At 68.5% G+C, this 57,671-nt stretch carries 46 protein-coding genes and 1 tRNA gene (2 of these 47 cut by a window edge); 6 read left to right on the plus strand and 41 right to left on the minus strand.

Annotated elements, in window-relative coordinates:
• The 3 genes in view from MX659_RS07060 to MX659_RS07070 are tightly spaced (at most 20 nt apart) and all read right to left on the minus strand, a layout consistent with a single transcriptional unit that may run on beyond the window.
• On the minus strand, positions 1–1,339 hold the 5' portion of the coding sequence (locus tag MX659_RS07060) for a sugar transferase (RefSeq protein ID WP_267192769.1). The gene continues 23 nt to the left of window position 1, outside the view; the window shows 1,339 of its 1,362 coding nt (coding positions 1–1,339); it begins with the start codon at positions 1,337–1,339; its stop codon lies beyond the left edge, outside the window.
• Entirely contained in the window at positions 1,339–2,457 is a 1,119-nt protein-coding gene (locus tag MX659_RS07065) for a glycosyltransferase (RefSeq protein ID WP_267192770.1), read from the minus strand. The genes MX659_RS07060 and MX659_RS07065 overlap by 1 nt, the downstream gene beginning before the upstream one ends.
• A gap of 20 nt (positions 2,458–2,477) precedes the next feature.
• Positions 2,478–3,878 carry a phosphohexomutase domain-containing protein gene (locus tag MX659_RS07070; RefSeq protein ID WP_267192771.1) on the minus strand — a complete coding sequence of 467 codons (1,401 nt, stop codon included), beginning with the start codon at positions 3,876–3,878 and terminating at the stop codon, positions 2,478–2,480.
• Positions 3,879–3,992: 114 nt separating this feature from the next.
• On the opposite strand from MX659_RS07070, the gene MX659_RS07075 reads away from it, so the two are divergent.
• Positions 3,993–5,450: a mannose-1-phosphate guanylyltransferase/mannose-6-phosphate isomerase gene (locus MX659_RS07075; protein ID WP_267192772.1), complete on the plus strand. Its 1,458-nt coding sequence runs from the start codon at positions 3,993–3,995 to the stop codon at positions 5,448–5,450.
• Here the strand turns inward: MX659_RS07075 and MX659_RS07080 are convergent.
• From MX659_RS07080 to MX659_RS07120, 9 genes are read right to left on the minus strand one after another with little or no spacing between them, the layout of a single operon-like run.
• The gene (locus MX659_RS07080) at positions 5,447–6,565 is read right to left on the minus strand and encodes a glycosyltransferase family 4 protein (RefSeq protein WP_267192773.1); all 1,119 of its coding nucleotides are present in this window, start codon (positions 6,563–6,565) and stop codon (positions 5,447–5,449) included. The two genes, MX659_RS07075 and MX659_RS07080, sit on opposite strands and share 4 nt — an antisense overlap.
• A complete protein-coding gene (locus tag MX659_RS07085) occupies positions 6,562–7,695 on the minus strand; it encodes a glycosyltransferase family 4 protein (protein ID WP_267192774.1) in 1,134 nt (377 codons plus the stop codon). The genes MX659_RS07080 and MX659_RS07085 overlap by 4 nt, the downstream gene beginning before the upstream one ends.
• A 22-nt stretch (positions 7,696–7,717) precedes the next feature.
• Positions 7,718–8,872: a glycosyltransferase gene (locus MX659_RS07090; protein WP_267192775.1), complete on the minus strand. Its 1,155-nt coding sequence runs from the start codon at positions 8,870–8,872 to the stop codon at positions 7,718–7,720.
• Entirely contained in the window at positions 8,869–10,842 is a 1,974-nt protein-coding gene (locus MX659_RS07095) for an alginate lyase family protein (protein WP_267192776.1), read from the minus strand. Before MX659_RS07095 ends, MX659_RS07090 begins: the two co-directional genes overlap by 4 nt.
• Complete coding sequence (locus tag MX659_RS07100; protein ID WP_267192777.1) at positions 10,835–12,433, minus strand: glycosyltransferase; 1,599 nt, start codon at positions 12,431–12,433, stop codon at positions 10,835–10,837. The genes MX659_RS07095 and MX659_RS07100 overlap by 8 nt, the downstream gene beginning before the upstream one ends.
• A gap of 11 nt (positions 12,434–12,444) precedes the next feature.
• Positions 12,445–13,734 carry an oligosaccharide flippase family protein gene (locus MX659_RS07105; protein WP_267192778.1) on the minus strand — a complete coding sequence of 430 codons (1,290 nt, stop codon included), beginning with the start codon at positions 13,732–13,734 and terminating at the stop codon, positions 12,445–12,447.
• A 10-nt stretch (positions 13,735–13,744) separates the two neighbouring features.
• Entirely contained in the window at positions 13,745–15,655 is a 1,911-nt protein-coding gene (gene asnB, locus MX659_RS07110) for an asparagine synthase (glutamine-hydrolyzing) (protein WP_267192779.1), read from the minus strand.
• On the minus strand, positions 15,655–17,808 hold the full coding sequence (locus MX659_RS07115; RefSeq protein WP_267192780.1) for a bi-domain-containing oxidoreductase: 2,154 nt from the start codon (positions 17,806–17,808) through the stop codon (positions 15,655–15,657). The genes asnB and MX659_RS07115 overlap by 1 nt, the downstream gene beginning before the upstream one ends.
• Complete coding sequence (locus tag MX659_RS07120) at positions 17,805–18,416, minus strand: winged helix-turn-helix transcriptional regulator (protein ID WP_267192781.1); 612 nt, start codon at positions 18,414–18,416, stop codon at positions 17,805–17,807. Before MX659_RS07120 ends, MX659_RS07115 begins: the two co-directional genes overlap by 4 nt.
• A 122-nt stretch (positions 18,417–18,538) precedes the next feature.
• Between MX659_RS07120 and MX659_RS07125 the strand changes: the two genes are divergently transcribed.
• Positions 18,539–19,282: a class I SAM-dependent DNA methyltransferase gene (locus MX659_RS07125; protein WP_267192782.1), complete on the plus strand. Its 744-nt coding sequence runs from the start codon at positions 18,539–18,541 to the stop codon at positions 19,280–19,282.
• Complete coding sequence (locus MX659_RS07130) at positions 19,279–20,457, plus strand: hypothetical protein (RefSeq protein ID WP_267192783.1); 1,179 nt, start codon at positions 19,279–19,281, stop codon at positions 20,455–20,457. Before MX659_RS07125 ends, MX659_RS07130 begins: the two co-directional genes overlap by 4 nt.
• On the opposite strand, the gene MX659_RS07135 is transcribed toward MX659_RS07130, so the two are convergent.
• Complete coding sequence (locus tag MX659_RS07135; RefSeq protein WP_267192784.1) at positions 20,405–20,818, minus strand: GtrA family protein; 414 nt, start codon at positions 20,816–20,818, stop codon at positions 20,405–20,407. The two genes, MX659_RS07130 and MX659_RS07135, sit on opposite strands and share 53 nt — an antisense overlap.
• 84 nt (positions 20,819–20,902) lie before the next feature.
• On the opposite strand from MX659_RS07135, the gene MX659_RS07140 reads away from it, so the two are divergent.
• Positions 20,903–21,859, plus strand: coding sequence for a glycosyltransferase family 2 protein (locus tag MX659_RS07140; protein ID WP_267192785.1), 957 nt, complete (start codon positions 20,903–20,905; stop codon positions 21,857–21,859).
• A 6-nt stretch (positions 21,860–21,865) separates the two neighbouring features.
• Here MX659_RS07140 and galU read toward each other — a convergent pair whose 3' ends face one another.
• The 18 genes from galU to MX659_RS07230 form a co-directional block, all read right to left on the minus strand.
• On the minus strand, positions 21,866–22,738 hold the full coding sequence (galU, locus tag MX659_RS07145; RefSeq protein ID WP_267192786.1) for a UTP--glucose-1-phosphate uridylyltransferase GalU: 873 nt from the start codon (positions 22,736–22,738) through the stop codon (positions 21,866–21,868).
• Positions 22,739–23,023: 285 nt separating this feature from the next.
• The gene (hemL, locus tag MX659_RS07150) at positions 23,024–24,310 is read right to left on the minus strand and encodes a glutamate-1-semialdehyde 2,1-aminomutase (protein ID WP_267192787.1); all 1,287 of its coding nucleotides are present in this window, start codon (positions 24,308–24,310) and stop codon (positions 23,024–23,026) included.
• A gap of 2 nt (positions 24,311–24,312) precedes the next feature.
• Positions 24,313–25,824: a radical SAM/SPASM domain-containing protein gene (locus MX659_RS07155; protein WP_267192788.1), complete on the minus strand. Its 1,512-nt coding sequence runs from the start codon at positions 25,822–25,824 to the stop codon at positions 24,313–24,315.
• A gap of 20 nt (positions 25,825–25,844) precedes the next feature.
• Positions 25,845–26,828, minus strand: a complete 984-nt coding sequence (hemB, locus tag MX659_RS07160) for a porphobilinogen synthase (RefSeq protein ID WP_267192789.1) — start codon at positions 26,826–26,828, stop codon at positions 25,845–25,847.
• Positions 26,829–26,864: 36 nt separating this feature from the next.
• Positions 26,865–27,083, minus strand: coding sequence for a hypothetical protein (locus tag MX659_RS07165; protein WP_267192790.1), 219 nt, complete (start codon positions 27,081–27,083; stop codon positions 26,865–26,867).
• An 83-nt stretch (positions 27,084–27,166) separates the two neighbouring features.
• Positions 27,167–27,242: transfer RNA gene (locus MX659_RS07170), tRNA-Ala, on the minus strand.
• A 59-nt stretch (positions 27,243–27,301) separates the two neighbouring features.
• Complete coding sequence (locus tag MX659_RS07175; protein ID WP_267192791.1) at positions 27,302–28,114, minus strand: uroporphyrinogen-III synthase; 813 nt, start codon at positions 28,112–28,114, stop codon at positions 27,302–27,304.
• Positions 28,115–28,117: 3 nt separating this feature from the next.
• Positions 28,118–29,077: a hydroxymethylbilane synthase gene (hemC, locus tag MX659_RS07180; RefSeq protein ID WP_267192792.1), complete on the minus strand. Its 960-nt coding sequence runs from the start codon at positions 29,075–29,077 to the stop codon at positions 28,118–28,120.
• Positions 29,067–30,440: a glutamyl-tRNA reductase gene (gene hemA, locus MX659_RS07185; protein ID WP_267192793.1), complete on the minus strand. Its 1,374-nt coding sequence runs from the start codon at positions 30,438–30,440 to the stop codon at positions 29,067–29,069. The genes hemC and hemA overlap by 11 nt, the downstream gene beginning before the upstream one ends.
• Before the next feature lie 356 nt (positions 30,441–30,796).
• Complete coding sequence (locus MX659_RS07190; RefSeq protein WP_267192794.1) at positions 30,797–31,630, minus strand: SDR family oxidoreductase; 834 nt, start codon at positions 31,628–31,630, stop codon at positions 30,797–30,799.
• Position 31,631: 1 nt separating this feature from the next.
• A complete protein-coding gene (locus MX659_RS07195; protein WP_267192795.1) occupies positions 31,632–32,459 on the minus strand; it encodes a cytochrome C assembly family protein in 828 nt (275 codons plus the stop codon).
• Between the two features lie 9 nt (positions 32,460–32,468).
• Complete coding sequence (locus tag MX659_RS07200; RefSeq protein WP_267192796.1) at positions 32,469–32,645, minus strand: hypothetical protein; 177 nt, start codon at positions 32,643–32,645, stop codon at positions 32,469–32,471.
• A gap of 4 nt (positions 32,646–32,649) precedes the next feature.
• Positions 32,650–33,333, minus strand: a complete 684-nt coding sequence (gene ccsA, locus MX659_RS07205; protein ID WP_267192797.1) for a cytochrome c biogenesis protein — start codon at positions 33,331–33,333, stop codon at positions 32,650–32,652.
• Between the two features lie 19 nt (positions 33,334–33,352).
• Positions 33,353–34,057 (minus strand): heme exporter protein CcmB, encoded by a 705-nt coding sequence (locus tag MX659_RS07210; RefSeq protein ID WP_267192798.1) that lies wholly within the window; start codon positions 34,055–34,057, stop codon positions 33,353–33,355.
• Positions 34,057–34,785: an ABC transporter ATP-binding protein gene (locus MX659_RS07215; protein WP_267192799.1), complete on the minus strand. Its 729-nt coding sequence runs from the start codon at positions 34,783–34,785 to the stop codon at positions 34,057–34,059. Before MX659_RS07215 ends, MX659_RS07210 begins: the two co-directional genes overlap by 1 nt.
• A gap of 7 nt (positions 34,786–34,792) precedes the next feature.
• Positions 34,793–36,844 carry a heme lyase CcmF/NrfE family subunit gene (locus MX659_RS07220; protein ID WP_267192800.1) on the minus strand — a complete coding sequence of 684 codons (2,052 nt, stop codon included), beginning with the start codon at positions 36,842–36,844 and terminating at the stop codon, positions 34,793–34,795.
• A 51-nt stretch (positions 36,845–36,895) separates the two neighbouring features.
• Complete coding sequence (locus MX659_RS07225; protein ID WP_267192801.1) at positions 36,896–37,567, minus strand: cytochrome c maturation protein CcmE domain-containing protein; 672 nt, start codon at positions 37,565–37,567, stop codon at positions 36,896–36,898.
• Between the two features lie 181 nt (positions 37,568–37,748).
• The gene (locus tag MX659_RS07230) at positions 37,749–38,513 is read right to left on the minus strand and encodes a type III pantothenate kinase (RefSeq protein WP_267192802.1); all 765 of its coding nucleotides are present in this window, start codon (positions 38,511–38,513) and stop codon (positions 37,749–37,751) included.
• Between the two features lie 169 nt (positions 38,514–38,682).
• On the opposite strand from MX659_RS07230, the gene MX659_RS07235 reads away from it, so the two are divergent.
• Both MX659_RS07235 and MX659_RS07240 read left to right on the plus strand, forming a co-directional pair.
• Positions 38,683–39,384, plus strand: coding sequence for a response regulator transcription factor (locus MX659_RS07235; RefSeq protein WP_267192803.1), 702 nt, complete (start codon positions 38,683–38,685; stop codon positions 39,382–39,384).
• A 6-nt stretch (positions 39,385–39,390) separates the two neighbouring features.
• The gene (locus MX659_RS07240) at positions 39,391–40,842 is read left to right on the plus strand and encodes a sensor histidine kinase (protein WP_267192804.1); all 1,452 of its coding nucleotides are present in this window, start codon (positions 39,391–39,393) and stop codon (positions 40,840–40,842) included.
• Here MX659_RS07240 and MX659_RS07245 read toward each other — a convergent pair.
• The 10 genes from MX659_RS07245 to MX659_RS07290 form a co-directional block, all read right to left on the minus strand.
• A complete protein-coding gene (locus MX659_RS07245) occupies positions 40,839–43,487 on the minus strand; it encodes an ATP-binding protein (RefSeq protein ID WP_267192805.1) in 2,649 nt (882 codons plus the stop codon). The two genes, MX659_RS07240 and MX659_RS07245, sit on opposite strands and share 4 nt — an antisense overlap.
• On the minus strand, positions 43,484–44,746 hold the full coding sequence (locus tag MX659_RS07250; protein WP_267192806.1) for a metallophosphoesterase family protein: 1,263 nt from the start codon (positions 44,744–44,746) through the stop codon (positions 43,484–43,486). The genes MX659_RS07245 and MX659_RS07250 overlap by 4 nt, the downstream gene beginning before the upstream one ends.
• A gap of 69 nt (positions 44,747–44,815) precedes the next feature.
• Positions 44,816–45,355: a biotin transporter BioY gene (locus MX659_RS07255; RefSeq protein WP_267192807.1), complete on the minus strand. Its 540-nt coding sequence runs from the start codon at positions 45,353–45,355 to the stop codon at positions 44,816–44,818.
• A 91-nt stretch (positions 45,356–45,446) separates the two neighbouring features.
• Positions 45,447–48,380 carry a cytochrome c3 family protein gene (locus tag MX659_RS07260; RefSeq protein WP_267192808.1) on the minus strand — a complete coding sequence of 978 codons (2,934 nt, stop codon included), beginning with the start codon at positions 48,378–48,380 and terminating at the stop codon, positions 45,447–45,449.
• A 117-nt stretch (positions 48,381–48,497) separates the two neighbouring features.
• Entirely contained in the window at positions 48,498–52,169 is a 3,672-nt protein-coding gene (locus MX659_RS07265) for a cell wall-binding repeat-containing protein (RefSeq protein WP_267192809.1), read from the minus strand.
• 70 nt (positions 52,170–52,239) lie between these two features.
• Positions 52,240–53,541, minus strand: a complete 1,302-nt coding sequence (locus tag MX659_RS07270) for an NHL repeat-containing protein (RefSeq protein ID WP_267192810.1) — start codon at positions 53,539–53,541, stop codon at positions 52,240–52,242.
• A 1-nt stretch (position 53,542) separates the two neighbouring features.
• Positions 53,543–54,385: a hypothetical protein gene (locus MX659_RS07275; RefSeq protein ID WP_267192811.1), complete on the minus strand. Its 843-nt coding sequence runs from the start codon at positions 54,383–54,385 to the stop codon at positions 53,543–53,545.
• Positions 54,382–55,839, minus strand: a complete 1,458-nt coding sequence (locus MX659_RS07280; RefSeq protein ID WP_267192812.1) for a hypothetical protein — start codon at positions 55,837–55,839, stop codon at positions 54,382–54,384. Before MX659_RS07280 ends, MX659_RS07275 begins: the two co-directional genes overlap by 4 nt.
• Positions 55,824–56,993, minus strand: coding sequence for a hypothetical protein (locus MX659_RS07285; protein ID WP_267192813.1), 1,170 nt, complete (start codon positions 56,991–56,993; stop codon positions 55,824–55,826). The genes MX659_RS07280 and MX659_RS07285 overlap by 16 nt, the downstream gene beginning before the upstream one ends.
• Positions 56,990–57,671, minus strand: partial view of a 4Fe-4S dicluster domain-containing protein gene (locus MX659_RS07290; protein ID WP_267192814.1) — the 3' portion only. 173 nt of this gene lie beyond the right edge of the window; the window shows 682 of its 855 coding nt (coding positions 174–855); its start codon lies off the right edge, out of view — the gene reads right to left on this strand; it ends in the stop codon at positions 56,990–56,992. Before MX659_RS07290 ends, MX659_RS07285 begins: the two co-directional genes overlap by 4 nt.

Genomic DNA, 57,671 nt, shown 5'->3' on the forward strand with positions numbered 1-57,671 from the left:
GCACGACCCGGAGCGTCTCGACGAGGATCTGCAGATCCATGAGCAGGCTTTGATGATACATGTAGATGAGGTCGAACTTCAGCTTCCGTTCAGCAGTCGTCGCATAGCTGCCGCTCACCTGCGCAAGCCCCGTCACGCCAGGCTTCACCCGGAAACGCTCGCGATAGCCGGGTATCTCCTTGAGATGCTGCTCGACGAAGAACGGCCGCTCCGGCCTGGGACCGATGAAGCTCATGTCGCCTCTGAGGATGTTGACGAGCTGCGGGAGCTCGTCGATCCGGTACCGGCGCAAGAAGCGGCCGAACGGCGTGATGCGCGGGTCGTCGTCTTCTGCGAGCACCGGGCCGGTCTGCCGCTCGGCGTCGCGGACCATCGTCCGGAACTTCACGATGCGGAAGGTGCGCAGATCCTTCCCGACGCGCTCTTGGGTGTAGAAGACCGGGCGCCCCATCGTGAGCAGGACGCCGAGCGCCGCGAACGCGAGCACGGGCGAGAGCAGCACGAGCAGCGCGAGCGCTCCGATCAGGTCGATCGCGCGCTTCGCCGCCTCGAACCATCCCGGAACGGGGCGGCCGGTGAGCTGCATGAGGGGGATGTCGCTCACCGCGCTGTCGACCGTGCCGATGAAGATCTCGTACAGATCGGGGATCACCTCGACCCGGACGTCCACCTCATCGGAAAGCGCCAACTGCTCGATGAGCTCGCGCACCGCAGGCGGGGAGGAGACGATGATGCGGTCGGCTTCGAGCTCGTGCGCCAGCCGCGCGGCGTCGCCGACCGTGCCGACCACCGGGAAGCCGGCGACCTTGGCCGGGCCGTCGGGCGTCCGGGCGAGCAGGCCGAGCACGCGCGGTCCCCAGCCCGCACGCCGCTCGAGTTCGCGCGCGAGCTCGACGGCGGCGTCGTCGGTGCCGAGGATGAGGATGCGGCTCACGGGCCAGCGGACCGGCGTGAAGCGCAGCGCCGCCAGCCGCCACGTCACGAGCACGACGAACTGCAGCACAGGCGCGATGAGGATGACGAGGCGGTTGAAGGAGAAGAACCGCGGCCCCAAGAAGAACGCCGTCGCGGCCGTCAGCAGGATGCCGAGGACCGTGGCGCGCGCGACGGCGCTGACGACCGCCCAGGTGCTTTCGGTGCGCTCGGGCTCATACAGCCCGTACACGTACCCGGCAAGCAGGTAGAACGCGGTGATCAGCGGCCACAGCGCCACGTACGGCGTGTAGTTGAAGGCGGGCGGCTGGCCGCCGTAGCGCAGGAAGAACGCGGCAACGAAGCACGCGTTCACGACCAGCGCGTCCAGAAGGACAGACAGCGCGACGAAGGCCTTTCTCGACATCACACCGCCTCCGAGACTTCGTGGTAGACCGCGAGCGTGCGCTCCACCATCATCTCGCGCGTGAACTCTGCGCGCACGCGCTCTTGCGCCTGGACGCCGAGGCGCGCACGGAGCCCGTCGTCTGCGACGAGCGTGCGCAGCGCCTCGGCGAGCGCATCTGCGTCGCCTGGCGGGACCACGAGCCCGCTCACGCCGTGCTCGTTCACGAACGGCACGCCTGTCGGCAGCGCGGTCGACACGACCGGTGTGCCGGCCGCCATCGCTTCGAGCTGCACGAGCCCGAACGCCTCAGAGCGCGCGACGCTCGGAAGGCAGAACACGTCCGCGGCCAGGTACTGCGCAACGAGCTCCTTGCGCGGAAGCGGCGGGAGGATCGTCAGGCGCGGCCCGACGCCGGTCGCGCTCGCGAGCGACCGCACCTTCGCCTCGAGAGGGCCTGAGCCGACGATCACCAGGTCTGCATCCACGCGCGCCATGGCGCGCACGAGCACGTCGACGCCCTTGTAGTAGATGAGGCGGCCGACGAACAGCACGACCGGCCGTTCGTGCCGCGCGCGGATCGCCTCGGCTTCGGACTGAAGCGACGGGTCGGCGAACTCGCCGGGGTCGATGCCGAACGGAACCACCCGGCACTTCTCCGCGACCGGCGACAGGAACGCGCTGTGCTCGACCATCTGGGGGCTCGACACGATGATGCGCCCCACGCGCGCGAGCACGCGACGCAGGAACGGCGCGTAGCCTGCGAGCAGCACGCGCTGCCTCACGATGTCGCTGTGGTAGGTGAGCACGGACGGCAGCGCAGGCGCCGCCCGCAGCCACTCCAGCTCGCCCCAGGGGTACGGCGAGTGCAGGTGCAGCAGGTCCGCGCGGCGCTCCTCCTCGCGAAGCGCACGCGCTAACCCGAACGCCACCGGAGCGGACGAGACGTTGAACGCGCGCCCGAGGCGCACCACCTCCACCCCGCCATGCGTCTCGGTCACCGTGTCGGGGGCCTCGTTCGCGACAATCGCGCGCACCGCGTGACCGCGCTCGACGAGCGCTTCTGCCAGGTCGCGCACGTGGTGCTCGATGCCTCCGAGGTGCGGCGGGTAGTGCTTGTTCAGCATCGTGATGCGCATCGGCGGGCCGCGCGTCTCCTTCAGTCGTCTTCGCCGAGCACGAGGCGCTCGCCCGCTGCGAGAAGCTCGTCCACCGCGCCGGCGTTCGGCGCCTCTGCGTAGATGCGCACGAGCGGCTCGGTGCCCGAGGTGCGGAGCAGAAGCCATGCGTCGTCCGGGAGCAGGAACTTCACGCCGTCATCGCGCACGACGGCCTTCACGGGCAGCCCCGCGATGGCGTGCGGCGCAAGCGACGGCATGCGCGCGACGAACGCGTCTTTCACCTCCTGCGCAAGCGCCAGGTCGCGCCTGAGGTACTCCATCGGACCGGTGACGGCGAGCAGGTCTTCGACGAGCTCGCCCAGACCCATGCGCCGCTGCCCCATCATCTCAGCGAGCAGGAGCGCCATGAGCAGCCCGTCACGCTCGCGCACGTGCTCGGGGATGCCGATGCCGCCGCTCTCCTCGCCGCCGATCAGCACGCCTCCTGCCACCATCTGCTCGTAGATCCACTTGAAGCCGACGGGGGTCGTGGCGACCTCCAGGCCGAGGTGCTGCGCGATCCGGTCGACGAGCACGGAGGTCGAGAGCGTCTTGACGACGCGGCCGCGCATGCCGCGGCCCTCGACGAGGTGCCGCGTGACGAGCGCGAGGATGCGGTGCGGGTTGACGAACGCGCCCGTACGGTCGCAGGCGCCGATGCGGTCGGCGTCGCCGTCGGTGGCGAAGCCCGCGTCGAACCCGCCGTCGGCCACCGCCCGGCGCATCGCGTCGACGTGCGGCGGGATGGGCTCGGGATGCAGGCCGCCGAAACCGGGGTTGCGCTCGCCGTGGATCTCCGTCACCTCGACGCCGAGCGCCGTAAGCGTCTCGGCAAGATAGCCCTGGCCCGCGCCGTACAACGGGTCGACCACGACGCGGAGCCCTGCCGCACGGACCGCTTCCCCGTCGACGAACGAGCGCAGCGCCTCCAGGTACGGTCCGACGAGATCGACCGTCTCGAAGGCGCCACGCGCATCGGGTGCCTCATCACGGAGCGCCGCCTCGACCCGGTCGGTGAATGACACGGGGCTCGCGCCGCCGTCTTCCATGCGCAGTTTGAAGCCGAGGTACTTCGCGGGGTTGTGGCTCGCGGTCAGCATGACGCCGCCCGCAGCGTCCGAGTGGGCGACCGACCAGCACAGCGCTGGCGTCGGCAGCGGACGGTCGGAGACGCGGACCTTCAGGCCGTGGGCCGCGAGCACCTCCGCGGCGGCCTGCGCGAACGCCCCGGCCTCGAACCGCGTGTCGTAGCCGACGATGATCACGCCCCCGGGGCGGTCTTCGGCGAACACGCGACCTGCCGCGTCGGCGACGCGGCGCAGGTTCTCGTACGTGAAGCCGTCAGCGATGACGGCCCGCCACCCGTCCGTCCCGAATCTGATGTCGCGCGCAGAGGGCATGACGACCTCCTCGAAGACTCGCTGGGCAACCACCGGTCCGCGCCTATTGTGCCGCATCCGGGCATCGAGCGATACCGCGAGCGCACGTCGGCGGCGACCGCTATACTTGGCCGCATGCTGACTGAAGACCGCATCCCTCACCTGCACGCTGTCGTCCTCGCGGGCGGCAGCGGCACGCGCTTCTGGCCGCTCTCGCGCGAGCTCGCTCCCAAGCAGTTCGTGTCGATCTTCGGCGGCGTGTCGCTCATCACCCGTGCAGTGGCGCGCATCGCGCCTGTCGTCGACGCGGGCGGCGTGCACGTGCTCACCAACGAGCGGCTGCTCGACGAGCTCCGCAACCACCTCTCGGCGCAACAGGCGCTCGAGGGCGTCGCGATCGACTACCTGGCGGAGCCCGTGCCGCGCAACACCGCGCCGGCGATCGCGCTCGCGGCGGCGTACCTGTCGCGGCTCGACCCCGACGCGGTGATGGTCGTGCTCCCCTCCGACCACCTGCTCGAGGACGGCGAGGTGTGGCACCGCGTGCTTCGCGTGGCCGCCCAGGTCGCCGAAGACGGACGGCTCGTCACCATCGGGCTTGAGCCTGACCGCCCGGAGACCGGCTACGGCTACATCCGCCTCGGCGCACCGCTTCCCGGTCGCGCGGAGGGCGACGTGGCGGCACACGAGGTGGCGGCGTTCGTCGAGAAGCCGGACCGCGCGACGGCCGAGCGCTACCTCGCCGACGGCGGCTACCTGTGGAACTCCGGCATGCTCGTTGCGCGCGCAGACGCGGTGTTGCGCGAGCTGGAGGCGGTCGGGGCCGGACACATCGCGAAGACCGCCCGTACGCTCGCGGCCCGCCCGCCGGCTGAGTGGGTCTCGCACGAGGCGCGCGCCCTCTTCGAGCAGCTGGAGGCAGAGCCGTTCGACACCGCGGTCCTGGAGAAGTCGAGCGCCGTGGCCGTCGTCCCTGCACGGCTCGCGTGGTCCGACGTCGGGTCGCTCGTCGCGCTCAGCATGGTCGCGCCGCCCGATGAGCGCGGCAACGTGCTCGTCGGCAACGTCGTGGACGTCGGCTCCGAGGGGCTCATCGCGTACTCTGCGGACCGCTTGGTCGCGACGCTCGGGCTGAAAGACCTCCTCGTCGTCGACACCGCAGACGCGACGCTCGTCGCGCCGAAGGACCGTGCGCAAGACGTGCGCCTCGTGGTGGACGCGCTTAAAGCGCGCGGCGCCAAAGAGGTCGTCGAGCCGCGCTCGTCGCTCCGCCCGTGGGGGTCCTGGACGCTGCTCGTGAAAGGCGCGGGCTTCCAGGTGAAGACGATCGAGGTGCTCCCCCACCGCCGGCTCTCGCTGCAGAGCCACGCGCACCGGAGCGAGCACTGGGTGGTCGTCGCAGGCGAGGCGCTCGTGGAGCGTGACGGCGAGACCGTCTCGCTTCGCCCCGGCGAAAGCGCGTTCATCCCCGTCGGCATGCGGCACCGGCTCACGAACGCCGGGGACGCGCCGCTCAAGATCGTGGAGATCGCCGTCGGCGACTACCTCGGCGAGGACGACATCGTCCGCTACGAGGACGACTGGGCGCGCTAGGCCCGGCCGGCCGCCAGCCGGCGGTACAGCGCAAGGTGCCGCTCCACCGAGTCCGCCGCCTGGAAGCGGTCGATCGCCGCGAGCCGCCCGCGCTCGCCTGCCGCTGACGCGAACGCCGGGTCGGCAAGCAGCCGCAGCACCGCGTCGGCGAGCGCGTCGGTGTCGCGCGTCGGGACGACCAGCGCCTCGACGCCGTCATCGAGCAGGCCGGCGACGCCCGGAACCGCCGTCACGACCGTCGGGCGGCCGAGTGCGAGCGCTTCGAGCAGCGGCGTCGGCACCCCCGGCTCCGCGAGCGGGAACACGCACACGTCCAGCCGCGCGAGCACGGCAGGAACGCTCGGTACGGGCGCCACGAGGTCGATCCTGCCGTCGCGCACGGCCGCGTGCAAGGTATGGCGTGCCAGCCCTTCCCCTGCGACCACCACGCATGCGCCCGGGTGCTGCGCCTTGATGCGCGGCGCGATCGCTGCCAACGCCATGAGGCCGCGGCTGCGCGAGAGCGCACCCGCGTACCCCACGAGCGGACAGCCGTCGGGGAGCTCCACGTCGACGTCGGCCTCTTCGAGCACACGCGCGATGCGGACGCTCGGCGGATCCAGCACCACGCGATCGCGCGGAACGCCTGCGGCGACCGCCCGCTCCGCCATCTCAGGCGCGTCCACCACGAACGCATCCAGACGCGGCAGCGTGTCGCGGTCAAGCCGCTGGCGGATCCAGGTGTCGAACACGCCCGTCCCGCGCGGCGGCCACGACGAGCAGGTTGCTGACGACACGATCGCCACCGGCAGGTCGGACGCCGCCCACCGCGTGACGACGTCGGCCTCGTAGCCGGTGGTGTGCACGATCGCCGGGCGGTAGCGCAGCAGGTACTTCCGCAGGCGAGAGCGCGTGCGGACGAGGTTGAAGCGGTCGAGCCGGTACGGCGCGACAGTGACGCCCCGGGCCCGCGCTTCGCCTTCGACCGGCGCCCGAAGCGCGCACACCAGGTGCACGTGCGCGCCGTGCGCGAGAAGCGTCTCCATCACGCGCAGCCAGCGCCGCTCGATCCGGCCGAGGGTGCGACCGGCGTGCGAGGTCACGAACACGAGCGTGATGCCGGAAAGAGAGGTCATGGCGCTTCTCCTGAGAGGAGCGACCTGTACAGCTCGCTGTACCTGTCCACCAAGCGATCCACCGCGAACTGCTGCGCGAACGGCGGTCCTGCCTGCGCCAGTCGAGCTGCGAGCATGCGATCATCCAACACGCGCTCAACGGCATCTGCGAGCGCATCGGCGTCCTCCGGAGACACAAGCACGCCTGCGCCGCTCTCTCGGATCAGGTCTCTGAGACCGCCGACCTCGGTCGCGACGACCGGTGTCCCTACGGCCATCGCCTCGAGCGCCACCAGCGAAAAGGCTTCCGAGCGCGACGGTATCACGAGCACGTCCAGGGCACGCACGAACGCTGGGGGATTCGCAACCGTCTGCAGCGCAACCGCTCGACCGGCGCAGGTGTCTCGAAGCCGCCGGGACACCTCGCCTCCCATCGTGCCTGACCCCGCCATCGCGAATCGCAGATCAGCCCGTCGCCGCGCAAGTCGCTCGCACGCGGCGACGAACAGGTCCGGGCCCTTCACCCGCTCCAGCCGCCCGAGGAACCCCACGAGCGGTCCCTCGCCACCAGGCAGGCCATCGACCGACTCCGTGGAACGGGATACGACGTCGTCGATGTCGATGGCGTTGTGGATGACGCGCACGCCCGAAGCCGGCACCAGCCGCGCTTGCTCAAGCGCTCTGGCGACGGCACCCGAGACAGCGACGAGAGCATCCACCCGTCCGAGCGTGGCGCGGTCGACGAAACGGCGCGCTGCGAGCTCCACGCGCGACCCGGACTCGTGCAACGAAGCGTCCGGCATCACGTGGACCGTGTTGACCACGACCGGCGCTGCCGCGCGCTTCGCACGCCGAGCGACGATGTTCGTCAAGAAACCGGTACCGTGCACCACCTGGCATCCGGTGCGCGCGAGGACCCCCCTGATCGCGCGATGGCCCACCACGAGGTCTCGCGCCGCGAATGCGCGCTCGTGCACGGCAGCGCCGGCGGCGCGTGCCTCGTCGGCGAGCAGCGACGGCGGGCACGCGACGTGGACCTCGAACCCGCGCGCGCTCAGGCCGCGGACCAAGTACAGGGTCTGAACCTCGCCACCGCCCATCCCCTCGCCGGAGAACGCGTTGAGCAGCAGAATGCGGGTGCTTCCGTGCACGGCAGCGCCACCCTCTCAACATTCACGCACGCGCGGTTCCGATCACCGCTTCCACGGCCTCTTTCACCGCCGCGAACCGCTCGTCCCACGAGTTCGCAGCGGCGTAGGCGATGCGAGCATCCCGCGGACAGCTCGGCGATGCAAGCTCTTCAAAGACCGCCTGGCAAAAGCCGCTTCTGTCGACGAGCCGGACGGGGGCGTTCATGCGCTCGAGCTCGGTCCACCTCGTCGCTACCACCGGCAGCCCTGCCGCGAGGTACTCGTAGACCTTGATGGGGTGCACGGCGTCGATCATCTCGTCCCGCACGAACGGCACGATGCCGAGGTCTGCGTGCGCGAGGTAGCGCGGCAGGTACGCGTACCGGCGCGGCCCCAGCAGACGCACGTTCGGGACGCTGCCGAGCACGGCCGCGACGCGCGACGATGCCGGGCCGATGATGAAGAACGCGGCGTGCGGCATCGCGCGAGCGCACGCAGCGACGAGGTCGGCGTCGAACCAGTACTCTGTGGCGCCCACGTACACCACGCGCGGCCGCGGCGCTTGGGCGTACTCCGGCGGCTCGTCGCCTCCCCGCGCGAAGTGCTCGAACTCCACCCCGTTCGGCAAGCCCACGGCGTCAGGGCGAAGCGCTCGCACGCGTTCGAGCGTGGGCGCCGACACCGCGAAGGCGACATCGGCGTCGCGGATCGCGTCGGCCTCCGCCTGCGCCACGACAGGCGAGACGCCCTTGAAGGCCGACGACTCGTCCGCCACGCGCACCACCCTGCACCGCGCGTGCACGGCGCGAGCGAATGCGGCGTAGTACGGGTTCGTCAGCCACACGACGTCGCACGACGCGAAGCCCGCCTTCGCGAGCACGCTTGAGAGCGGCGGGACGCTCAGCCGGGCGACGCCTTCGTAGACGCAGCGGCTCTTGAGGAGCGGCGCGTCCGCAGGCGGCAGCGCCACGAGCGGCGCGTACCAGGCAAGCCCGTCGACCTGAAGCGGCCCTTCGCGCCATGCCCGGACGCGAACGGCGAGGTCGCGCTTCACGCGGCGCACGAAGTGCAGCGGCGAGATGGGGTGCGAGAGCCACAGCACGTCGTGCCCTTCGCGCGCGAAGCGGGCCGCGTAGTGGTGGCTTCCCACGCGCACGTCGGACTCGTACGGCAGGTTCTCCAGGAACAGTACCTTCACGACTCCTCCAGCGTCCCGTAGGCCGGCGAGTACGGCGGCGGACGATGCTCGCGCAGGTCTTCGAGATCGAGCCTGCTCGCGTCGGTGACGACGACCGCGTCGTCGCGCACCTCGATCATGCGCCACACGGGCTCGCCGTAGCCGTCGTGGCGGCCGACGAAGACGTCCGCGCCAGCGCACTCGCACACGCCCGGCTTCGCGCCAGGCAACACGAACAACCCGAAGTCGAGCCGGGCCGGCTCGCGGCCAGGCACGCGCGGCACGAAGTGCGCCGCGGCCGAACGGTACTCGTTGCGCCGCTCCGGCAGCGGCGTGTACAGGTACGTCCCTGGGTCGCGCACCACGGGCGCGCCATCGATCCACAGCTCGATGCCGAGCTGGTCGCAGTGGTCGTGCCCGCCCGCGCCGTTCTGGCCGATAGCGCCGCAGCGGATCGCCAGGTACAGCCGCTTCGAGCGGTACACGTACACCCCGCTGTCCGGAAAGCACGCCACTGACAGGCCCTCGGCCAGCCGCTCGCCAGGAAACTCATACTCCCGAGCGCGAAGCTCGCCCTGGCTGATGCGCTGACGCAGCCGGTCCCGCGCGCTGGGGTCGCCCACCGACCTCGCAAGCGGCGGGAGCCCTTCGCGCGCAGCGTCGAGCGCGGCAGAAGCGCTCGGCGGTTCGAGGCGTGCGAACGTCCCCGAGTCGTTGTCGCCGAACTGCGGCAGCGCTCCGTCAGGACGCCGCAGTTCGTGGGCGAACCGCTCCCCGGCCGCCACGCGACACGCGATCGCTTCTCGGACGGACGCGAGATCGAGCGGCGGGGTCTCGAGGCCAGGCGCGACGCGCAGCGCCGTCGGGTCGTACGTTTCAAGCGCCGCCAGGCGCTCCGCAGGCAGCAGGTCGAGAAGCGCCATCGACCACGCCATCATGCTGAGCGACAGCAGGTGGTACGACGTCGAGCCCTCGAAGTTGCCGCCGTCCGGATAGAACTGCTCGCGCGCCGCCTTCGCGAGCTCCTGCGCGGCGAACGCGAGCCACGCGTCGGTCTCCCGCGTCCTCTCGAGGTGCGCGGCGATGAACAGCAGCCCTGCGACGTCGGCGAGGTAGTGGTTGCTCCGCAGATCGGGCGACCACTCGAGGTTCGCGACGATGTGCCGGCCGTGCTCGAGCAAGCTGCGCGCGAACAGCCGCTCGAAGTCTGCACCGAGGACGACGCCGCCTTCGCGCAGCAGGTCCATGGCGAGCGTCCAGTTCGCGGCCCGGATGCCGACGTCCATCGGGCACGCCCAGTCGACGCCGAAACCGGGCGGGTTCTGCGCGATGAAGTCGAGAATCTCGTCGAACACCTCACGCGCGTACCGCTCGCGCGCGGCCGCATCGGCGGCCTGGCCAGCGAGCGCAGCCAGCACCGGCAGGTGTTCGCAGCGCGCGAGCTCCCACGGCACCTTCACGTCCACGCCCGGCAGGTGCCCGTACCGCACGTCGCGGTGCCATGTCTGCGCGCTCCAGCGGAAGCCGCTCTTGAAGTCGAGCTGCCAGTCGATAGGAAGGTACTCCGCCGAGACGAGCGACCACACGCGGCGCGACTCGGCCAGATTCGGCGGTGTGACCACGTGCGCGAGCCACGCGCCGTCCCGGTCGGGCAGCACCGGCTCGCCTGGAGGATAGCGGTGGCCTTCCACGCCCCGGCAGGCAGTGCCATACGCGACTGCCACCGGCCCGGAGCCCAGGAGCGAGAAGGTGTGGGCGAGCCACTCCTCGGCGTGCTCTTCCGCAGCGGGCGGCACGCGGACCGCTCCGCGCAGGCCCGCGAGGGGCGCCGCAAGCGCAATGCCGTCACGCGCGTATGCACACCTGCGCATCGCCCGCGCGCGTTCGCGGCTCGCCTCGAAGGCCCGCTTCGCACGACCGACCGCCTTGCGCACCACGACGTGCGGCGGAAGCGAGGCGGCGCGCTTGATGTCGCGCACGAGGTCAGGCATCCGCACTCCCCCGACCGCAGCGCTCACGGAGCGCTTCGACGATGCGCCGCGTGTGCTCGCGCCAGGTGTGCTTGGCGACCGCCTGTTCGCGGGCCGCCGCCCCGAGCCGCGCACGCAGTTCGGGATCGTCGACCAGACGCTCGATGCCGCGGCTCAGGTCCTCCGCGTCGCCTGGCTTCACCAGCCACGCCGTCCGGTCGTGCTCGAGCACTTCGCCGATCTGGTCGAGGTCGCTCGCGACGATGCCGCGCCCCATCGCCATGTACTCGAAAAGCTTGGTGGGCGAGCCGAAGAACGGCGTGCCGTCCGGGTTGGGAACGTGCGGCGAGACGAGCACGTCCATTGCGGCAAGATGCACCGGACCGAGCTCCTGCGGCACGGTTCCGGTGAAGATCACGTTGTCGGCGATGCCGTGATGCTGTGCAGCGGCACGCGCCTCGGAAGCGGTGATACCGTCGCCCACCATCAGCAACCGCGTGCGCCCCCGCAGGTCTTCACGGCGCTCGAGCAGCCGGCCGTACGCGTCCACGAGGACTTCGGCGCCATGCCACCGTCCGAAGGTCCCGATGAAACCGACGACGGTGAGCCCCTCAAGCCCGTAGCGGCACCGGACCTCGGAGCCGTCCAGATCAGGGCGGTAGACGTCGGGATCGACGCCGTTCGGATTCACGAGGATCTTTGTTGGGTCGATCCCGCGAGCCACGAGCTCATCGCGCATGGCTTTCGAGACGACCACCACGAGGTCGGCGCCGCGCAGGTTCGCCAGCTCTATCTTCTCGGCGAGCCGCTCGTGCTTCAGCGGCCGCCCCCAGTGCCGCGCCATCCAGACCTCAGAGCCGTTGTACTCGAGCACGAAAGGCACGCCGAGCGCGGACGAGAGCGCCAAGCCGCAGTAGTTGTTGTGGCTGTAGCGCTGGTATACGAAGCGGACGCGGCGCGGCCCCACGATCTCGCGTGCGCGTGCCAGGAAGTGCTCGTTGTACGCTGCCGACCACAGCTCGCCGATGTCTCGGAACTCCGGCTGCGGCCAGACCACGTGCGTCTCGATATCGGACCGTATCGTCGGGATGAAGTCCGAGGAGATGAAAACCGGCTTCTCGCCGAACGCGTCGAGTTTGTTGAGCACTCCTGCGATGTGCCCGACCGATCCGCCGCCTCTCAGACCGAACGCGAAATCGGTTCGCAGGTAGAGCGGCGCCCCGGAGTCGGGAAGCACGCAGGCCGAGCGGGCACCGAGGGCGTCGACCGCGCGGCCTACCCTCCTGACGAGCGAGCCACTGCGCAGGGCGTCGCGGGCCCACTGGAACCCCAGCCGCACGATGCGAGCTGCGTCGATGCGCTCACGAGCGCCGGCCTCGTCCGTGAACTCTACGGGCCCGCACGTGAGCGCACGCATGAGGAGCGCCGTCGGCAGCCACCGGCCCAGAGCCGGCAGAGCGTAGGTGCGCAGCTCGGCGGAGCGGTACCGCAGGACCTTCCCGAGAACGCGCCCGTTCGACACCCAGCTCCTGAGCTCCTCGAACGAGATGACCTCGACTCCCGAAAGCCGACCTGATTCAAAGTCGGCATTCTTTAGCACGACGAGTCTCATGCCTTCTCCTCCTACGCATTATCTCGTCGAGATTGACGAGAGCGTAGATACGCAAGACTGAACATGAGCATCGAGCAGTAGGCCAGGCTCGACGCGACCCCAGCGCCCTGTATCCCCATCTGTGGCAGCAACCACAGGTTCAGCCCGATGTTGACGAGCGACGCAAGCGCTGGCGACCACACCGCAACCGCCGGCATGCCCTCAGAAGCGAAGTAGTTCATCAGGATCGCATTGACGCCGAGCGCGACGATGCCTGGCAGAAGCCAGAGGAACGCGGGCACGGCCGGAAGAAAGGCATCGCCGTACAGAAGACGCACTGCCGGAGCAGCGAGGAGACCAGCCAGCAGCGCCAGCCCGACCAACAATACACCCATCCACTTAGCTGCCCGCTTCGCCTTCATCCAGCGGTCCGCCGCATCAGCAGTCGCAGAAAGCCGCGGGAACATGATGGTCCCGGCAACGACGGGGAGCATGTAGACGAGGTCGGCCATCGAAGCGGCGATGGAGTACTGGCCCGTCGGCTCAGCGCCCAGAATGTATTTACACATCAGGATGTCGGCTCGCAACACGGTGTATGCGAAGAGCGCTGAGAAATACGCCTTCACGCCATACGAAAGATGCTGCCGCAGAATCGGCAGCGCTACCGTGACCTTCGCATTAAGATGCCGACGCAGTCTGGCCAGGGCCCACCATCCAGAGATGGCAGAAACGGCCAATCCCACAAGCGCCACGCCCTCGACCGAGACCCGCTTACCTACGATGAGCACGGCGAGAACGAGCACCATCACAATCCTCATCACGAGCTCGATGGTGTTGTACGCTCGGACCTCGCCGACGCCCAGCAGCAGGTTCTGGAGCAGCAGGTAGCTTAGGCCTATGGGCACCCCTGCAAGAGCGAGTGCCAACAGAGTCGGGGCCAGAGGTGAGATGTCAGGACGCACCGCAATTGCTGCTGCAACGGCAAGGCAAATGATCGAGCCGACTCCGAGACCCACCAGCATACTGTTGCCAACAAGCACCGGCAGCAGTCGCTTGTCTTTGGCCACGTAGTACGTGTTGGATGAATGCAGCCCGAGGTTTCCGAACTGCACGCCGAGGGCCGTGATCGCTGCCACTGTGGCTTGCAGCCCTCGGCCTGCGGGCCCCAGCGAGCGAGCGATCAGCACGCTCGTTACCAAGCCTATCCCGAGCAGCGCGACCCTCGTCGCCATCGTTTCGGCGACCTTGCGGGCGAAGTCCGATGCCGCGACCTCGCGAAGCCGAACGCGGATCCAGCCCGCGGCCTCACTGATCGCTCGCATGGTTCCTCGGTCACCCATCGGCCACGAACCGCTTCCACCACAGCGCGAAGTTGAGCAGGTACCAGATCTCGCTCTGGTAGCCGGCGTCGAACAGACGCAGCACCTCGCTCCTGTCGAGGAAGTCCGTCTGTTCGCAGAACTCTTCCAGCTCGCGGCGCGCGCGATCGCCCAGCTCCGCGAACATCCACTCGTACACCGGCACGCCGAAGCCCTGTTTCGGGCGGTCGATGAGCTCGTCGGGGATGAGACCGCGCACGGCCTTCTTGAGCACCCGCTTGAACTCGTGGCCATCGCCGATCTTCATGCGCTCAGGGATCCCCATCGCGAACTCCACGAAGCTATGGTCCAAGAACGGCACGCGGCCCTCGAGCGAAACACCCATGCTCATCTTGTCGACGCGCATGAGCAGCAGCTCCGGCAGCCGCATGTTGAGGTCGACGTACGACATCCACCCGAGCCGCGATGGCGTCGCTGCGCTCTCGCGGTACCGGCTCCAGATGGGCTCGACGGCCTCCCACGAGGTACGCCCCGCGAACCGCTCTCGAAGACGCGGCGAGAGCAACCGGTGCTTCATCGTGTCCGTGAACGCCTCGGCCCCGCCCCAGAAGATGCGCTCGTTGCGCGCGCTGCGGCTCAGGTACTCGTACGGCAGCCCCCGGTCCTTGCCGGCTGCTCGCAACGCGGCCAGCCCCGCGCGCTTCACGAACGCAGGCACAGGCAGCGTGTCGTGCCAGCGCTGGAGGTCCAAGCGCGTCTTCCACCACGGATAGCCGTAGAAGAGCTCGTCCGATCCCTCGCCCACCTGGCAGACGATGACGCCATTCTCGCGCGCCAGTTTGCTCACGTAGTACACGGGCACGCACACCGGGTCAGCGATCGGTTCGTCTTGCAGCCACACCATGCGCGGCAGGAAATCGATGAGGTCACGCGGCGTAAGCAGAAGTTCGTGATGGTCCGCGCCCACGGCCTGGGCCATGCGACGCGCGTAGTGCAGCTCGTTCTTGTACGAGCCGTATTCGCCTTCGTAGCCGATGGAGAACGTCTTGACCGGCCCACCTTCGCCCTCGCTGAACAGCGCGGCGTTGGTGGACGAGTCGATGCCGCCGGACAGGAAGACCCCCACCGGCACGTCGGCGATCTTGCGCAGCCGCACCGACTGCCGGAGCTCCTCGAGCAAGCGCTCGACCACGTCGCTCTCGCTCCATCCGCTCAGGTCCTCGGCATCGGCGGCCGCGTCCCAGTACCGGCGCTCCTCGACGGCGCCGTCGTGGCGGACGCGCATCCACGTCGCGTTCGGCAGCTTGCAGATGCCGGCGAACAGCGTCATCGGCGCAGGGGTCGTGAGGAACGACAGGTAGTGGAAGAACGCCTCCTCGTCCACTGCGCGCACCTGGTCCGGGTCTTCGAGGAGCGCCTTTATCTCGCTCGCGAAGACCAGGCGGCCGTCGTGCACGCCGTAGTACAGCGGCTTGATACCGATGCGGTCGCGCACCAGCCACAGCTCGCCGGAGCGGCCGTCCCAGATGCCGATGGCGAACATCCCGCGGAAACGGTGCACGCATTCGATACCCCACTCCTCGAACGCGTGCACGATCACCTCGGTGTCGGAGTGGTCGGTGCGCCAGACATGACCGCCCCGAGCCTCGAGCTCGCGGCGGATCTCGGTGTGGTTGTAGATCTCGCCGTTGAAGACGACCTGCACCGAGCCGTCCTCGTTGCCCATGGGCTGATTGGCGGCGTCCGAGAGGTCGATGATGGAGAGCCGGCGGTGGCCGAGCCCCACACGCCCGTCAGGCGACGTCCACGCGCCTGCGCCGTCCGGCCCGCGGTGCGCCATCGTGTCGCGCATGCGCGTGATGTACGGCTCGCTCACCTGAAACGGCGAGCCGTCGAAGACGAGCGCCCCGACGATGCCGCACATCAGCGCTCGCCCCTGAGCGCGTCCTCGACGTCGAACGCCATCCGCATCGCCTGCTCCTGCTGCCAGAGCGGGATCGGCCAATCCCCGCCCTCGCGGACCGCGCGTGCGAACGCCGCGATCTCCGCAGCCTGCCCCTTGTCGACGACCTTCGTCTCGACGCCTTTGGCGGGTGAACCCACGACCCGGAGCGCCTTGTAGTCATCGAGGACGTAGATCTTGCCGTCGGAGAAGACCTCCGCTTGCTCTTTCGGGTAGTCCGCAGAACCCAGCGCCGTGTACACGAGCGTCGCGACAGACCCGTCTTCGAAGGTGAATGTGGCGGTGAAGTTGTCGTTGCGTGCGTACGTCCCGGTGCGAGGCTCGACAGCCGCGACCTGCACGCCGGTCACGCGTGCGTCCGTGAGGTAGGTGAACAGGTCGTAGATGTGGCACGCCTCGCCGATATTCCGACCGCCGCCTTCGGGCCCGTGCACCCAGTGATCGAGCGGGATGTAGCCGGCGTTCATGCGGTAGACGATGTGCATGGGGTCGCTGCGCCGCGCGGTAAGCTCCTTCAGGCGCACGGCGAACGGTGAGAAGCGGCGATTGAAGCCGGTGAGCAGCACAGGAGCGGCCGCGCCTTCCCGCTCGCGTTCCTCGAAGAACGCCACGACGCGCTCGACCTCGTCGCGCGTGATGCCGAGCGGCTTCTCGACGAGCACGTGCTTGCCCGCCGCAAGCGCTTTGAGGGCAAGGCCAGCGTGGAGGTCGTGCCGCGTCGCGATGAGCACGGCGTCCGCCTCAGGGTCAGCGAGCACCTGCTCGACGTCCGTCGTCGCATACCTCGCTCCGTACTGCCGGGCGGTCGCCTGTGCGTTGTGGCCGGTCCGCGTGCAGACGGCATGCAACGTCATGAGCTCTGGCTGCGCCTTGATGTTCGGCAAGTGCATGCCCTTCGCGAAGCCTCCCGCCCCGATGAGCGCGATACGAACGGAACCGTCGTGCGCAGGCGTCGCGAGGGGGTTCGGCACGACACGCTGCGCGCGCTCCTTCACGGGACGCGGGTACGACAGCAGCACCATCAGGGGCCGAGGCTCGCCGTGCTTGAGCGCTTCGTACGCCCCGGCGGCTTCGTCCACCGGATAGACCGCGGAGATCATCGCATCGAGGTCGATCTTCCCGTCCGCCACGAGCCGGAGGTACTCGGCCATGTTGCGGTTCTCGGTCCACCGCACGTAGCCGATGGGGTAGTCGAGGCCGTGCTCCTCGTACCGCGCATCGTAGCGTCCTGGCCCGTACGAGGTCGAGATGCGGAAGTCGAGCTCCTTCGCATAGATGTCCTCGCGTTTGATGTCGAGCCCGACGTCTCCGACCAGCACCACACGCCCCTTGCGGCGACACATCTTGAACGCGCTCGAGACGACCTCGCTCGACTTCGTCGCGGCCGTGATGATCACGCCGTCTGCGCCGTAGCCGTCGGTCAGCCGGGCCACGCGCTCGATCGCGTCGCCGTCTTCCTGCCGCAGGCCGATGTCCGCTCCCAACCGCTCGGCCAGCGCCACGCGGGAGGCGTCGAGGTCGAGCGCGATGACGCGGCACCCATCGGCTTTCAGCATCTGGACCGTGAGCTGACCGAGGATGCCGAGCCCGATCACCACGAACGATTCGCCGAGCGTCGGCTCCAGACGGCGGACGCCTTGCAGCGCGATGGCGCCCAGCGTGACCGTGCTCGCGTGCGCGAGCGACACGCCGTCCGGCACCTTCACGACCAGGTTCCGTGGCACGCGCACCACCTCGGCGTGGTGCGCAGCCTGCGCCCCCGCGCACGCCACCCGCTCGCCTGGGGCGATGTCCGCGACGCCGGCGCCCACCTCCATCACGGTGCCGGCCACCGAGTAGCCGGTCGGGTCCCCGGACGCCAGCCGCCCCTCAACGACCGCCTTCGTCCGACCGACGCCTTCGGTGGTCACCATCTTGAGCACGGTGAGCACCTTGTCGGGGTTGCGGAGCGCCCGCTTCCACAGCGGCACCGCGCTCGCCTGCATGCCGCTCAGCTCGGTGCCAGCCGAGATGCACGAGTGATCGATGGCGACCACCACCGTGCCCGGTTCGGCCTTCGGAGCGGGCACCTCTTCGACAAGCACCTGTCCTTGCTTCACGAGAACCTGCTTCATGATCCCGTCCTTTGCACAGGCCGGCCGTTCAGGTCTATGACCGGGGCTTTCCAGGCGACATCCGAGGGACCGGCAGTCCCTGCGAGAGATACGATAGCGTCGACCCTTTCGGCATCCAGCTCGTCAGGCCGAAGCACCGGCACGCCCGCGAGCGCGTCGCCGATGCGCCTGCCGCCAGCATCGATGGCTGCGATGACCGACATGCCGCACTCCGGCGCCACCAGCGCCACGAGCTCTGCCGCTTCGTCGGCCCCGAGGACCGCGATGCGCGTGAAGCCGTGGCCTGCGAGCGCTTCCATCTGGGCGCGAAGCCGTGTTCGCGCTGCGACGTAATCGTTGATGGTGTTGTTGGTCCACTCCAGAGCGAGCGCGGCTTTCCGCAACAGGCCCTCTTTGGTGAGGTGGTAGGTGATGGAGCGGTTGCTTTCGCCGCGGATCTTCACAAGGCCCTTGCGCACCAGCGTTCGCACGCAGGCGTTCGCGACGCCGAGCGCGACGCCGAGCTCGCGTGCGAGCTGGCGCTGGGAGATCTCCGGGTTGCGCTCGATCTGCTCGAGAGCAAGCAGCTCTCGGAGCTCGGCGTCCTTGCCTGCGGCAGTGGCTCGCATGCACGCTCCGAACTGTTCAGAACCCGAACGGTTGAATCTTCGCGCATGCACGCCGATGCGTCAAATAGCCTTGACTGTGCGACGATGTGCGAGAATCGGAACGGCACGCGGAAAGGACGGGGATGGACGAAGGGCTACTGCTGAAGATCGGCAGCGTGGAAGACCGCCACTGGTGGTTCGCGGTCCGCCGCCGGATCGTGCTGGACGCCCTCGACAGCGTGAGCCTCCCAGACACCGCCCGCGTCATCGAGATCGGCTGCGGAACAGGTGGCTTTCTCTCGTACCTGCAACAGGCTCACCCGAACTGGCATCTCGCCGGCATCGAGCCGAGCGCGGCGGCAGTCGAAGTCGCCCTGGGCAGAGGCTGCCGCGTCACGGAAGGCGCGTTGCCGAGGCTCGACCTTCCCAACGGGATCGCTGACGCCGTGCTGGCGCTCGACGTCCTCGAGCACTGCGACAACGACACGGTCGCCGCGGCCGAGATCGCCCGCGTGCTCAAGCCGGGCGGATGGCTGGTAGCGACGGTACCGGCCTTGCCTTCTTTGTGGAGCGTCCACGACGAAGATAACGCGCACTTCAGACGCTATACACAACGGACGCTGGAAAGCGCGCTTGCATCGTCTGGATTCGCGTCCTGGCGCATCACCTACTTCAACATGTTCCTGCTGCCCGTGGGATACGCCTCTCGGTTCGCAGCGAACCTCACGGGCTCGCGACGCGCCCTTGGCGTCGATGCGCCGCCCGGATGGCTGAACGCGGGGCTCCGCACGGTCTTCTCGCTCGAGGTCCCCGTGCTGCGGCGGGCGCGGATGCCCGTGGGGATGTCGCTACTTGTCGTGGCCAGGACATCGGAGGAACGCAGTTGATAAACATAGACATCATGCAGTGCAGGCTTGCTGAGCTTGCCGCGACGTACCAAGGGCTTCTGAGAACCGGCATGCCGCTCGTAGCGTACAGAAACGGCGCCCTCGCCCCCGCTGGCTTCAGCGACGACCCTGGGCTGTACCTGATCGTGCCGTGGATCGCCCGAATCCTGCGGCTCGACGTGTACTCCGCATATCAGGTGTTCGTGGTGTTCCTGATCGCTGTCGCAGCGGTCGTCGGGGTGCTCGGGTTATTCCGGCTCACACGCAGTACGCTCGCGCGACTGTACGCCCTGGGGGTCGCGGCGGTGCTGTGTCTCGGAGCGTTCAAGATCGCTGACGTCTACACGGTGTGCTTCGCGTACGCCTTCGCGTTCGTCCCGTGGCTTCTCGTGCGGCTGCGCGATAGAGCGTCCGACTGGAGGACTGTGCTCTTCATGGTTGCGCTCGGAGCGCTCGGCGCCGCGAGCCATCTCGTGCGCAGCCAATCAGCGACGTCTATGGTCCTGTTCGCCGTGATCCTTGTCGTGTTCTGGCTCAAGGACGGCTGGAAGAAGAAGCTCGCCGCCCTGCTAGCGCTTGCCATCGGAGCGGCCGTGGTCCTGGCGGGGTTCTCGGCGTTGCTGGACCGCCGCGAGAGCTACCTCGCTGTGCACGTCGCAGGCTACCGCAGCATGCCCGTCGGCCACCCCTTCTGGCACAGCGCGTACATCGGGCTCGCCTACCTGCCGAACCCATACGTCTCCGCGTGGGACGACAGCGTGGCGGCGCGGAAGGCCGCCGAGCTCGCGCCTGACGCCCCGTACCTTTCTCGCGAGTACGAAGCCGCGCTGAGATCGGAAGTGCTCAGGATCGTCCGCACCGACCCCGTATTCGTCGTGCGGACTGTGGCCGCGAAGCTGGCGACGGAGGTGTTTCGAGCGCTGCTTCTCGTCGGCCTCGGCCTCGTCGCCCTCATCAGACGCAGACCGCCAGCCGCTGTCGTCGCTGCCTTCGCAGCAGCCGTGGCCTTTGAGATGTTGCCGGCGCTGCTCACGATGCCATTCCACCCATACATGCTGGGACTGTACACGTGGTCGGCGACCTTCGGCATCGTGTGCGTCGTCGTGGCGCTCGACGACCGCGTCAGCCAGCGGCAGGCTTCCGGAACACCCAGTGGTTCGCAAGCAGGTAGTTGAGGAGCACCGAGGGCACGAGGACGAGCGCTTCGAGCCCCGCATACGACTGTTCCTGGCTCACACCGACCCCGCGACCGAGCTCATCTGCGGGCCCTTTGAGCAGCGCGATCGCGACCGTGCCCACGAGCAGCACGAACGCGTTCGCCGCGATGAACCGAACAAACGCTCGGCCTGAGGAGTCCCTGTCTTTGAACGTCCACGACCGGTTGAGCACGAAGGAATTGATGACGCCCAACGTCCACCCGGCAGCGTGCGCTGTCGCCGGGTCAGCCCCGAGCCCGGCGTTCAGCAGCACGAACACGACGTACGTGACGAAGGTGTTCGCCACACCGACGAGACCGAATCTCAGCACACGCGACACGCCCGCTCCTTCTGCGGCAGACCTGCTATATCATTGAGCAAGTAGCCGCGTCGGCCAAGAGCGGGCTCATCGATCGGGGAGACGATGGCAAGAGAAGAGCTGCACAGCATCGTAGTGCCGATGTACAACGAGCGGGAGGTAGCCCTGACCTTCCTTGAGCGCGCAACTGCTGCGCTCTCCGCCCTGCCGGCCTACGAGATCATCGTCGTCGATGACGGAAGTACGGACGGCACCTGGGAGATCCTCGATTCGGCACGGGCCGCCTACCCCAACCTGCGGCTGATACGCTTCTCGAGGAACTTCGGCCACCAGACAGCGATCACGGCAGGCATCGACGCGGCGCGCGGAGACACCGTGACGGTGATCGACGCCGATCTCCAAGACCCGCCGGAACTCATCCCGAAGATGGTGGAGAAGTGGCGGGAGGGCGCCGACATCGTCTTCGCGGTCAGGCGGGCGCGACGCGGGGAGAGCCTCTTCAAGAAGGCCACGGCGGCAGCGTTCTATCGCCTGATGCGCTCGTTGGCCGCAGTCGACATCCCGCTCGATTCAGGCGACTTCCGCTTGATGAGCCGCCGAACAGCGGACGCGCTCATCTCCATGCGGGAGCGCAGCCGCTTCATCCGGGGGCTGGTCGCGTGGCTCGGCTTCCAGCGAGCGTATGTCCACTACGATCGGGAAGAGCGGGCCGCGGGACGAACGAAGTACCCGCTCGGCAAGATGCTCCGGCTGGCCGCGGACGGCATCGTGTCCTTCTCGCTGAGACCGCTGCAGCTCGCGGCGCTCTTCGGAGCGCTGTCGGCGCTCATCGGCTTCGGCGTCATCGTCTACGCGATCGTCGAGCGGCTGCGCGGCGGCGACGTCGTCCCCGGCTGGACCTCGCTCATGGTCGCGGTGCTGTTCATGGGAGGCGTGCAGCTGCTGTCGCTCGCGATACTTGGCGAGTACGTCGGCAGGATCTACGACGAGGTCCGCGGCAGACCGCTGTACGTCGTGCATGAGAGGGTGGGCTTCGACGACGAGGACGGCGCGCGGGACTGAGCCCTCCTACTCCTCGCCTCGCGTCCCCCGCCCGAGCAGCGCCTCCAAGCGCTCCCGCAGGTCTGCGCCGAACTCGGGGCTTTCCAGCCCGAGCGCGATGTTCGCCTCGATCCACGAGAGCACGTTGCCGGTGTCGTAGCCCTCGCACTCCAGCGAGATCGCGTACAGCTCCTCGCTCTTCAGCAGCTCGCGTAGCGCGTCGGTGAGCTGGATCTCGCCTCCCCGGCCGGGCTCGACGTGCGGCAGGATCTCCATCACCTTCGGCGTCAGAAGGTAGCGGCCGAAGATGGCCAAGTTGCTCGGCGCCGTGTTGATGGCGGGCTTCTCCACCAGGTCGGTGACCTTCCACACGCCCGGCTCCACCTCGTGCCCGGCGATGACACCGTACCGGCTCACGTACTGTTCTTCCACCGGCGTGACGGCAATGACCGACGCCCCGTATCGCTCGTGGACCTCGCGAAGCCGTTTCAGGCACGAGGCATTCGGCATGATGACGTCGCCGAGCAGCACGAAGAACGGCTGGTCGCCCGTGTGCGCGGCGCCGCATAGCACTGCGTGACCGAGGCCGCGCGGCCGCTTCTGGCGCACGTAGAAGACCTCCGCGAGCTCGGAGATGCCGCGCACCTGCCGAAGCTTCTCCGTGTCGCCTGCGCGCTCGAGCAGGTCTTCCAGCTCCACCGAGCGGTCGAAGTGGTCCTCGATCGCGCGCTTGCCGCGCCCGGTGATGATCAAGACGTCGTCGACGCCGGCCGCCACGGCCTCCTCGACGACGTACTGGATCACCGGCTTGTTCAGCACCGGCAGCATCTCTTTGGGCTGCGCCTTGGTGGCCGGCAAGAAGCGGGTGCCGAGACCCGCTGCCGGGATGATCGCCTTCATCGTCGCTTTTCACACCCTTCGTGACCCCGCGCCGCGGAAACAGCGCTGACGGCAACCTCCACAGGGTACACCAGCGGCACGAGACGTAGAAGTGGTCAGCCGTTCGCTTCTGCCGCACCGGCCCCTGCGATGAGATGCCACGGCAGCGCGATGATCTTGCTCCATGCGAGCACGAAGTCTGCTCGACGGCTTGGTGCGTCCTCGAGCAGGAATCCATCACCCCCTGAATGATTTTCATTCACGGGGTGAATGGTTTTCCCGAACGGAGCTTGGTAACCGCCCCGCTCACTCGATGCTCGCAAGCACCTCCGCGGCAGCGGCCGTCATGCGGTCGATGTCGTCGTCTGTGTGCGCGAGCCCGACGAAGGTCGCCTCGAACTGGCTCGGCGCGAGCATGACGCCCCGCTCCAGCATGCCGCGGAAGTACCGCGCGTACCGGTCGGTGTCGCTCGTCGAGGCGGTCTTCCAGTCCCGCACCTGCTCCGCGGTGAAGAACATGCACGCCATCGACCCCACGCGCGTCAGGAACGCGTCCACGCCCGCCTGCTCGACCGCCGCGCGCAGGCCGGCCTCCAGCCGCGCGCCCTTGCGCTCGAGCTCGTCGTACACGCCCGGCTGCTTGAGGGCCTCGATCAGCGCGAGGCCAGCGACCATCGCGACCGGGTTGCCCGAGAGCGTGCCGGCCTGGTAGACGGGGCCGACAGGAGCCAGACGCTCCATGATCTCACGCTTGCCGCCGAATGCGCCCACCGGGAAACCGCCACCGATGATCTTGCCGAGCGTCGTGAGGTCGGGCATCACGCCGTAGCGCTCCTGCGCACCGCCCAGGGCAACGCGGAAGCCCGTGATGACCTCGTCGAAAATGAGAACCGCGCCGTACTCGTCGCACACCACGCGCAGCCCCTCGAGGAACCCTTCCGCTGGGGGAACCACGCCCATGTTGCCGGCCACCGGCTCGACGATCACCGCCGCGATCTGCTCGCCCTGCTCCGCGAACGCAGCTCGCACGGCCTCGATGTCGTTGTACGGCAAGACGATCGTGTCGGCGGCCGCGCCCTTGGTCACGCCCGGCGTGCTCGGGATGCCGAGCGTGAGCAGACCGCTCCCTGCCGCCACCAGAAGGGCGTCGGAGTGACCGTGGTAGCAGCCGTCGAACTTGACGAACTTCTCACGGCCCGTGTACCCGCGCGCGAGCCGGATGGCGCTCATGGTGGCTTCCGTGCCGCTCGACACCATGCGCACCATCTCGATGGACGGCACGGCCTCGACGACCGCCTCGGCCATCAGCACCTCGGCCTCGCACGGGGCGCCGTACGAGGTGCCAAGCTCGAGCTGTTCGCGAACGGCGTCGAGCACCGCGTCCGGCGCATGCCCGAGGATCATCGGGCCCCACGATGCCACGAAGTCGACGTACTCGTTGCCGTCGACGTCCCACACGCGCGAACCTTTCGCACGCTCGTAGAACACCGGCTCGCCACCCACGCTCCGGAACGCGCGGACAGGCGAGTTCACGCCGCCAGGGATGACGCGCTGTGCGCGGTCAAGAAGCTCGTGCGAGCGGTCGGTCCTCATGCTCAGCAGCTCCCTTCCGGGGTCTTCGGCTCGTAGATGCAGTAGGGTTCGGCCTCCAGGTAGTCGCCGGTGATCTCGAGCGCACGGGCACGGCACCCGCCGCAGACCGCCTTGTACTCGCACCGGCCGCACTTGCCCTTGAGCTTGCTGTAGTCGCGCAGGTCGTTGAAGACCGGCGAGTTCGTCCAGATGTCGGAGAACCGCTGCTCTTTGACGTTGCCGAGCTGCATGTCGAAGTAGCCGCACGGCTGGATGTCGCCGGTGTGGCTGATGAAGCAGAAGGTGATGCCGCCCAGGCAGCCGCGCGTCATGGCGTCGAGGCCGTACTCCTCGCGCGTGACCTTGCGGCCCTCGGCCTTCGCCAGCTGCCGGATGATGCGGTAGTAGTGCGGCGAGTCCGTGGGCTTGAAGTGCAGCGGGCTCGTCTTCTGGCGGTGGTACGCCCAGGTGAGCACGCGCTCGTACTCCTCGGGCGGGAGCTCCTTGTCCAGAAGGTCGGCGCCGCGGCCGGTCGGCACGAGCATGAAGATGTGGAACGCGTCCACGCCGAGCGACTCCGCCAGGTCGTGCACCTCGGCGACCTTGGTGTGGTTGAGCGTCGTGACGGTCATGTTGATCTGCACGCCGATGCCGTGGCGTTTGGCGATCTTGATGCCTTCGATGCTCGCATCGAAGCACCCCGGCTGGCCGCGGAACGCGTCGTGCTCCTCGGCGGTCGGAAAGTCGATCGAGACGCTGATGCGCGGGATCCTGTGCTCCGCCATCTTGGCGGCGATCTCCTCGGTGATGAGCGTTGCGTTGGTGCCGATGACCGGCATGCAGCCCTTCTCGTGCGCGTAGTCGATGATGTCCCAGATGTCCGGCCGCATCAGCGGCTCGCCGCCGGTGAGGATGATGATGGGATTGCTGATGGTGGCGATATCGTCGATGACGGCCTTGATCTCGTCGAGAGACAGCTCGCCCGGATAGTAGCCGAACTCAGCAGCCGCACGGCAGTGCGCGCAGCTCAAGTTGCACGAGCGCGTGATCTCCCACGCGATGATGCGTGGCGCCTTGATGCCCGTGCGCTCCTCGTATGCGAGGGCGGCAGGCCCGCCGCCGGGTCGGAAGCCCACCGAGCGCGCCCCGCCGTGACGCTGGCGCGGCACGCCCGCAGGGTGACCACCGGGGCCGCCCGGCACGCCCGCCGGATGCCCGCCGGCGGCGGGCGCGTGCGGCGAGGGGGAGGCGCTCGACGAAGCCTCTGCAGCCGCCGGAGGCGGAGGGCCTGCGAGGGCATGCGCGTGCGGCGAGGGGGAGGCGCTCGACGAAGCCTCTGCAGCCGCCGGAGGCGGCGAAGCCAGCGAGGAGAGCGCCTCCCCCTCGCCGCTCCCCATCACGATCGCGACGCCGGTCCCACACCCGGCCTCGGCGGCCGCAAGCTCGCTCTCATCGAGCACGGGCCGGTCGTCGCCGAGGTCCTGCTCGAGATCAAGGTCGGGTCGCGCGTCTGCGTTTCCCACGTTCTCAGCCATCGAGTCCCTCTCCGTTCGCGTCACGCGTCGGCCAGCCAGCGCGCGACGTCTTTGGCGTGGTAGGTCAAGATGAGGTCGGCGCCTGCGCGCTTCATGCTCGTGAGCGTCTCGAGCACCACACGGCGCTCGTCGATCCAGCCGCGGGCAGCAGCCGCCTTCACCATCGCGTACTCGCCGCTCACGTTGTAGGCGGCAGTGGGGTAACCGAACTCGTCTTTCACGCGGCGGACGATGTCGAGGTACGCGAGCGCAGGCTTCACCATGACGATGTCCGCGCCCTCCTCGATGTCGAGCAGCACCTCGCGCAGCGCCTCCTCGCCGTTCGCCGGATCCATCTGGTACGCCCGGCGGTCGCCGAACGCGGGAGCGCTGTCCGCAGCGTCACGGAATGGGCCGTAGTACGCGCTCGCGTACTTCGCCGAGTACGCCATGATCGGGACATCGGTGAAGCCCTCGGCGTCCAGCGCGGACCGGATCGCGCCCACGCGCCCATCCATCATGTCGGACGGAGCGACCATGTCGGCCCCCGCCTCGGCGTGGCTCACGGCGGTCTGGGCGAGCATTTCGAGCGTGACGTCGTTCATCACACAGCCGCCCTCGTCGAGGATGCCGCAGTGGCCGTGCGAGGTGTACTCGCACATGCATACGTCGGTGATGACGAAGAAGTCCGGGTCGTGCGCCTTGATGGTACGGATTGCCTGCTGCACGATCCCGTCTTCCGCGTACGCGCCGCTTCCGGCCTCGTCTTTCGAGGCAGGGATGCCGAACAGGATGACCGCGGGGATGCCGAGCGCTTTGAGCTCGTCGATCTCGGCAGGGAGCTGGTCGAGCGACATGTTGTAGACGCCGGGCATGGACGGGACCTCGCGCTTCACGCCCTCGCCGAACTCGACGAACAGCGGGTAGATGAGGTCGCGCACGTCAAGCGACGTCTCTCGCACCATCGCACGCAGCGTCTCGCTCCGGCGCAAGCGCCGCGGACGGTACACCGGGAACTCAGGCATCGTGCCTCGCCTCGCTTTCGTTGCTCGGACCGGACGTCACTCGACGAACGGCTCGATGTCGACTGTCGGCTCGTCTGCCTCGGCACCATCGCCAGAGGCGCTCGCATCGCGCGTCGCGTGGTCGACCCAGCGCTTGAGCAGCAGCACTGCCGAGACTGCAGCCACGGCCATGACGATCCAGTACAGCATCTGGATGATCGGCCCTGCGTAGTACACGAACTGCTCGAACCCGTTCGCGGCACCACTCGTGACCACGACGCACCTCCTCGCTTCTCGCACCTGTCACAGAAACAGTCGAGGCGCCCTGCGTTCACAGGCCGCCTCGACATCGTATACGTTGGTGGAGATGAGCGGACTCGAACCGCCGGCCTCTACCGTGCGAAGGTAGCGCTCTCCCAGCTGAGCTACATCCCCGTCGTCCGACCCGGCCCTGCCGGGGCAGATGTATACAATGCCGACCTCGGCGCGCTTTGTCAATCCGTCCCGACCTCGAACGTGCGCCTCCGGGCGTGCCGCTCGATGGCTTCGACCAACGCGGGTGCCGTGTACTCCACCGGCTCGATCACCGTCGCAAAACCCGCCTCCCTGGCGACCTTCGCGGTGATCGGCCCGATGCAGGCAGCGATGAGCCGCTCGCGATCCGCATCGGGAGCGAGCTCGACGAAGTTGCGCACCGTCGAACCCGAGGTGAAGGTCACGTAGTCAACCTCGCCCGCCTCGAGGGCCGCGAGCGTCGCCGGATCGCCAGGACCAAGAACCGTGCGGTACGCCACCACCACGTCTACCAGGGCTCCGGCCTGCCGGAGCGCGTCCGGCAGCACCTCGCGCGCCTCCTCGGCGCGCGGCAGGAGCACCCGCGATCCCTCGCGCACGCCGCGCGCGAGCAGCCCTTCAGCGAGCGCTTCACCGATGTGCTTCTCGGCCACGTAGTCCGCTCGGATGCCGTTGCGTTCGCACGCGGCGGCCGTCGCCGGCCCCACGCACGCGACGCGCAGCCCCGCGACGTGGCGCGCGTCCCGCCCGCTCGCGTACAGGCGCGCGAAGAACCGATCGACCGCGTTCGCCGAGGTGAACACCACCCACGAGTACACCCCCAGGTGGCGGATGGCCTCGTCGAGCGGACCGGCGTCTTCGGGATCCGCAATCTGAATCGTCGGGAACGGCAAGACCTCGGCGCCGCGCTCGAGAAGCATCGTCACGAGCTGCTCGGACTGCTCAGGAGCGCGCGTCACGGCGACGGTGACGCCTGTAAGCGGACCTTCGATGGTGCCGGGAAGCGCGCTCATCGCTCAGGTCCCCAGGAGCTCGTCGGCGCTCTCTGCGCCGCGGATGGCCTCGAGTATCGCGCCCGCGCCGCCCTCGAGGAGCTCGCGCACCATGCGCTCGCCCAGACCGATGGGGTCTTCGGCAGGGCCTTCGACGCGCCGACGGACGATGGTCGAGCCATCGAGCGATCCGACCATGGCGTCCATGACTATCCTCGCGCCCTCGATGCGCGCGTATGCGCCGATGGGCACCTGGCATCCGCCCTCGAGGCGCCGCATCACGACCCGCTCGGCGGTGACGCACTCCATCGTCTCCGGATGGCCGATATGCTCCATCACGTGGCGCATCTTCTCGTCGTCTTCGCGGATCTCCACACCGATCGCGCCTTGGCCGACCGCGCTGATCATCTGGCCGGGCTCGATGTAGTGCGTGATGCGGTCCGCCCAGCCCATGCGCGTGATGCCGGCCGCCGCGAGGATGACAGCGTCGACTTGCCCTTCTTCCGCCTTGCGCATGCGCGTGTCGAGGTTGCCCCGGACGTCCACGATCTCCACGTCCGGCCGCAGGTGACGGACCTGGGCCACGCGGCGCAGACTCGACGTGCCGACGCGCCCGCCTTCAGGAAGCGAGTCGAGCGTGTAGCCCTTGCCGCTCACGATGACGTCGCGCGGATCCACCCGCTCGGGCATCGCAGCGATGTACAGCCCTTCGGGGAGCTCGGTCGGGACATCTTTCATCGAGTGGACGCACATGTCCACCTCGCCGGCCATAAGCGCAACCTCGAGCTCCTTGGTGAACAGCCCCTTGCCGCCCACCTTCGCGAGCGGGACGTCGAGGATCTTGTCGCCGGTGGTCTTGATGACCTTCAGCCGCACCGGTAGCCCGGTGATCTCCTCCACCATGCCTTTGATGTGCTCGGCCTGCCAGAGGGCGAGCTTGCTGCCCCTCGTGCCGATCACGAGCTCCGTGCGCTCAGCAGCCAAGTCCGTCTCCCGTTTCGTTCGCAGCGTGCGTGTCGTGCATCTCGCGGGCCTTCCGGTTCAGAAGCGTCCGCAGAAGCCCCGGGCCGCGGCCGCCTTCGGCCTCGTCCAGCCCGTAGAGCTCCCGCGCCGCCTCGACCACGAGGTAGCCGTCGGCCTCCTCGGCGGCGGCCTTCAGACGCGCCGTCGGGCCGTGCAGCATCTTGTTGACAATCGCGCAGGTGAGCGCGTCGATCGTGGCGAGCTCCTTCTCCGAGAGGCCGCCTAAGCGCTTGAGGGCGCGCTCGAGCTCCGCCTGACGTATCGCTTCGGCCTTCGCACGGATGGCAGCGACCGTCGGGACCACCTCGAGCGACTCCTGCCACCGCAGGAACTCCGAGATCTCCTCCTCGATGATCGCCTCGGCGCGCTCGGCCTCCCGCATCCGCTCTTCGAGGTTCGACTCGACGACGCCGTTCAGGTCGTCGATGTCGTAGACGTACACGTCCGAGAGGTCGTTCACCGCCGGGTCGATGTCGCGAGGCACCGCGATGTCGATGAAGAACAGCGGCCTGCCGCGGCGCCCCTTCATGACCTCGGCGACATCGGGTTTCCTCACCACGAAGTCCTGCGCTGCCGTGGATGAGATCACGATGTCCGCGTCGTGCATCCGCTCGAAAAGCGAGCCGTACTCGATCGCGCGCCCGGAGAACCGTTCGGCAAGCTCGACCGCGCGCTCGTAGGTGCGGTTCGCGACGAGCACGTCCACCGCGCCGTTGCACACCAGGTGCTTGGCCGTGAGCTCGCTCATCTTGCCAGCGCCGATGATGAGCACCGTGCGGCCTTCAAGCGAGTCGAAGACCTTCTTGGCGAGCTCCACCGCGGCGTAGCTGATGGACACGGCGTTCTCGCCGATGGCCGTCTCGGTGCGTACACGCTTACCGACCTCGAACGACTGCCGGAACAAGCGGTTGAACGCGCGACCGGTCGCGCCGTTCTCGAACGCGTGCTCGTACGCCTCTTTGACCTGCCCGAGGATCTGCGCCTCGCCGATGACCATCGAGTCGAGCGATGAGACGACTCGGAACAGGTGCCGCACGACCGCCTCGCCCTTGACGATGTAGAGGTAGCGGACAAGGTCGTGACGGTCGAGGTCGTGGTAGTCGGCAAGGAAGCCCAGGACGGCGTCCACGCCGCGGTCGACGTCGGACGAAAGCGCGTAGACCTCCGTTCGATTGCACGTGGAGAGGATGACCGCCTCGGCGATGGCTGCATCGCCAGTGAGGAGGGAGAGGGCCTCCGCCTGCCGAGCAGCAGGGAAGGTCAGCTTCTCCCTCATCTCTATGGGCGCGGTCTTGTGGCTCAGACCGACGAGGACCAGGTGCATGTCGCCCGCTTCGTCACGTCTCTGCCTGCATCACAAAAAGGGTCGCCCCCGCCGGTGCGGTGCGTTGTTGTTCAGGCAAGCAGGCCCGGCGGGGGCGGTATACGCCTCGCATCTGCGCACACGCTACGCTTGCCTGAACACGCACATGCTACCACCCGTGCTAGCCCTCGCACAATGCAAGCGCCGTGCCAGGCACCGGTCCGCTCGTCAGCTGAGCCACCGCTCGACCGGCTGGCGCAAGAAGTCGTCACGCGGTATCGGAGGAGTGTCGAATCGTATGCTCAGCCCACTGAGTAATTTTGCTCAGCCCACTGAGTGGATCAACCGCACCGTTGCTGGCCTCGCCCTTTGCCGCCTCAGCCGCGCTTGGTCGAGCGGACCTCAGCGATCTGGCGGTCGAAGACGAAGAAGAAGAGCTCAGGCCAGACGCCCTTCAAGCGGTACAGCAGCGCGTTGCTCGCACCAGGTATCCATAGGTGCTTCTTGCTGCGCGCAGCCTTGAGGATCACGCGGGCGATGTCATCTGCCGAGACGGTCTTGGCGCTCCCAGCGATCTTCGCGGTCTCGGGTGGACGGATGGCTCGCTCGGCAGCGAAACCGGGCGTGTCGACGTCCGGCGGGCACACCACGCTCACCCGCACGCCGTGCGGCGCAAGCTCGCTGCGCAGTACTTCCGAGAACCCCATCACGCCGTACTTCGCAGCGCTGTACGCGGAGTACCCGTACACCCCGACGAAGCCCGCCATCGACGAGACGTTGACGATCGCGCCGCTGCCACGCTCCACCATGCCCGGCGCGACGGCCCGCGTCACGTGCGCGACGCCCATCAAGTCCACCTCGATGTGCGCGCGGAACAGCTCCGGCGGCATCTCGAGGAACGCCTGCGGCACGTAGATGCCCGCGCAGTTCACGAGCACGTCGATGCGCTCAAGATCCGCACGCGTCTGCGCTACGGCATCCCGCACCGCCTGCTCGTCAGCGACGTCCGCCGGGAATGCCAGCACCCGCTGGCTGCTCGCGAGCGCCGCGGCGCGCACTGCCGACGCGGCCTGCTCGAGACGCTCGGGGTTCCGCGCGATGAGCGCCACGTGCGCTCCTTGCGCCGCGAACGCGCGCGCTGTCGCAAGCCCGATCCCGCTCGACGCGCCGGTGATGAGGACGACAGAGCCCTCGAACTGAGCGGCCGCCACGCTACACCCCGAAGACGTGGAAGCCTGCAGGCACCGTGCGGGCGACGATCGCGAGCACGACCACCAGCGCGGCGCCGAGAAGCGCAAGCCGCGCCGTCGTCCGCGCCGTGGCGCGCTCGGAGTAGTGGAGGCCGAGGTATGCGCCGAAGACGGCCCACACCAGTCCGGCGAGCATGACGCGCGGGTCGGCCCACCAGCCGGCCTGATCGGTCTCATACGCCCGCACGATCCCGAGCATGAGGCCGGCCGTGTACGCCGGGAACGCGAACGCGATGGCGCGGCGCGCGAGCAGGTCGATGCTCGCGAGCGGCGGGAGGCGCTTGAACAGCATGCTCGTCTTGCGGCGCTTCAGCTGGCGCTCCTGGAGCAGGTACGCGAGCGAAGCGACGGCGCCGACGATGAATCCGGCGTTCGCGAACACGATCATCGCCACGTGGATGCCGATCTTCCAGTTCTCCACGAGCGGCGAGACCGGAGCGGCCCCCTTGCGCGCGAAGAACTGCGAGACAACCATGAGCAGCGTGCCGCCGGGCACCAAGAGCACTCCGTAGACCTTGATCTTCACGAGATGCTCGATCACGAAGTAGACAAGGATAAGAGCCCACGCTAGCAAGATGAGCTGGTTCTGCCCGTCCAGGCGCGTCCCGTCCTCGGCGATTGAGCGCATACCGACGGACGCCGTGTGGCACAGGAAGCCCGCGCCCGTGAAGAAGGTCGCATACCAAGAGTACGCCGGCCGCTTGCTCAAGAAGTGGTAGGCGTACAGGACCGTCGCGGCACCGTACAGCAGCGTCGCGAACCAGAACGCTATGACGGCCGCAGTGGCCACCTGTGCTCCTTAGCTCTGCTGCTCGCGGCGCCTGACGGCCTCCTCGAGCACCTGCATCTGCTTGTCGAGTCGGCGCAAGCGTGCGAACACCATGCCGACGAACCCCAGCAGCGACACCCAGATGAGCGCGTACGCCCAGATCACGTACGGCGCCTGAGGGAGCACCTGCGAGTAGATGTCCTGCATCGCGTCAGCCTCCTAGCCCGATCTTGAGCGCTTCGAGACGCTCCTTGAGTTCTTCTTCTTTCAGACGGAGCTGGTAGAACGCGTACCCCAGCATGAGCATGCCGATCTGGCCCACGATGAACGTTGCCAGCATCGGCGGCTCGAGCCCCCCGCTCTTGAACACCACGGGATGCGTGCTCTGCACGACGCGCGTGATGAAGAACGAGATCGGCGCGTCGATGAACGCGAGGATCCCGAACGCCGCCGCATAGGTCGCACGCCGCTCCTCGTCATCGACGGAGTTCCGGAGCACGAAGTACCCGATGACGAGCAGCGTCATGATGAAGTACGTGGTGAGACGCGGCTCCCACTGCCACCACACGTTCCACTCGACGCGCGTCCACAGGATGCCCGTCGCCATCGTCAGAAGCACGAAGAAGAGCGTCACCTCCGTGGCGATGCGCGCCTTGACGTCGTACTCCTTGCGCTTCGTCATCAAGAACCGCACGCCGTAGTACGCGGTGAAGAAGAACACGAGGAACGACGCCTCGGCGACCGGCACGTGGAAGTAGAAGATCTTCTGTGCGAAGTCCACGCGACCGTCGGGATACACGCTCGGCGGCGCCCAGAAGAAGGTCAAGAGGAACGTCGCGGTGGTGATGACCGCCCCGAGCGCCAGCATGACCTCCGCGAGGTAGCCACGCTTCATGCGAGACTCCTTCCTGCGCTCACGCTTCGATGACGAACTCGTACAGCCCGAAGGCCGCAAGCACCATTATGATATCGAATCCGCCGATCCAGCCCATCCAGGTCCAGAATGAGGCCATCGCATCAGGGCCGCCGATGACTGCCGCAAACGTCGCGCCGACCGCCGCGCGGAGCAGCGGGTACTGCAGCGGAACGAACAGCACGGCGAGCATGATGTCCTTGCCGGTGGTGTTCACCGAGATGGTCGCAAGCAGCGTGCCGATACCGGAGATGCCGATCGATGCGCCCACCAAGACGAGCGCGAGCATCCACAACGGCCCGCCGAACCCGGCCCGACCTTGCAAGAAGAGGAACGCGAACACCGGCAAGGTGAGCACCTCGACGACGAGCAAGAACAGCAGGTTGCCGGTGAACTTCGAGAGGAAGATCACCGGCCGGTCGATCGGAGAAAGCAGAAGCGCCTCTAAGCACCCCTGGTCTTTCTCGTGCACGAACGAGCGGTTCAGGCCGAGCATCGACATGAAGATGAACGCCACCCACACGAGCCCTGGCATGACCAGGCGCACGTCGAGCCCCTCGCCTGCTTCGACGAGCGCGATCTGGTAGACGACCATCGTGAGGATCGCGTACAGGCCCATCGAGGTGAGCATCTCGCGCGTGCGGAGCTCCATCACGATGTCCTTGCGCAGGATCGCCGTGAACTGACGCCACGAGAGCGAGCCCATCACGACACCCCCATGCCGACGACCGACCGGTAGGTGGCACGGAACTCGCGCTCGTCTATGTCCTCGCGTCGCTCGAAGAGCACCACCCGGCCCTGCGCGAGGATCAGCGCGTGCGTGCACAGCTCGAGGCCTTTGTCGAGATCGTGGCTCACCATCACGAACGTGTGGTGCTGCCTGATGCTCGTCAGAAGCGAGTCAAGGATGTCCATCGCGTGCGGATCGAGGCCGGAGTACGGCTCGTCCAGGAAGAGCACGTCAGGCCGGTGGAGCAGCGCACGGGCGATCGACAAGCGCTGCAGCATGCCGCGCGAGAAAGTGCGGGCCGCGTCAAGGCGGCGGTGATCGAGCTCGACCGCCTCGAGGAGCTCGCGCGCGCGCTCCTGCGGCCGCTCGACGCCGTACATCTCCGCGAAGAAGAGCAGGTTCTCTTCGGCAGTGAGATCGGGGTATAGGAGTGGGTTGTGGCTGATGAGGCCGATGCGCGAACGCAGCTCGACTGCACCTTCGACGACGTCCAAGCCGCAGACGCGAGCGCTCCCACTCGACGGCGCAACGAGCGTCGTCAGCACCTTGAGCAGCGTGGTCTTGCCCGCTCCATTCGGGCCGAACACGGACAGGAAGGCGCCGTCCGGGATCGAGAAGCTCACTCCGTCGAGCGCCTTGCGAACGCCGAACGCCCGCGTGAGATCGCGGGCTTCGACGACGGGCTGGTCGACGGCCTCAGGCATCGGGTCCTCACGCCGCCTGGAGCTGTCGCTTCGGCCACGACGCAAGCGCGGTGCCGATGATCGTCACGATGAAGCCGGTCCACACCCACCACTGCATCGGGAAGAACTTCACCGTCACGGACGCCGCGTCGTTGTCATCGACGCCGTGGAACGACACGAATACGTCCTTGAGCGGCTCCTGGATGAGCGCCACTTTCTGCGTGCTCTGATTCTTGCTCTGCAGCTGGATCGGGAAGACGATCTTCGGCTTGAGCACGCCTATCTCGCGAGAACCTCGCTTGGCGTCGAGCTCGAACGTGTAGACCACGTCCCCGTTCGGTTCGGTGGCCTCATTGAGCCCGCGCACCGTGAAGGTGTAGCCGTGCGCTTCGGTGCTCGAGCCGGGCTTCGTCGCAACAGTGAGCTCGTGCGTCTCCACGAACATCGTCGAGCCGACGAGGCCGACGAGAATGATGCCCATGCCGAGGTGCGTAAGGTACCCGCCCGACTGCGTGCGCGCCTTCGTGATGATGCGGCCAAGCGCGGCGAAGAAGCTCTCACCGCGTGCGGCCGCACGCTTACGCGCCCCGTCGTAGAAGAGGAACAGCGGGAGCGCGATCGCCAGCGCGGCGGTGAGCAGTCCCGCGACTGCGATGAGGTGATGCCAGAATGCCATCTCACCAGCAGGCTGGTAGTACGGCAGCATCGCGCGGAAGAAGATGGCCATCAGCCCCGCGAACAGCACGAGGCCGCCCACCAGCGGCCCTTTCGCGCGCTTCCAGAACTCGGCCCATCCCTGACCGCCCCACGAGAGAATGGGACACACGGTCATCACCAGGATGTAGAAGATGCCGAGCGGACGCGCCAGCAGATTGTAGTCGTCGATACCGTACGTCTTGCCGCCGCCGAGCCACACAGGCAGCGACTGCGCAAGCGTCATGTACGCGACGAGGAGCGTCGCCAACAGCATGATCAAGTTGTTGAAGTAGTACGAGCCCTCTTTCGACAGCACGCGCTCGAAGGAGTCGTCGCCGCGCAGCATGTCGCGCCGCCACCAGATCGCGCCGACCATCACGACGAGCGACCCCACCATCATCGACAAGAAGAGCCAGAACGACAGCGGGTCCTGCTCGAAGGCGTGCACCGACTGCACGATGCCGGAGCGCGTGATGAACGTGCCGAGCAACACGACGACGAAGGTGACGGCGGACATGAACATCGTCCAGCCCTTGAAGCCCTCGCGACGACGATACACGGTCATCGAGTGGATGAGCGCGACGCCCGTGAGCCACGGCAGGAGCGAAGCGTTCTCGACCGGGTCCCACGCCCAGTAGCCGCCGAACGCAAGCTCGATGTACGCCCAGATAGCACCGAGCCCGATTCCGACGCCGAGCATGAGCCACGAGAACACGGTGATCCGGTCGGACATCTGCACCCAGCGCTTGGAGGCGTCGCCCAAGAAGAGCGCGGCCAGAGCGAAGGCGAATGGTACCGCCAGGCCGGCATAGCCGACGAACAGGGTCGGCGGGTGCGCGATCATCGCCCAGGTCTGCAGCAGCGGGTTCATACCGGCCTCGATGAGCAGCCGGCCGGTCTGCGGATCCAGGTACTCGGGCGGAAGGAGCTTGAAGGGGTTGTTGAGCGGGATGAACAGCGCCGCCAGGAAGAACAGCTGGATGAAGTTCAGCACGCCGGTGGCGGCGAACCCAAGGCCGTCATCGTGCTTGAGCGCCTTGTGGCCGACGTAGGCCGCATACACCGCCACCAGCCACTCCCACAGGAGCAGTGACCCTTCCCGGCCTGCCCACAACCCGGAGATGCGGAACAGCCACGCCCAGGGCCCGACGATCGTCGGGTGGTTGTAGGCGACGTACTCGAGCGTGAAGTTCTCGCCGAGGAACGCCGAGACGACGAGCACGACCGCGAGCGTCGTGAAGGCGAGGGTCCCGTAGGTGAGGTACGTCGCGAGCGGCCGCGCTCCCTTTCCTGACGTGCTCGCCATGGCCGCGGCCACGATCGAGCCGAGCGCACAGATGCTCGCGAATGCGAGAAGCAGGTTGCCGAGGGTGTCGAGCCCCATCAACTCTCCTATCGTCGAAGCAGCACGGGCATGCGGGGCGGCACGCAGCCGCTACTTCTCGTTCTCGTCGACCGCCACGTCGGTGGCCACGAACACGCCGTTCATGAGCTCGCCGGAGATGACCATCTTGGCGCCCGAGGTCGCGCCCTGGGGCATCGCACCAGCCCAGGAGACCTCGATCGTCTCGCCGCCCTTGGATGTCGTGCCGAGTGTGAACCGCGGCTCGGCGCCCGAGGGCTTGACGCTGCCCTCGACCACGTAGCCCGTGATCTTGACAGGCTTGCCTTCAAGTTCGCTGCTCAGCAGCTTGTCGACGGTGAGCGCGTCTTTCGCCGACGCATACTTGCTGGGGCACTGTGTGATGAGCTGCTTGGCCTCGATGGTCGAATCCTCACCGACGATGCCAGTCACGATCGCAACGGTGCCATCGCCGAAGGCGCTCGGGACGGGACCTCCCCACACGACCTTCAGGGTGGGACCGTTCGGATCGTCCATCTGGCGGATGGAGAAGGTGAGCGGCTTGGCGTTAGGGGTCCACGACCCGGCCACGACCGGCCCTTGCACCTGGACCTGCTTGCCGACGAGGGACGGATCCGACACGACGTCGGCCACGGATTTCTTGTACGCACCGCCCTGCGTCATGACGAGGAGCACGAGAGCTCCCACGACGATGAGGATGAGCACCGTCACGCCGACGAGGCGCTGCTTGGCTCGCTTGTTCAACGGGCCTCACTCCATTCGTATGCCTGACACCGAACAGGGCGACGGAAGCTTCCGATGCGATCGCATCTGCACGAAGCACCGCTCGTCGCCTGCTTGCCTGAACACCCGGATACTACCACCTGACGCCGATTGCGCCAATGCAGGCGCCCAGCTCGCCATCTGAAGCAAGCAAGCGCCGTGCCTACGCGTTTCGACGATACAGCACGAGCAGACCTCGCAAGGTCAGGTCCGGGTCGACTGCGTCGATCGTCTCGCACAACGGCGCCATGCGTGCCGCGAGGCCTCCTGTGGCGACGACGCGGCACGGCGCTTCGAGCTCTTGTTGGATGCGCCTCACAAGCCCGTCGACCATCGCGGCCTCCCCGAGCAGAAGCCCCGCCTGGACAGACTCCGTGGTGTTGCGCCCGATGGCGCGCGACGGCGGCTCGAGGTCGACTTTCGCGAGCCTGGCCGCGCGCGCGAACAGCGCCTCGGCGCTCGTCTCGACGCCAGGCGCGATGGCGCCGCCGATGTACGCGCCGGACGGGTCGACGACGTCGAAGGTGGTGGCCGTCCCGAAGTCCACGACGATCACGGGCGCCCCGTACGCCTCGATCGCCGCGACCGCGTTCACGATGCGGTCGGCGCCGACCTCGCGGGGGTCGTCGTACCGTATGGGGATGCCCGTCTTGATGCCCGGCCCGACGACCATCGGCGGCTTCCCGGTGGCACGGCTCGCCATGACCTCGTACTGGTCGGTGAGCGCAGGCACCACCGATGAGAGCACCACGCGCTCGACGTCAGCGAACGCGACGCCTTCCAGCTCGAGCAGCCCCGCCACCTTCACGCGAAGCTCGTCGGCAGTCATCGAAGCGTCCGTCGCGATGCGCCAGTGCCCGTCGAGCTCGTCGCCGCTGAACAGCCCGAGCACGGTCTGGGTGTTGCCCACGTCGATACCGAGGATCATCGCGCCTCCCTCGTACGTCGTCCGCGCGTACCATACCACCCGACGACCGTGCCGAGCGACTGGAGCAGCTCTCCGGCCGCACGCAACGGGCCGGCAACGCCGCAGGTGGAAGCGTGCGCCGGGTGCTATCATCGAAGCGTCCGGGACCGTTCGAACCGGGAGGGATCCGATGACGCTTCCGCAGGCCCGCATACTCGTGGTGGACGACGAAGACTCCATCTTGCAGTTCGTGTCGTACAACCTGAAGAAAGAAGGGTACGCAGTCGAGTGCGCGCACGACGGCGACGAGGCGCTCGCGCTGTTCGACGCCGCGCCGTTCGACCTCGTCATCCTCGACATCATGCTCCCTGGGACTGACGGCTACGAGGCGTGCCGCCGCCTGCGCGAACGAAGCGCGGTGCCGGTGCTGTTCTTGTCCGCACGCGACACCGAGCTCGACAAGGTGGTCGGCCTCGAGCTGGGGGCAGACGACTACCTCGCCAAGCCCTTCGGGATCCGCGAGCTGCAAGCGCGCGTGAAGGCGCTGCTGCGCCGCGCGACGGCACACGAGTCGCGCCCTTCTGGCGGGCACGATGTCCTGCAGGCAGCAGGCATCACGCTCGATGAAGACGCGCACGAGGCCCGCTACGGCGAGACCCTGATCGACCTCACGCCGCGGGAGTTCGAGCTGCTGGCGTGCCTGATGCGGCACGCGGGCAAGGTGCTCTCCCGGGAGCACCTGCTTCGCGAGGCATGGGGCTGGCAGTACCTGGTGGAGACGAAGACCGTCGACACGCACGTGAAGCGACTGCGCGACAAGCTGTCGCAGGCCGGCGTCGACCCGGGCGTCGTCGAGACCGTGCGCGGGTACGGGTACCGCATCTCCGCGTAGCGCGTGATGCCAAAGACCTCCATACGCACCCGCCTGCTCGTCGCGCTGCTCGCGACCGCGCTCGTCTCGGCGGTGGGGCTGTCCGCCTACTTCCTGCACGAGCTGGAATCGTTCGCGCTGAGGAAGCTCGAGGAGCGGCTGCACACCCAGGCGCGGCTGACTGCCGCCCTGGTGGCCGAGACTGCGCTCGCCGATTCGAGCCGCTTCGACACTTCGGACGCTGCCGCGATCCAGCGCGCGTTCGAGCAGGCGGCTCCCTACGCCGCGTCTCGCATGCGCGTGCTCGACGCTGACGGCGTGGTCGTCGCGGACTCCGGCGGCAAGCCAGGCGTCTCCTACGCGAGCAGGCCCGAAGTGAAGCAAGCGCTTTCGGGCGAGTACGGCGCGACGACGCGCATCACCGAGACCGGGCGCGTGGCGCTGTACGTCGCGGTCCCGATCATGGCAGGCGACGAGATCGCAGGGGTCTCGTACGCGTCCTCGACGACCTTCTCCATCATGAGCCTGCTCTCTGACTACCGGATGCGCCTCGCGCTCGTCATCGCGGCGTTCGCTGCGCTGACGTTCTTGCTCGCCGAAGTGCTGTCGCGCTGGCTTTCGAGACCGTTGACCGAGCTTGCCGCGGTCGCCTCTCGGTTCGCCGGCGGCGATCACTCTGCCCGCGCCGTCCCAGCGGGATCGGTCGAGACGCGCGCGCTCGGTCAGGCGTTCAACGCCATGGCCGACGAGGTCGAGCGGGCGATCGTCGAGCTGAAGGAGGAGGAGCGGCGCAAGAGCCGGTTCGTCTCGGACGTGAGCCACGAGCTCCGGACCCCGCTCACCGCGATCCGCGGCGCGGCAGAGACGCTGCTCGACGGAGACGTGCCCGAAGACGACCAACGGCAGTTCCTCGCGTCCATCGTGCGGGAAGCCGAGAGGCTGACGCGGCTGGCGAACGACCTGCTCACGCTGCAGCGCATCGAGGGAGCCACCGGCGAGCTGCCGCTCGGACGGGTGATGCTGAAGGAGGTGGCCGAGCGCGCCGCCGAAGCGCTCCAGCCGCTCACCGAGTCGCGCGGCGTGCGCGTGACCGTGACAGGCGATGCGCCCGTCGTGCTCGGCGACGCCGACCGCCTCCAGCAGGTGGTCGCGAACCTGCTCGACAACGCGACGCGCGTCACGCCTGCGGGCGGCACGGTCGAGGTGCGGATCTCCGCTTCTCCGAACGACGTCGCACTCGAGGTGCTGGACGAAGGACCAGGCATCCCGCCCGAGGCGCTGCCGCACATCTTCGAGCGCTTCTATCGGGCGCAAATCAGCCGCGACCGCTCCACCGGCGGTGCGGGTCTCGGGCTCGCCATCGTCGCCGCGATCGTCAGGGCGCACGCCGGCACGATCGAGGCCGCGAACCGGCCCGAGGGCGGCAGCGTGTTCACGGTGCGGCTCCCCGCGATCGACCTCGACCGCCAAAAGCGCTAGATGCGCGCCGAAAGATCGATGCGCACGGCGTCCGTGCCGCCGGCTTCGAGGAGCATCTCGGCGATGCGTTCGTGGCAGGTGAAGAACACGACCTGGCGCGTGCGCGAAAGGTCTGCGATCGCCTGGACCGCGCCGTCGAGCCGCTCGGGATCGAAGTTCGCGAGCACGTCGTCGATGAGCATCGGCAGCCCCGGCCCCACGCCGTCCAGCCGCCCGACGAGCCCCAGCCGCAAAGCGAGGTACAGCGCCTCCGCCGTGCCCTTGGAGAGCTTGCCGCTGTCTTTCGCTGCAGCCCGGTCGTCGTAGACCTCGATGCGCCCCGTCCGGATCGGGACGATGACCTGGGCGTAACGGCCCCCGGTGATGCCCCGGAAGATGCGCTCGGCGTCCTTGATGACGTCCGGTTGCCGCTCGCGCTCGTAGAGGTCCTGCGCCTGCGCCAGAAGCCGTGCGCCGAGAGCCGCAACGAGGTACTCCTCTGCGGCCTGCTCGATGCGCTGCGTGAGCGCGGCCTCGTCGAGCCGCGCCTGCGCGGCCTGGTCGTCGTCGCTCAAGGCGCGCAACCGCTCTTCCAGGCGCGAGCGCTCGGACGCGACCTCCTCCCGGCGGGACGCGATCTCGGCCTCGTTCCGCTGCGCTTCTTCGAGCATCGCGCGCAGCCCTTCGAGCGACGCGTACGCTTGCTCGTAGCGTTCGAGCACGGCACGAGCTTCTGACTCGGCCTCGGTCTGCTGACGCGCGATCTCCGAGAGCTGCGCCTCGATCTGTGCGACCTGCGCCTGGATGGCGCGGACGCGCTCCTCGCCGTTCCGCGCTTGCTTCAAGCGCTCGGCGAGCACCGAAAGCACGCTCGTCGCGTCCTCGAACGTCGCGACCAGCCGCGCATAGCCGACCCCCTCCGCCACTGAACCGACTTCATGCACGAAGCGGTCAACGCTCTCCTGCAGCCGCTCGGCCTCCGCCTTGGCGGTGCACGCCTCGGCGTCGTGGCGCTGCGCTTCACGGACGGCCTCGAGGAGCGCGGCAGCCGCCCGCGCTTCGAGGTCCCTCGGAAGCCCGTGCTTCGCAAGCTCCTGAGCGAGGATCTCCTTGCGGGCCGCAAGCGTATCTTCCGCGAGCTTTGCGTCGATTCTCGCGCGCTCGGCTTCCGCGCGCGCTGACTCGTACCGCTGGACCGCGACGCGAGCGACGTCGAGCAGCCGACGACGCCTCGCGGCCTCAGGCCCGCTCGCACGCGCGGCACCGGTGCGGAGCTCTTTGATCAGCGCCAGGATCCCAAGCACGGTGAACACCGGGCCGGCGACGAGCGACACCTTCTCTTTCAGCCACACGCCGCCGACAACGAAGATGAACAGGCCGAGCAACGCGACGACGGCAGCGAGCGTGATGTTCCGGCGACCACCGTGCGCCGTCGGCTCCTCAGCGGGCTCTATCTCTGCGAGCGCACGGTCGATGTCCTCCTGCGTGGCGTTTCCGTCAAGCCCCGCCTGCTCGAGAGCACGGGCCGCCGCCTGACGCTCTCGCTCGGCGCTCGCCTCAGCGTTCTCGTGTTCGCGGCGACGTGCAGCGACTTCGGCCTCCAGCCCTGCGATGTCATCGCGAGCGCCGCTCACCGCGGAGGCGAGCGGCCCGGAGGCCGGGATGGCCCGTACCGTCTCCGGCGACAGACCAGCTGCGGCGCACGCGCGCTCGAATGAGTCGGCCTCTCGGCGGGCCTGCTCGCGACGGCGCTCCGCCTCCTGGACGGTCTGCTGCGTCGGCGCCTGTCGGTGCACGAGCGCCTCGATGTCGTCGGCGGCGCTCAAGACCTGCTCGTCGACCTCGATCGAAGCGGCGTCCGCACGAAGAGCTGCGAGCGTCTCACCCACGCGCTGCCGCTCCGCCGCCAGCTTCTCGGCGCGCTCAAGAGCGCCTTTCACTCGCTCATGATCGGCCGAGATACGGCGAGTGACGCCTTGCGCCTCCTCGGCCCGGAGCTTCAGCTCCTCGAGTTCCCGCTCCAGGTCCTCGAGCCTTGCGCGGTCCTCGGCGTAACGCTGGCCGGCCTCCCGCGCTTCTTTGATGCGCGTGCGCGCTTCGGCCAGACTACGCAACAGCTTGCTTATCTCGCGTTCTCCCCGCGGCAGGAACAGCGCGTCCCGCTCCGACTCGAGCTCCTTGCGCACCTCGTCCGGGTTCACGGAAAGCCCGGCGCTCGCCGCGTACAGCGCGCCAGCGATGCTTTCGTTGTTGCCCCGCGCTTCCTCGATCTTCGCCATCTCGTCGAGCCCGAAGCCGAAGACCACCCGGTATGCGTTCTCGTCGACGCCGCGCGTGATCTCCGCGAGGAGGTCCGGGCGGTCGGGACCCCTGAGCGTGCGCACGACGACAGGACCGCCCTTCGGGCCGTCACGGCGCTCGATCGCCCACTGGCCGTTCTCGTCCTCCACGATGAGCCGACCCGCTCGCTCGCCTCCAAGCGGCAGATAGGCGTCGGGCCTGCTTTTCGTCGGGAAGCCGTACAGCACGCTTCGCACGAACGCGATGAGCGTGGACTTGCCGGCCTCGTTCGGCCCGTGCACGACGGTAAGCCCGTCCGACAGGTCGCCGACGGTGCGATCCTCCAGGGCGCCGAACCGGACGACCTCGATGCGCCGCAGTCTCACTGCCCCTCCTTCTCCAGCACGAGGTCGAGCACCCGGTCCCGCGCACGCTCGACGAGAGCCGCCGCGGCCTGCGTCGGGCCCATCTCGATCCCGGCGTGCCCAAGCTTCGACGTGAGCGGCCCGAAGACCGCCTCGATCTCGCGCGCCGCGGCTTCGGGGCTCGCCAGCATCCGATCCGCGATCCGCACGATGTCGGCAGCGAGGTCCGACCCTTCTCTGAGCGCGTCCAGGTCGATCGCCGGAGCCGTCTTGTCGGTAAGGAGGTCGACCCACACCCACGGGTCGAGCTCTTTCGCCCTCGCGCGCACCCGCGCACGGATCTCGGCACGCGCACCGGGAGCGTTCAGCGCAGCGTGCGCCTCGCCCCGGCCCGTGAGCGTGAGCCGCACGACCGTCGGACGACCCCGCGACGCCGAGATGTCTGCGCATGCCTCTGCCACGCGATCCTCGATCGCATCGAGCGTGCTGATATCGCTCACGTCGAGCGAGCGGGCCTCCCACAGAACGCTCGCCAGCGGCACGAACTCGGCCTCCACGTGCCCCGGCTCGGCGCTCACGAGATAGCAGCCGCGCTCGCCTACCTGCGTCGGATCCACCCCCTGCGGCGCCCCGGCGTACACGGCGAGCGGAGAAGCGCTCACGACCCCAGGCTCGTGGATGTGGCCGAGCGCCCAGTAGTCCATGCCGACAGCAGCAAGGTCGCCGACAGAGCACGGCGCGTAATCGTCGTATCCGGCCCTCCCGCCGACATTCGCGTGGACGACGGCGACGGCGAGCGCGTCTGCCTGCTCGCGCCGGAACCCGGCCACGAGGTTCTCAGTGACCTGGCGCGTGCCGAAGCTCCGCCCGTAGACAGCGCACACCGCCTCTCCCTCGCGCTCGAGAACGACGCGCTCGACGCGGTCGTGCGCGAAGACGTGCACGTTCGCCGGCAGCCCGACGAGCGCACGGGCGTCGTTCGCCGGGTCGTGGTTGCCGTGGACGACGAAGACCCGTATCTCTGCGCTCTCAAGCCGCTTGAAGGCGTCAGCGAGCGCGAGCTGCGGTCGCACCGGACGCTCTGCGCTGTTGTAGAGGTCGCCCGCGATCACCAGGAAGTCGACCTGCTCGCTCAGGCAGAGGTCGACGATGGCGTCCAGCGCACGGTACGGCGCCTCCACGAGCGCGCGCCGCACGCCTTCGTCCTCCGCGGCGACGCCCTTGAACGGAGCCCCCAGGTGAAGGTCGGCCGCGTGCACGAATCTGACCCTGCCGCTCATGCGCCCTCCATCGATAGCCGCCATGCGCTCGCGACTATCCTACGCGGAGGGTCTGACAGAAAGAAGACGCTAGCGCGAAACGATCCCCGCGGCGCGCAGGACCCGTGCCACGGCGATAGCGCCGGCCGCCTTCGCCGCGTCGAGGGCCACGAACGGAAGCACGCCCGCTGCGAACGCCGCAACGGGTCCAGCGGCCACCACGAAGGCGATGTGCGCCCACCCGACCAGATACACAGCGGCGATCACCGCGACGGACGCGACGACGTCGGCCGCCACCTCGCTCGCACGGCCGCGGAGCGCCTGGCGCAGCCACGCTCCTGCGACGGCGCCGAGCAGGAAGCCGACGAGGTACCCGCCGCTCGGCCCCGCGAAGACCTGCAGCCCCGCTCGGCCGCCCGAGAACACCGGCGCGCCCACCGCCCCCGCGAGCAGGTAGACGGCGACCGCCATGCCGGCCTCGTACGGCGGGAGCACGAGTGCGACCAGCACCACGACGAGCACCTGCAAGGTGAACGGCACCTGCCCGATCGGCAGCGAGATCCACGCGCCCGCAGCGATGAGAGCAGCGAGAAGCGCGATGCGGGCGAGCGAGCGGACGCGAGAGGCCATGCGGACGCCTTTCCGTAAACCTGTACCGAGTAGTGGTTTACTTTATCCGCACGCGACGTCGGCGTCAACAGAGCGGCTCTGCGACACGCTCCTACGGACGGGTGTACGACGCGCCGGGCGCCGGATGGCAGGCGTTCGTGCACGCCCCGCCGGTGGCCTCGAGCGAGAACCCGACGTCCGCTCGCGCGAGGCGCGCCTCTGTCGGTGAGCCGTGGCTGACGTGGCACGCGCCGCACGAGATCCCCGCACCGTCCGTGTGCGCCGCGTGAAGCGCGCCCGCCGTGGCATCGTAGAACAGGCTCGCCGTGCCGGTGTCGTCCACGCCCGTGAAGTACACCGACCGCTTGTGGCATGCGTAGCACAGCATCCCTGCATCGCCGGTGTCCACACCAGCGTACGGCCGCGCGAGCAGCGGCGATGCGCTCGATGCGTGCACGCCGGCAGGCGCGCCCGCGTCTGCGGTGCCGTGGCAGTCGATGCAGTACAGCACCGAGTCCGCGGCCCACCCGCTCTCGAAGGTCGAAGCGGGAGCGCTCGTGAGATGCGACTCCTCGATCGAGTGCACCGAAGCGTTGCGCGTGTTCACTTCGCTCGCGATGTCGCGGACGCCGCTGAACCCGGCGTACGCGGAGTGGCACTTGAAGCAGACCTGGTACTCGTACGCCACCGGCTGTGCGTCCGAGTACGTCGAGGTGCCTGGCCCGGTGTTCGTCACGGCCGCACCGAAGACCCCCTTGAGCTGCCCGTAGACCGCGGGCGCCGCCGCCGCGGTGCTCGTCGCCTCGTGCGGGTCGTGGCAGTCCGCGCACTCCACGTGCTGCGCGAACGGTGGGGTCTCGGTGGAGTTGTGCGCTCCTGCGACCGCTCCCACGGGGTGCCGCGAGATGCCGACGGCCCCCAGGTCGCCGACGGCGAGCGGCACCGTCCCGGCGCGCTCCGTGCCGCCGAGCGGCAGGTGCTGCGCGAGCGAGAGCACGCCGTCGAAGACCTCCACGCTCGGCCCGACGCCTGAGGCCCACCAGCCGCCGTTGCCGACGACGAGCTCCGGCGAACCATCGCCGTCCACGTCGCCTGACGCGAGCGTCGAGGTGGCCTTCGCCGTTCCCGTGTCGACGCGCACCGGTGTCGCGTCGAGCCCCCCGCCGCTCTGGCGGAAGACGTTCACCGAGCTCGTGCCTTCGAAGCCGTTCACCGCTACGGCGAGCTCCGTGCCCGCGGATCCGCTGTCGAGCTCGACTGCGTGCGTGTCCCACGCGCGAGCACCTGCAGCGCCGTCTATGGCACGCACGCCAAGCAGAGCGCCGCTGCCGTCGTACACCGCGACCGTGTCGCTCGTCTCTCCCGCGTTCGCGACGACGATCTCCGGACCGGCCGACGCGCCCCAGACGTCGCCGACGCTCGGGCCGCGCGGGCCAGCGAACGAGCTCGCGACCGTCGTCGTCACCTGGAGCTGGTCGACGCCGGTCTCGGTGATGATGCGGATCTCGTCGGCTCCGTCGTCGGTGACGACCACATCATCGGACAGGCCGCCCGTCACGTCTCCGAACGCCATGCCGCTCGACGACAGGCCGAGCGGGCCGACCGAGGTCACGGACGCGAGCGTGCTGCCGTTCCAGCGGTAGACGTAGAGCGTCCGACCGTCGCGGTCGAGCGCGAGGACCTCCGGCAGGTCGTCCACGTCGCCCAAGACGTCGGCCACGCCCACGAACTCCATCCCTGCCGGCACCGCGATGTCCGTCCGCGCGAGCCCGGAGATGGAATCGGCGCGCAGTATGCTGATCGTCGCCGTGTCCGAATAGCCGACGATCGCTTCTGCAGCGCCGTCGCCGTCGATGTCGCCGATCGCGACGTCTGAGACGACGCCGGCCGGCGCGAACTCCTGCGGCCTGGAGAACGCCCACGGCGCCGCCATCGCCTCGCTTGCAGCAAGCGCAAGCGTGCTGTACGCGGTCCCCGTCGTCTCGGGCGATACGCCCGCCAGCAGCTCCAGGTGCGTCGAAGCAGCGGCAGGATAGGCGGTCGAGGAGATGTCGGTGCTCGCTGGGCCGTCCGCGTCATGGCAGCGGTCGCACAGCGCGCGCCCGGCCACTTCGAGCAGCTTCGGCACCGCGGTGCCCGACCCGTCGTCCGACCCCATCGGCGCGTGGCAGTTCTGACACTCGCCCACAAGTCGCGACGAGCCCGGCGCGGGCCACTCGCCAGCAATCGCCACCGTCGCGACGGAGCTCCCGTGAGCCGAAGCGGGATACGTCGCCTCGCCCGGATACGTACCGTACGCAGCCGGATGGCATGCGAAACACAGTGTGCGATCGTTCGCGGCGACCGTCACCGTGGCGGGGACCGCTGGCGAGGCGATCTGGCTCGCGATCAGCGGCGCGACGGCCGAACCGTGCGCCACGTGGCAGTTCGAGCAGCGGATCTTCGTGCCGTTCGCCGGCTCGGGAAGCACGGTGAAGTGCGCCGTCTGCGTGAAGATCGCAAGCCCGTCCCAGACGTCGTCCGGCCGGTTCGCGAAGTGGCAGGTCGCGCAATACTCCTCGCCCGCGAAGACGGCGGCTCCTGTCGAGGTGCGCGCACGGAGCAGGTATGGGTACGGCACGCCAGTGGCCGTCTTGTCCGCGCCGTGGGAATCGTGGCAGCTGCTGCACTGGATGACGCTCGGCCCGTACGGAGCAGAGGCCGGTGCAAGATCGTGGGCGGACGTCGCGAGGAACGACGACTGCACGTCCGTTCCCGACCCGAGCGCGTCGACGCCATGGCATGCGTAGCACAGCAGCGTATCGCCTGCGGTCCCGGTCGCGTCGACCGTCGCGAGGACGAGCGCGTTGCCGGTCGGCTCCCAGCTATCGGTTGCCGAGCGCCCGAACGGCGCTGTCGCGGTGTGCGCGCGGTGGCACATCGAGCACGTGTCAGGCGCGGCCTCAGCGGCCACGTGGGGCGCAGTCTCGGCGAGCGCTGGAGCCGCAAGCAGGCACTGAAGCGTCGTCAGCGCCACCAAGATTGCCCAGGATCGCCGGAGTCCCATACCCGCCCCTTGGAATTCGTCCACTTCCTGCACCAGTATACTTCATTCACGGTCGCACGCGGCACTCCTGCGCCATGCGCCTTCGCGCTGCGACAACGGCTCCTCTGGGGCACGCCTTTAGTGGTGGAGCAGGCCCAGCGCAACGTCGCGGACCGCCTGGCTCACGGCACCCGTACCGCCAAGGAACCGCAGCGTCCCGATCCAGTCGCGGTTGTCCCGGAGCGCAGTCCCCGTCTCCGGAGAGAGGACTGCTGGGTCCGTGAGCAGCATCACCGAGTGCGAGCGGCCTTGCAGCGCTCCGCCTGCGAGCGCGTCCGGGTAGTTCTTGCCGTTGGTGAGCGCGACGCTGTCCCACAAGAACCCCCACTCGGCCACGGCCGTCGCCGAGACCTTCACCGCCGTCTCGTAACGGTTCATCCCTTCGATACGCTCCACCGCACCCGCGCCGAGACGGCTCTTGAGCGCGCTCTCGTAACCGCTGCTCACGACAGCGGTCCCGCCAAGGATGACGCCCGAGGTAACCTTCGGGTCGATGTCGACCGCTGTCGTCGCCGGGTTCACGAGGTACACCGGCCAGCGCTTCGCCGCGGCGACCGGCGAGGCCGCGAGCGCGTCCGGAAAGTTCTCGCCGGTGGCGAAGAACGCTTTACCGTCGTACGAGGAGCCCTGCAGCCTGATGACCTCGGAGGCGACCGCGTTCGCGGTGAGGTAACGGTTTGCCCCGGAGACGCGCGTCGTGTCGTAACTGCTCTTCAGAGTGTTGTACACCGCGTTGCTCACGACGCCCGAGCCGCCGACCACGTACACTTTGAACTGCGTGCACGAGCCCTTGAGCCGCGCGATCTCTGTCTTGACCGCGTCTGGGAGCACGTCTTTCTCAGTGAGCAGCAGCGGCCCGCCGATAGCTCCGGCCAGCGCCGCGCCGCCAAGCGCGTCCGGCCAATTCCTGCCGTACGCGATCACCACGCCTGCGGCGCTGCCGGAGATCGGGTATGCCTCCTTCGACGCAGCGACGGCAGTGAGGAAGCGGTCATCGCCCTGGATCGGCTCCAAGGTGGAGAACGATGCGACGACGTCGAAGGCGGCCGTCTTCGGCGTCGCCTCGTTCCCCACGTTGTCGCGAGACGCACACTCCAGGACGTAGCGTCCCGGGCGCGTCACGTTCACGGTGGTCCCGCTCTGACGGGGCCAGCCGTTCAGCGACCACCAGGTCGACGCCACGCCAGAGCCGATGCCGTCATCGGCGGAGAGCGCGATCGTCGCGCTGTCTTTGTACGGCGAGAACAGGAGCGCCCAGGTGGACGGTGGAGTGACGTCGATGCGCACGCGTCTGTGGTACGCGGGGCTCCAGTTCCCATGGGTATCGACCGCGCGAAGGTGGAGCCACCACTCGCCCGTCTCGACGCCGCTGAGCGAGAGCGTCGACGCAACGGTGTCCACGACCTCGTCTGGAACGGTATCTGCGACTGCGTCGAAGGCGTACGAGAAACCGGCGACCCCGAACGAGTCGGACGCGGACCACGCGAACGATGGGTCCTGATCGGTGTACCACGCGTCAATGCCCGGATGCGTCGAGGAAGAGAGCGAGGTGATGACAGGTGGCGTGGAGTCGATCACGAACTGCACGGTCTTGGTGGCCTCTTCGTTGCCGGCCGCATCCACCGACGCGTACGAGAGCGTGTGGGTGCCGTCCGAGCTCGCCGAGACCACGGTGCCGGTGCCAGGCGTGCCGTCGAGCGTCCAGCGCGTGAGCGCGACGCCGGAGAGAGCATCGGCGGGCGAAAGCGTCACGACCACGGGCGTGCTCGTGCTGAGCGCGGAGGAGTCGTCGGTGGTGACTGGCGGCGTTCGATCGACGTGCACGGCACGCCGCTGCGCACTTCCCCACCTGTCGAGGACGTCCTTCGCCCGCACGCAGAAGTACCAGACGCCCTCGCCCGGAACTGTCACGGTGGCTTCGCCGGAAACGGTGTCCACTACCTGGTCTGGAACGCACCCAGCGTCCGGACTGAGCTCGTACGAGTACCCGACGACGCCGACGTTCGACGACGAGCCCCATGTGAAGCTCGCGCTCAACGAACGGTACCAGGCGTTCGCATCCGGGTGGGTGGCCGAGGTCAGGTCCGTCACCACCGGGAGCACCGTGTCTATCACGAACTGCACGGTCTTGGTGGCCTCTTCGTTGCCGGCCGCGTCCACCGACGCGTACGCGAGCGTGTGGGTGCCGTCCGAGCTCGCCGAGACCACCGTGCCGGTGCCAGGCGTGCCGTCGAGCGTCCAGCGCGTGAGCGCGACGCCGGAGTGCGCGTCTGCCGGCGAAAGCGTGATCGTCGCCGGACCAGGATAGAGGCTCGACGCGTCGTCGGTCGTCACCGGCGGCAGCGCGTCGATGCGCACCTTCAGGTGCGACGCCCCGCTCCAGTTCCCGTAGGCGTCGACCGCGCGCAGGTGGAACCACCACTCGCCCGTCGGCTTGCCGCTGAACGCGACGGAGGACTGCGTCGAGTCGATGCTCGTGTCAGGGACGGTGTCCGGCGAAGCGTCGAGCACGTATGAGAAGCCGCTGACCCCGGAGGCGTCGCTAGCGATCCACGAGAAGGCGGGATCGGTGTTCTTGTACCACGCGTCGGCGCTCGGGTGCGTCGGCGATGAAAGCGAGGTGATGACAGGTGGCGTGGAGTCCGGTTGCGCTCTCCGCCACGTGCTGCCGTCCGTCGTGAGCACCACCGTCCCGTAGCGGCCCACGGCCCACGCTCTCGTCCCGAAGCTCGTGATGTCCAGAAGATCGTTCGTCGTTGGGCTCGTCACGGCCGCCCACGTCGCGCCGCCGTCGGTCGTCTTGATGATCTTCCCGGCCGCGCCGACCGCCCAGGCCGTCGAGGAGTCGATCATCTCGACAGCGTACAGCGCCGAAGTGGTGCCAGAGACGCCCTCCTGCCAGGTGGCGCCGCCGTTGCGGGTGTAGAACACGCGGCCCTGGGCGCTCACGGCCACGCCGGTCGCCGTCGTCGCGAACGACACATCACGGAGCGCGACCGGCGCCCCGACCGACTGCTGCGACCAGGTGTTGCCGCCATCGGCAGTCGCGTACACGGTCGCGGTGGGCGTCGAGGGGAAGTAGTCGACGCCGACGGCCCAGCCCCGCGACGCGTCCACGAAGTCGATGCCGAAGAACTCGCCGCGGCCCACGTTATCACCGCCGGTATCGCCGCTCGGATCCGGATACCGGCACGGCCTGAGGACCGGAGCGGGGCTTCCACCGGGGATGCCCCAGTACGCACCGCCGTTCCCGTACGTCCGGTACACCTGTTCCGGCACGTAGGAAAGACCGCTCATCGGGCTGTAGCCGCCCGCCGCGAACGCGAGCCGGTCTGTCGGCCCGGGCGGCGCAGCGATGCGATCGATGCCGATGTACTCCAGGTACGGCTCTGCGGTCATCTCGGCAGTCAGGAGCTGCCAGGTCGCGCCGCCGTCGTTGGTGCCGAACGCCTTGCGGTCGTAGGTGACGGCCAGACCTTGCAACGAGTTCCAGAAGACGATGCCCCGGAAGTCCTCGCTCCCGCTGCGCACCACCGTCCAGTTGTCGCCCCCGTCCGTCGTCTTGGCGATCACGCCGTTCGCGCCCGCCGCGAAGCCCGTGCTTGCATCGAGGAACGTCACGGCCTTCAGGTCCACCGACGGGTTTGCGGCGAACGCGGGCGCAGGCGCAAGTGTGAGCGGCACCAGCCCGGACAGGATGCTCACGAGAAGAGCGATGCTTAGGCCGCGTCGCGCAGCCAGACCGTTCATGCGATGCACGTCCTTTCGGCGTTGCCGGCCGCCGCAAGGCGAGAGGAGCCCTTACACTGCTCGGATTCTATCACGCTTCCTGGTCGCCTGTAGCCGGCGCCTCCTCACGAGAGCCAGCGAGCAACTCCCGTTCCAAGAGCGCTCGGCGCCTGAGCGAGACCGACGAGACCGCACTTGCCGCAGCAACGAAGAAGGCGATGAGCGCCGCCCCGACGTACGGCGCGCGGTTGCTTGCGTCCACGTCTCCCTGCGGTCCGAATGGACGCTCGGCGTCAGCGGGCTCCACACGCCAGATCTGGATCCTCCGGTTGCCGGTGTCTGCGACGTACAGCCGTGTGCCGTCGGAGGAGAACGCGACGTCGTTCGGATACTGGAGACGGCCGGCCGTCACGCCGGCCTCTCCGACCCTGCCGACCTCGGTGCCCGAGGCGTCCCACATGACGATCGCCTGGCCGAGCGTGTCCACGCCCGCCACCACGGCCTTCGAGCCGTCCGCCGCTGGCACAGCGGTGAGACCTCTCACGAGCCCTGACAGGCTCACGACGCGCTTGAACGCGCCTGCGCGGTCGAAGACGACGACCCGCATGTTGTTGCTGTCCGACACCCAGATCTCGTCGCCGACGACCGCGACGTCGTTCGGGAAGTCCAACGCGACCGCGACTCCCGTGGACTCCATCGCCGAGCGCTCGCCCCCGATCTCGGCTTCGATGACGCCGCGTGCGTCCATCACGAGCACCCGATGGCGCGAGGCCACGTCCGTCACGTACACGGCGCCGGACGGGTCCGTCTCGACCCCGAGCGGCGCGAACGCCAGCGGCGGCGCAGTCGCCTCGCGAGCGCTTGCCGGCGCTGTCGCGGCAGCCGCCGCCTTCTCGCGAGGCTCGACCTTGCGCAGCGTGCCGCTCGCCGGCTCGAAGCGGTAGAGCGCATCGGCCTTGCGATCCGTGATGTAGACCGCGCCGCGCTCGCTGTCGCACGCCACGTACGCTGGGGCGATGAGCGTCCCGCTGCCGATGACGCTTTCCGGCACGCCTCGCTCGTCGAAGACCCGCACCACGCCGGCGACGGAATCGGCGACGTACACGCGCGACCCGCACACCGCCACGCTCACGGGGCGCCCGAGCGGCTCATCGCCTGGCGTCGGGAACGCGGCCTCGTAGTAGAGGCGCAGCCCCGCGATCTCGTCGGGCGCGCCGGGGACCGCTTTGAGCGGTTCGGGCATCAGGGCGAGCGAGAGCGCGCCTGCTGCAGCGCACGTCACTGCGACGCCGGCAAGGACGAGGGGGGTCCGCGCGGCCCTGTCCGCCCAGACCTGCTGCACGCGTCCGAGGACGCCGGCCACGGAGCGCGCTTTGGCCCACGGACGCGTCACGCTAGCTGCCGATGATCCCGCCGACTTTCAGCACCGCCGGCTTGAGGTCGAGCGGCTTGCCGGTCTTCACGTGCATCTCGATCGTCACCAGCAACGACCCGTCCACGAACGCGGCGGCCGCGAAGCCGGAGCGCGTACCGAACCTGCCGCTCTTGCCGGCGATCGTCACGGTGGCGAAGTTGTCGGGGTAGGTCTGCTTGAATGCGTCGAGGCCGGCGGCGGCGCGCTTCGCATCCACCATCTGCTCCACCGAGATGACCATCAGGTCCGCAGTGCCCGAAAGCGGGATGTAGTTGCGGGTGATCGACGCAGGATCGGCGGTGAGGCCCTGCGCGGTGTAGCCCTCGATCTCGTCTGGCACGTACTTCAGCAGGTTGGCGACCGGACCGACAGGCTCCTCCCCGTCCGACGGAGGCGTACCTCCCCCGCCGGCCGTCGAGGTCCCGGACTGCGAGCCGTCCGCCGACGGGCTCCCGCCACCTGAGATCTCGTCGAGCTGCTGCTTGGCCTTGCCCCCCGCGTACGTCGGATCCTTCGCGACGATCGCAGCGAGCTTCGCGCGCGCGGCATTCGTGTCGCCTTGCGCGAGCGCTTGCTGCGCCGCTTCCCACAGCCCAGCGAGCCCCTGATGGCGCTCGCAGGTGATCACCTTGGTCGTGACGGAGTACTTCGAGACGTCCTTGACCGGCACTTCGATCTCTTTGGTGTTGTCCTCGATGACCTCGCCTGCCGTGCACAGCACCACTTCGCCGGTGCGGACGGTCACCATCTTCCTCGCACAGCCCGTACCAGGAAGGGCGATGAGGAGAAGCAGAGCCACCACCACACGCACGGAACGCTTCACGAGACCTCACCTCTTCGTTGCGATGCCGGTCGCTCTGCCAACAGTAGCGCGATGGCGAGCGCGACGCCACCCACGGCCACGAGCATGCCGGGCGCGAAAAGCGGCCGGAAAGCGATCGTGGCGAACTCGCTCCCGTAGTCCACCTGGATCTCCCACGGTATCGCAGACGAGAGCGTGTGGAGCGGGGTGGACCAGACGAACGGCCATGCCGCCAGCCCTGCCGCGAGAGGAGTCCACGCGCGCGGGCGGCGGTCGTGGCTGCGCGCGACGGCGAGCGCCGCAACCGCGAGACCCACGGCGAGCCAGCCGCCGACGGTCTCCAGACCGAGCAGCGTGAACGACGCCTGGAACCGCGAGCTGTCCGCGCGTGTCGCAACGACCGACGCTTCGAGCGCGGGAAGCGCGAGCGAGACCAAGGACGCGATGAGCGCCACGACGGCTGCGAGCGACGCCCGGCGCGAGCCGGCGCCACGCGACGAGCTCTGCGCGCCATCCGACACGAGCGCAGCGCCTGCGAGGACCGCCACAGCGCCTGCAACGGCCGGCCCGAGCAGTATCGGCTGGATGCCGAACGGTTTGACGGTCTGTTCCACGACGGTGAACGCCGTCAGAAGAACGGCCGGCGTGAACCACGAAGCCGCCACGAGCGGGACCCCGCCGTGTCGAAGCGCGAACGACGCGCTGAGAGCGAGCGCCGCTGACGCTGCGACGATGAGCCACCACAGCAGCTGTCCCACCGCGTGGCCAAGAGCGGCCGCCTGCCACCGCGAGACGGCGAGTGCCACGGCCGCCGCCAGCCCTCCTGCGGCGGCGCTCGCTGCCGCAGCCATCAACCGCCCCTCGCGCCTCGCGCGATCAAGCAGGCGCCACAGCGCCGCCCAGAGCACGCCTGCGGCGACGATGGCCGCTTCTTCTGCCCGGTACCGCACGAACAGCGAGAACGAGCTCGGGCGCTCCCAGTTCGCCACGACGCCGGCCACACCGGCAGCGGCCACGATCGCCCCCGCGACGCGGGCCAGAACCGAATCGCCTGGCCGCAGCGATGCGACCGCAAGCAGCAGGCCCCACCCGGCTGTGATGAGGAACAGCACCTCGCTCCCAGATGGGGCGTCGCTGTAGCGGTTGGAGGCGACGAGAAGCGGCGCGGCCGCGAACCCGACAGCGCCGAGGAAGAACGCCACGGTGGCGTCTTTTCGCGAGGCGGCGGTGCCACGCCGAAGGCTCGTGGAGGCAAGAAGCCCGACACCCGCCCCTGACGCCGTTGCAACAGCCACCGCAACAGGCGCCAGCGTCCGCACCGCTGCTGTCGTGAGCGCGAACCACGCCGCCAGCGCGATTGCGAGCGCAAGGCCGAAGAGCAGGCCCGGCGAGAAGGAGGGGCCGGTCGCCCGGCCCCTCCCGTCGCTTCGGCCGCCATCAGGCTGGCCTGTGCGTGTCGCTACTTGTTGTGGCATGCCTCGCACACGTAGCGGTTGTTGCCGCGCAGCAGCGCGTTGCCGTCCTCAGGCGGGACACCGTTGGTGCCGGTGTCCGGCTGCGGGTCGAGCGGGTTCGCGATGCTCGCGTACCCCGTCATCACCGCGGACGAGCCGTGGGCGACGTGGCAGGTCAGGCAGTCCATCCAGTCCGTGGCGTCGTTGCTGGTCGCGTCGGTCCACCCGTCGTGCGCCAGGGGCAGCGGGTTGGTCGTCACGATGATCGACCGGTAGCCGGCGAAGTTCGACAGCGGGACGTTCACGGGGTGGCGGTACCGCATGACGTAACCGAAGCCGTCAGCGGCGTCGTAGGTGCTCTCAGCGCTCGTGTACTGCGTGTGGCACGCGGCGCACCACGCACTGATGCCCTTGCTCGTGTCCGCACCTGGCGCCTTGGCGTACCGAGGCGTCGTGTAGTCCGGCTTGTAGGTCGCCACCTGCGAAGCGCCTGGCTCGTGCAGCAACCAGCCGATTCCAGGATAGCCCTCCTCAGCCGATACGACGTACGGCTGCGGAGTCGGGTTCTGCGGATCGACGCTGCCGTCGTAGCCGCCGACCGTCACGCCGTTGACGGTGTCCTTGAGCAAGCGGTAGTTCGACGAGCCGTGCACGTCGTGGCAGACCGTGCAGGAGATCTGCACCTGCGTGCCGCCGACAGAGATGATGCCGTCGCGGCCGGTGGTGCCACCGCCGTAGGCGACCCACGTCGTCCCGTTGGGGTAGTGGATCGTCGGGAACACGGCCGGGTCGAAGCCGCCGCCGTTCAGAGGCTCCCCGAACGTGTTGTACGTCCGGTCGGAGCCGGTGTCGGCGCCGTCGTCGGCCTCGAAGATGCCGTCGTACACGTTGGTGTCAGCACCGAGCATCGCCGAGCCGTGGCAGGTGTAGCAGAACTCGTCGATCGTCGTCGCCGTGCCGAGAAGCAGGGCGGACTGGTTCTGCGAGTTCAGATCGACCCACGTGATCGGGCTGGCCGCGGTGTGGGCCCGGTGGCAGCCTGCGCACGCATCGGTGCTCATGGTGTAGCTGCCGTGGACCGAGTAGTTCGCGAATGCGACGCCGGGCGCGAGGAGCAGGCCGGCTGCAACCGCGACAGCGAGGATCGCAAGCGCATGTCGCTTCACAGTCTTCACACCTCCTCTTCGACGCCTGCTGCCAGCGCCTGCCGGCGAGCGATGACGGCCGCGAGGCCGCCCGCCAGCAGAGTAGGCACGAGCGCCGCTTTAGCGAACGGACCGGAGACCAAGGACGAGATGAGCGGGGTCACATGGTCTTCCACGTACGGATCTGCCTTCGGCGGAACGAGCAGGACCTTCCGGCTCGCCCAGAACATGCTACCGTCTCCGACCGCGGAGATGAAGCCGTTGGCCGGATCGTTGATGTAAGCGATGATGTTGTCGCGCGTGTCCCACATCATGGCGCGCGCCGGGCAGGTGAACACGCAGCTCGGCTGGTGCGCTTTCTCGGGCACAGCGGCGATCTCCTCTGCAGTCGCCTTGGTCGGCAACGGCGGTCCGTAGGAGGGGATGAGGCTCTCGCCTGCGCCCGCACGGCCGTAGCACAGCGTGCACTTCCACGCCTTGGCCGTCGAGTACAGGTCGGATCCGACGCCGATCTTCGGATAGCCGCCGCGGCCGCAGTCGATCTGGCACTGGTAGATGCACTTCACGCCGTTAGCGTTCGTGCCGCCCGGATTACACTTCTCCGGATCGATGGCCACAGCGCCGTTCGGCATCTTCTTGATGGCGCCGAACGGGCAGCGCTTCTCGCACGGCGGGTTGGAGCAGTGCCAGCAGCTGAACCGCATGAAC

The organism is Parvivirga hydrogeniphila, assembly GCF_023371205.1.
GTDB classification, from domain to species: Bacteria; Actinomycetota; Coriobacteriia; order Anaerosomatales; family Anaerosomataceae; genus Parvivirga; species Parvivirga hydrogeniphila.

Excerpts from the sequence above, each read along its gene's own strand:
- MX659_RS07065 (WP_267192770.1), bottom strand. The coding sequence starts at position 2,457 with ATGCGCATCACGATGCTGAACAAGCACTACCCGCCGCACCTCGGAGGC.
- MX659_RS07070 (WP_267192771.1), bottom strand. The coding sequence starts at position 3,878 with ATGCCCTCTGCGCGCGACATCAGATTCGGGACGGACGGGTGGCGGGCC.
- MX659_RS07075 (WP_267192772.1), top strand. The coding sequence starts at position 3,993 with ATGCTGACTGAAGACCGCATCCCTCACCTGCACGCTGTCGTCCTCGCG.
- MX659_RS07080 (WP_267192773.1), bottom strand. The coding sequence starts at position 6,565 with ATGACCTCTCTTTCCGGCATCACGCTCGTGTTCGTGACCTCGCACGCC.
- MX659_RS07095 (WP_267192776.1), bottom strand. The coding sequence starts at position 10,842 with ATGCCTGACCTCGTGCGCGACATCAAGCGCGCCGCCTCGCTTCCGCCG.
- MX659_RS07100 (WP_267192777.1), bottom strand. The coding sequence starts at position 12,433 with ATGAGACTCGTCGTGCTAAAGAATGCCGACTTTGAATCAGGTCGGCTT.
- MX659_RS07105 (WP_267192778.1), bottom strand. The coding sequence starts at position 13,734 with ATGCGAGCGATCAGTGAGGCCGCGGGCTGGATCCGCGTTCGGCTTCGC.
- asnB (WP_267192779.1), bottom strand. The coding sequence starts at position 15,655 with ATGTGCGGCATCGTCGGGGCGCTCGTCTTCGACGGCTCGCCGTTTCAG.
- MX659_RS07115 (WP_267192780.1), bottom strand. The coding sequence starts at position 17,808 with ATGAAGCAGGTTCTCGTGAAGCAAGGACAGGTGCTTGTCGAAGAGGTG.
- MX659_RS07120 (WP_267192781.1), bottom strand. The coding sequence starts at position 18,416 with ATGCGAGCCACTGCCGCAGGCAAGGACGCCGAGCTCCGAGAGCTGCTT.
- MX659_RS07125 (WP_267192782.1), top strand. The coding sequence starts at position 18,539 with ATGGACGAAGGGCTACTGCTGAAGATCGGCAGCGTGGAAGACCGCCAC.
- MX659_RS07140 (WP_267192785.1), top strand. The coding sequence starts at position 20,903 with ATGGCAAGAGAAGAGCTGCACAGCATCGTAGTGCCGATGTACAACGAG.
- galU (WP_267192786.1), bottom strand. The coding sequence starts at position 22,738 with ATGAAGGCGATCATCCCGGCAGCGGGTCTCGGCACCCGCTTCTTGCCG.
- hemL (WP_267192787.1), bottom strand. The coding sequence starts at position 24,310 with ATGAGGACCGACCGCTCGCACGAGCTTCTTGACCGCGCACAGCGCGTC.
- MX659_RS07155 (WP_267192788.1), bottom strand. The coding sequence starts at position 25,824 with ATGGCTGAGAACGTGGGAAACGCAGACGCGCGACCCGACCTTGATCTC.
- hemB (WP_267192789.1), bottom strand. The coding sequence starts at position 26,828 with ATGCCTGAGTTCCCGGTGTACCGTCCGCGGCGCTTGCGCCGGAGCGAG.
- MX659_RS07175 (WP_267192791.1), bottom strand. The coding sequence starts at position 28,114 with ATGAGCGCGCTTCCCGGCACCATCGAAGGTCCGCTTACAGGCGTCACC.
- hemA (WP_267192793.1), bottom strand. The coding sequence starts at position 30,440 with ATGCACCTGGTCCTCGTCGGTCTGAGCCACAAGACCGCGCCCATAGAG.
- MX659_RS07200 (WP_267192796.1), bottom strand. The coding sequence starts at position 32,645 with ATGCAGGACATCTACTCGCAGGTGCTCCCTCAGGCGCCGTACGTGATC.
- ccsA (WP_267192797.1), bottom strand. The coding sequence starts at position 33,333 with ATGAAGCGTGGCTACCTCGCGGAGGTCATGCTGGCGCTCGGGGCGGTC.
- MX659_RS07210 (WP_267192798.1), bottom strand. The coding sequence starts at position 34,057 with ATGGGCTCGCTCTCGTGGCGTCAGTTCACGGCGATCCTGCGCAAGGAC.
- MX659_RS07215 (WP_267192799.1), bottom strand. The coding sequence starts at position 34,785 with ATGCCTGAGGCCGTCGACCAGCCCGTCGTCGAAGCCCGCGATCTCACG.
- MX659_RS07220 (WP_267192800.1), bottom strand. The coding sequence starts at position 36,844 with ATGGGGCTCGACACCCTCGGCAACCTGCTTCTCGCATTCGCGAGCATC.
- MX659_RS07230 (WP_267192802.1), bottom strand. The coding sequence starts at position 38,513 with ATGATCCTCGGTATCGACGTGGGCAACACCCAGACCGTGCTCGGGCTG.
- MX659_RS07235 (WP_267192803.1), top strand. The coding sequence starts at position 38,683 with ATGACGCTTCCGCAGGCCCGCATACTCGTGGTGGACGACGAAGACTCC.
- MX659_RS07240 (WP_267192804.1), top strand. The coding sequence starts at position 39,391 with ATGCCAAAGACCTCCATACGCACCCGCCTGCTCGTCGCGCTGCTCGCG.
- MX659_RS07250 (WP_267192806.1), bottom strand. The coding sequence starts at position 44,746 with ATGAGCGGCAGGGTCAGATTCGTGCACGCGGCCGACCTTCACCTGGGG.
- MX659_RS07255 (WP_267192807.1), bottom strand. The coding sequence starts at position 45,355 with ATGGCCTCTCGCGTCCGCTCGCTCGCCCGCATCGCGCTTCTCGCTGCT.
- MX659_RS07260 (WP_267192808.1), bottom strand. The coding sequence starts at position 48,380 with ATGGGACTCCGGCGATCCTGGGCAATCTTGGTGGCGCTGACGACGCTT.
- MX659_RS07265 (WP_267192809.1), bottom strand. The coding sequence starts at position 52,169 with ATGAACGGTCTGGCTGCGCGACGCGGCCTAAGCATCGCTCTTCTCGTG.
- MX659_RS07280 (WP_267192812.1), bottom strand. The coding sequence starts at position 55,839 with ATGCCACAACAAGTAGCGACACGCACAGGCCAGCCTGATGGCGGCCGA.